The sequence below is a fragment of the Flavobacterium nitrogenifigens genome (genome assembly GCF_003254565.1).
In the GTDB taxonomy this organism is placed as follows: domain Bacteria; phylum Bacteroidota; class Bacteroidia; order Flavobacteriales; family Flavobacteriaceae; genus Flavobacterium; species Flavobacterium nitrogenifigens.
This window is the reverse complement of the sequence record NZ_QJRI01000181.1, coordinates 230,686-288,356: the sequence shown is the minus strand read 5'-3', so window position 1 is coordinate 288,356 and position 57,671 is coordinate 230,686. Positions and strand designations below refer to the sequence as shown.

General features: G+C 32.4%; 49 protein-coding genes (2 of these 49 only partly in view). 16 read left to right on the top strand and 33 right to left on the bottom strand.

What is annotated here, in order from left to right; all coding sequences use genetic code 11:
- The 5 genes from DM397_RS21235 to DM397_RS21215 all read left to right on the top strand — a co-directional run.
- On the top strand, nt 1-1,549 hold the 3' portion of the coding sequence (locus DM397_RS21235) for a peptide MFS transporter (protein ID WP_111379529.1). Its footprint begins 128 nt before the window's first position; the window shows 1,549 of its 1,677 coding nt (coding positions 129-1,677); the start codon falls outside the window, past its left edge; the stop codon is at nt 1,547-1,549.
- A 3-nt stretch (nt 1,550-1,552) separates the two neighbouring features.
- Nucleotides 1,553-3,037 carry a peptide MFS transporter gene (locus DM397_RS21230; RefSeq protein WP_111379528.1) on the top strand — a complete coding sequence of 495 codons (1,485 nt, stop codon included), beginning with the start codon at nt 1,553-1,555 and terminating at the stop codon, nt 3,035-3,037.
- A gap of 46 nt (nt 3,038-3,083) precedes the next feature.
- On the top strand, nt 3,084-3,551 hold the full coding sequence (locus DM397_RS21225) for a thioredoxin family protein (RefSeq protein WP_111379526.1): 468 nt from the start codon (nt 3,084-3,086) through the stop codon (nt 3,549-3,551).
- Nucleotides 3,552-3,765: 214 nt separating this feature from the next.
- Nucleotides 3,766-4,218: a thioredoxin family protein gene (locus DM397_RS21220; protein WP_111379525.1), complete on the top strand. Its 453-nt coding sequence runs from the start codon at nt 3,766-3,768 to the stop codon at nt 4,216-4,218.
- A gap of 312 nt (nt 4,219-4,530) precedes the next feature.
- Nucleotides 4,531-4,932 (top strand): thioredoxin domain-containing protein, encoded by a 402-nt coding sequence (locus DM397_RS21215; RefSeq protein ID WP_111379523.1) that lies wholly within the window; start codon nt 4,531-4,533, stop codon nt 4,930-4,932.
- Between the two features lie 3 nt (nt 4,933-4,935).
- Here the strand turns inward: DM397_RS21215 and DM397_RS21210 are convergent, their stop codons facing one another.
- The 5 genes from DM397_RS21210 to surE all read right to left on the bottom strand — a co-directional run bounded on the left by DM397_RS21210 (nt 4,936) and on the right by surE (nt 9,733).
- Nucleotides 4,936-6,966 carry a ComEC/Rec2 family competence protein gene (locus DM397_RS21210; protein ID WP_111379521.1) on the bottom strand — a complete coding sequence of 677 codons (2,031 nt, stop codon included), beginning with the start codon at nt 6,964-6,966 and terminating at the stop codon, nt 4,936-4,938.
- Between the two features lie 48 nt (nt 6,967-7,014).
- Nucleotides 7,015-7,500 carry a C40 family peptidase gene (locus DM397_RS21205; RefSeq protein ID WP_111379520.1) on the bottom strand — a complete coding sequence of 162 codons (486 nt, stop codon included), beginning with the start codon at nt 7,498-7,500 and terminating at the stop codon, nt 7,015-7,017.
- Between the two features lie 6 nt (nt 7,501-7,506).
- On the bottom strand, nt 7,507-8,628 hold the full coding sequence (gene lpxB / locus DM397_RS21200) for a lipid-A-disaccharide synthase (protein ID WP_111367702.1): 1,122 nt from the start codon (nt 8,626-8,628) through the stop codon (nt 7,507-7,509).
- Nucleotides 8,629-8,691: 63 nt separating this feature from the next.
- Nucleotides 8,692-8,961, bottom strand: a complete 270-nt coding sequence (locus DM397_RS21195) for a hypothetical protein (RefSeq protein WP_111379518.1) — start codon at nt 8,959-8,961, stop codon at nt 8,692-8,694.
- Nucleotides 8,954-9,733 (bottom strand): 5'/3'-nucleotidase SurE, encoded by a 780-nt coding sequence (gene surE, locus DM397_RS21190; protein WP_008466485.1) that lies wholly within the window; start codon nt 9,731-9,733, stop codon nt 8,954-8,956. Before surE ends, DM397_RS21195 begins: the two co-directional genes overlap by 8 nt.
- Nucleotides 9,734-9,945: 212 nt before the next feature.
- On the opposite strand from surE, the gene DM397_RS21185 reads away from it, so the two are divergent.
- The 3 genes from DM397_RS21185 (at nt 9,946) to glsA (ending at nt 14,080) form a co-directional block, all read left to right on the top strand.
- The gene (locus DM397_RS21185; protein ID WP_111379516.1) at nt 9,946-12,129 is read left to right on the top strand and encodes a carboxy terminal-processing peptidase; all 2,184 of its coding nucleotides are present in this window, start codon (nt 9,946-9,948) and stop codon (nt 12,127-12,129) included.
- Nucleotides 12,130-12,221: 92 nt separating this feature from the next.
- A complete protein-coding gene (locus DM397_RS21180) occupies nt 12,222-13,007 on the top strand; it encodes a DNA/RNA non-specific endonuclease (protein ID WP_167511653.1) in 786 nt (261 codons plus the stop codon).
- Between the two features lie 59 nt (nt 13,008-13,066).
- Nucleotides 13,067-14,080 (top strand): glutaminase A, encoded by a 1,014-nt coding sequence (gene glsA / locus DM397_RS21175; protein ID WP_111379643.1) that lies wholly within the window; start codon nt 13,067-13,069, stop codon nt 14,078-14,080.
- A 65-nt stretch (nt 14,081-14,145) separates the two neighbouring features.
- Here the strand turns inward: glsA and rpe are convergent, their stop codons facing one another.
- The 18 genes from rpe to DM397_RS21085 all read right to left on the bottom strand — a co-directional run bounded on the left by rpe (nt 14,146) and on the right by DM397_RS21085 (nt 38,381).
- The gene (gene rpe / locus DM397_RS21170; RefSeq protein WP_111379512.1) at nt 14,146-14,808 is read right to left on the bottom strand and encodes a ribulose-phosphate 3-epimerase; all 663 of its coding nucleotides are present in this window, start codon (nt 14,806-14,808) and stop codon (nt 14,146-14,148) included.
- 437 nt (nt 14,809-15,245) lie between these two features.
- Nucleotides 15,246-16,109 carry a sigma-70 family RNA polymerase sigma factor gene (locus DM397_RS21165; RefSeq protein WP_007804760.1) on the bottom strand — a complete coding sequence of 288 codons (864 nt, stop codon included), beginning with the start codon at nt 16,107-16,109 and terminating at the stop codon, nt 15,246-15,248.
- A gap of 81 nt (nt 16,110-16,190) precedes the next feature.
- Nucleotides 16,191-17,774: an outer membrane beta-barrel protein gene (locus DM397_RS21160; RefSeq protein WP_111379511.1), complete on the bottom strand. Its 1,584-nt coding sequence runs from the start codon at nt 17,772-17,774 to the stop codon at nt 16,191-16,193.
- The gene (locus DM397_RS21155; RefSeq protein WP_111379642.1) at nt 17,764-18,315 is read right to left on the bottom strand and encodes an RNA polymerase sigma factor; all 552 of its coding nucleotides are present in this window, start codon (nt 18,313-18,315) and stop codon (nt 17,764-17,766) included. Before DM397_RS21155 ends, DM397_RS21160 begins: the two co-directional genes overlap by 11 nt.
- Nucleotides 18,316-18,374: 59 nt before the next feature.
- Nucleotides 18,375-19,691 carry a DUF1566 domain-containing protein gene (locus DM397_RS21150; protein WP_111379509.1) on the bottom strand — a complete coding sequence of 439 codons (1,317 nt, stop codon included), beginning with the start codon at nt 19,689-19,691 and terminating at the stop codon, nt 18,375-18,377.
- A gap of 134 nt (nt 19,692-19,825) precedes the next feature.
- Complete coding sequence (locus DM397_RS21145; protein WP_142479074.1) at nt 19,826-21,616, bottom strand: hypothetical protein; 1,791 nt, start codon at nt 21,614-21,616, stop codon at nt 19,826-19,828.
- An 18-nt stretch (nt 21,617-21,634) separates the two neighbouring features.
- Nucleotides 21,635-22,864, bottom strand: a complete 1,230-nt coding sequence (locus DM397_RS21140; RefSeq protein WP_239457890.1) for a DUF4249 domain-containing protein — start codon at nt 22,862-22,864, stop codon at nt 21,635-21,637.
- A 4-nt stretch (nt 22,865-22,868) separates the two neighbouring features.
- A complete protein-coding gene (locus DM397_RS21135) occupies nt 22,869-25,652 on the bottom strand; it encodes a TonB-dependent receptor (RefSeq protein WP_111379506.1) in 2,784 nt (927 codons plus the stop codon).
- Complete coding sequence (locus DM397_RS21130) at nt 25,653-26,396, bottom strand: hypothetical protein (RefSeq protein ID WP_142479073.1); 744 nt, start codon at nt 26,394-26,396, stop codon at nt 25,653-25,655.
- A 292-nt stretch (nt 26,397-26,688) separates the two neighbouring features.
- Nucleotides 26,689-28,281 (bottom strand): hypothetical protein, encoded by a 1,593-nt coding sequence (locus tag DM397_RS21125; RefSeq protein ID WP_142479072.1) that lies wholly within the window; start codon nt 28,279-28,281, stop codon nt 26,689-26,691.
- Nucleotides 28,282-28,352: 71 nt separating this feature from the next.
- Nucleotides 28,353-29,531 carry a DUF4249 domain-containing protein gene (locus DM397_RS21120; RefSeq protein ID WP_162615505.1) on the bottom strand — a complete coding sequence of 393 codons (1,179 nt, stop codon included), beginning with the start codon at nt 29,529-29,531 and terminating at the stop codon, nt 28,353-28,355.
- Between the two features lie 18 nt (nt 29,532-29,549).
- Complete coding sequence (locus DM397_RS21115; RefSeq protein ID WP_111379499.1) at nt 29,550-32,312, bottom strand: TonB-dependent receptor; 2,763 nt, start codon at nt 32,310-32,312, stop codon at nt 29,550-29,552.
- Between the two features lie 19 nt (nt 32,313-32,331).
- On the bottom strand, nt 32,332-33,132 hold the full coding sequence (locus tag DM397_RS21110) for a hypothetical protein (protein WP_111379497.1): 801 nt from the start codon (nt 33,130-33,132) through the stop codon (nt 32,332-32,334).
- 261 nt (nt 33,133-33,393) lie between these two features.
- Nucleotides 33,394-35,538: a polyribonucleotide nucleotidyltransferase gene (locus tag DM397_RS21105; protein WP_111379496.1), complete on the bottom strand. Its 2,145-nt coding sequence runs from the start codon at nt 35,536-35,538 to the stop codon at nt 33,394-33,396.
- Between the two features lie 179 nt (nt 35,539-35,717).
- Nucleotides 35,718-35,984: a 30S ribosomal protein S15 gene (gene rpsO / locus DM397_RS21100; protein ID WP_111288334.1), complete on the bottom strand. Its 267-nt coding sequence runs from the start codon at nt 35,982-35,984 to the stop codon at nt 35,718-35,720.
- Nucleotides 35,985-36,158: 174 nt separating this feature from the next.
- Nucleotides 36,159-37,106: an energy transducer TonB gene (locus DM397_RS21095; RefSeq protein ID WP_111379494.1), complete on the bottom strand. Its 948-nt coding sequence runs from the start codon at nt 37,104-37,106 to the stop codon at nt 36,159-36,161.
- Between the two features lie 89 nt (nt 37,107-37,195).
- A complete protein-coding gene (locus DM397_RS21090; protein WP_111379492.1) occupies nt 37,196-37,891 on the bottom strand; it encodes a toxin-antitoxin system YwqK family antitoxin in 696 nt (231 codons plus the stop codon).
- Nucleotides 37,892-37,925: 34 nt separating this feature from the next.
- Entirely contained in the window at nt 37,926-38,381 is a 456-nt protein-coding gene (locus DM397_RS21085; protein WP_111379491.1) for a GAF domain-containing protein, read from the bottom strand.
- A 70-nt stretch (nt 38,382-38,451) separates the two neighbouring features.
- On the opposite strand from DM397_RS21085, the gene xrtF reads away from it, so the two are divergent.
- The 6 genes from xrtF (at nt 38,452) to DM397_RS21055 (ending at nt 43,194) form a co-directional block, all read left to right on the top strand.
- On the top strand, nt 38,452-38,988 hold the full coding sequence (gene xrtF, locus DM397_RS21080; protein WP_111379489.1) for an exosortase family protein XrtF: 537 nt from the start codon (nt 38,452-38,454) through the stop codon (nt 38,986-38,988).
- Complete coding sequence (locus DM397_RS21075; protein ID WP_111379638.1) at nt 38,978-39,424, top strand: exosortase F system-associated membrane protein; 447 nt, start codon at nt 38,978-38,980, stop codon at nt 39,422-39,424. Before xrtF ends, DM397_RS21075 begins: the two co-directional genes overlap by 11 nt.
- Before the next feature lie 46 nt (nt 39,425-39,470).
- On the top strand, nt 39,471-39,869 hold the full coding sequence (locus DM397_RS21070; protein ID WP_111379487.1) for an HYC_CC_PP family protein: 399 nt from the start codon (nt 39,471-39,473) through the stop codon (nt 39,867-39,869).
- Between the two features lie 119 nt (nt 39,870-39,988).
- The gene (locus tag DM397_RS21065; protein WP_111379486.1) at nt 39,989-41,995 is read left to right on the top strand and encodes a TonB-dependent receptor plug domain-containing protein; all 2,007 of its coding nucleotides are present in this window, start codon (nt 39,989-39,991) and stop codon (nt 41,993-41,995) included.
- A gap of 42 nt (nt 41,996-42,037) precedes the next feature.
- Nucleotides 42,038-42,379 (top strand): heavy-metal-associated domain-containing protein, encoded by a 342-nt coding sequence (locus DM397_RS21060; RefSeq protein ID WP_111379484.1) that lies wholly within the window; start codon nt 42,038-42,040, stop codon nt 42,377-42,379.
- Between the two features lie 134 nt (nt 42,380-42,513).
- Nucleotides 42,514-43,194 carry a DedA family protein gene (locus DM397_RS21055; protein WP_111379482.1) on the top strand — a complete coding sequence of 227 codons (681 nt, stop codon included), beginning with the start codon at nt 42,514-42,516 and terminating at the stop codon, nt 43,192-43,194.
- Nucleotides 43,195-43,459: 265 nt separating this feature from the next.
- Here DM397_RS21055 and rodA read toward each other — a convergent pair whose 3' ends face one another.
- The 6 genes from rodA to purH form a co-directional block, all read right to left on the bottom strand.
- Entirely contained in the window at nt 43,460-44,695 is a 1,236-nt protein-coding gene (gene rodA / locus DM397_RS21050) for a rod shape-determining protein RodA (protein ID WP_111379481.1), read from the bottom strand.
- On the bottom strand, nt 44,692-46,677 hold the full coding sequence (gene mrdA / locus DM397_RS21045) for a penicillin-binding protein 2 (protein ID WP_111379479.1): 1,986 nt from the start codon (nt 46,675-46,677) through the stop codon (nt 44,692-44,694). The genes rodA and mrdA overlap by 4 nt, the downstream gene beginning before the upstream one ends.
- Nucleotides 46,674-47,180, bottom strand: a complete 507-nt coding sequence (locus DM397_RS21040; RefSeq protein WP_111379478.1) for a rod shape-determining protein MreD — start codon at nt 47,178-47,180, stop codon at nt 46,674-46,676. Before DM397_RS21040 ends, mrdA begins: the two co-directional genes overlap by 4 nt.
- Nucleotides 47,173-47,997 (bottom strand): rod shape-determining protein MreC, encoded by an 825-nt coding sequence (mreC, locus tag DM397_RS21035; RefSeq protein WP_111379476.1) that lies wholly within the window; start codon nt 47,995-47,997, stop codon nt 47,173-47,175. The genes DM397_RS21040 and mreC overlap by 8 nt, the downstream gene beginning before the upstream one ends.
- Before the next feature lie 111 nt (nt 47,998-48,108).
- Entirely contained in the window at nt 48,109-49,137 is a 1,029-nt protein-coding gene (locus DM397_RS21030) for a rod shape-determining protein (RefSeq protein WP_008466528.1), read from the bottom strand.
- Between the two features lie 56 nt (nt 49,138-49,193).
- On the bottom strand, nt 49,194-50,720 hold the full coding sequence (gene purH / locus DM397_RS21025) for a bifunctional phosphoribosylaminoimidazolecarboxamide formyltransferase/IMP cyclohydrolase (protein WP_111379474.1): 1,527 nt from the start codon (nt 50,718-50,720) through the stop codon (nt 49,194-49,196).
- 165 nt (nt 50,721-50,885) lie between these two features.
- Between purH and DM397_RS21020 the strand changes: the two genes are divergently transcribed.
- The gene (locus DM397_RS21020) at nt 50,886-52,133 is read left to right on the top strand and encodes an ABC transporter permease (protein WP_111379472.1); all 1,248 of its coding nucleotides are present in this window, start codon (nt 50,886-50,888) and stop codon (nt 52,131-52,133) included.
- An 89-nt stretch (nt 52,134-52,222) separates the two neighbouring features.
- A complete protein-coding gene (locus tag DM397_RS21015; protein WP_111379471.1) occupies nt 52,223-53,110 on the top strand; it encodes a cupin-like domain-containing protein in 888 nt (295 codons plus the stop codon).
- Nucleotides 53,111-53,205: 95 nt separating this feature from the next.
- Here DM397_RS21015 and DM397_RS21010 read toward each other — a convergent pair whose 3' ends face one another.
- From DM397_RS21010 to tamL, 4 genes are all read right to left on the bottom strand, one after another.
- On the bottom strand, nt 53,206-53,781 hold the full coding sequence (locus DM397_RS21010) for a hypothetical protein (RefSeq protein WP_111379469.1): 576 nt from the start codon (nt 53,779-53,781) through the stop codon (nt 53,206-53,208).
- Nucleotides 53,782-53,862: 81 nt separating this feature from the next.
- Nucleotides 53,863-54,717: an acetyl-CoA carboxylase, carboxyltransferase subunit beta gene (accD, locus tag DM397_RS21005; protein ID WP_111379468.1), complete on the bottom strand. Its 855-nt coding sequence runs from the start codon at nt 54,715-54,717 to the stop codon at nt 53,863-53,865.
- Nucleotides 54,718-54,785: 68 nt separating this feature from the next.
- The gene (gene fbaA, locus DM397_RS21000) at nt 54,786-55,853 is read right to left on the bottom strand and encodes a class II fructose-bisphosphate aldolase (RefSeq protein ID WP_111379466.1); all 1,068 of its coding nucleotides are present in this window, start codon (nt 55,851-55,853) and stop codon (nt 54,786-54,788) included.
- A gap of 61 nt (nt 55,854-55,914) precedes the next feature.
- Nucleotides 55,915-57,671, bottom strand: the 3' portion of a protein-coding gene (tamL, locus tag DM397_RS20995; protein WP_111379464.1) for a translocation and assembly module lipoprotein TamL. It continues 817 nt past the right edge of the window; only the last 1,757 of its 2,574 coding nucleotides appear in the window; its start codon lies off the right edge, out of view — the gene reads right to left on this strand; the stop codon is at nt 55,915-55,917.

Sequence of the window (57,671 nt, the reverse complement as noted above, 5' to 3'; positions counted from 1 at the left end):
ATTGATGAAGGAAGAGGAAGCGTCATTAATTTATGGAGGTTTTCTTGGACTTTGTTATTTAACACCAATGTTAGGTGGTTTTGTTGCCGACCGTTATTTAGGAAACAGAAATTGTATCCTATTAGGAGGATTATTAATGGCAATAGGACAATTGCTTTTGTTTACGAGCGGAAGTCTTTTTGGATCTAACTTAGGTTTAGCAAAAATTATCATGTACTCTGCGTTAGGAGTGATTGTTTTTGGTAACGGATTCTTCAAACCAAATATTTCTAGTATGGTTGGAAGTTTGTATCCAAAACAAGAAAAAACAAAATTAGATAGTGCTTTTACTATTTTCTATATGGGAATTAACATCGGAGCATTTTTAGGTCAGTCTATTTGTCCGTTATTAGGAGATGTTAAAGATGCAGGCGGAATTAGAGATATCCACGCTTTTAGATGGGGATTCTTGGCAGCTTCTACTGCAATGTTATTAGGAACAGTTCTTTTCTACTTCTTGAAAAATAAATATGTGGTTTCTCCAGAAGGAAAACCATTAGGAGGACTTCCTTCTAAAAATGATGCTTCAGACTTTGAAGAAGGAGAAGCACAGCAAGCAAACTTTTCTACTAAAGCCCTTATCGGTGCAGGAATTGCTTTTGTTGCTTTAGGATTCTTTTTCCACTATGTGGTTGGTCAGAACTTGATCTATACTTTGATTTATTCAAGTGGTTTGGCGTTAGCAGGATTAATTATTTCAGACACGTCTTTAACTAAAGTTGAAAGAGATAGAATTTATGTAATCTACATCGTATCGTTTTTTATTATTTTCTTTTGGGCAGCATTTGAACAAGCTGGTTCATCTTTAACTTTTATTGCAGATAACCAAACAGACAGACATTTCTTTGGTTGGGCAATGCCACCATCGATGGTTCAAATTTTTAACGGAATGTTTGTTGTGCTTTTAGCAGTTCCTTTCAGTATTCTTTGGGATACTTTAAGAGCTAAAGGAAAAGAGCCAATTTCTCCTGTAAAATTAGCAGCTGGATTAGTGATCATTTCTGTGAGTTTCTTTATGATTGCGACTCAGGTTTCTTATATCGGAACTTCTGGTTTATTGCTAGTTAAATGGCTTATTTTATTATATTTCTTAAATACATGTGCAGAATTATGTTTGTCTCCAATTGGTTTGTCATTGGTTGGTAAATTATCTCCAAAACGTTTCGCGTCATTATTATACGGAGTATTCTTTTTGTCTAATGCTTCAGGATATGCACTAGGAGGGACTTTGGGTTCTATCTTACCAGCAACTGGCGATAAATTTGCAAAAGCAAAAGAATTAGGAATCGATCTTCAAGCAGTTTTAGATAAAAAAATAACGCTTTCAGCAGACCAATTGGCTTTGTTGGATCATCATCAGATTAGTGCACAAAATCCAATTTTTGCTGGATTTGAAATCCATAATTTATATGAATTCTTTATGGTATTTGTTGTACTTACAGGTATTGCTGCAATTTTATTATTTGCTTTAACACCACTATTGAAAAAATTAATGCACGGTGTTAGATAAAAAATGGAAAACAATATTACTTTAGAAGAAATTCAAAATTTTAAAGGCAAGTACCCAAAGCAATTGTGGTACTTGTTTTTGGTTGAAATGTGGGAACGTTTCTGTTTCTACGGAATGAGAGGGGTTTTAGCGGTTTTTATGGTAGACCAACTTGGTCTCGTTGAAGGAAAAGCGAACTTGCAATACGGAGCCATTCAGGCGTTTGTGTACGCTTTTACATTTATCGGGGGAATTTTTGCCGATAAAGTTTTAGGATTTAAAAAATCACTTCTTTTTGGAGGAATCGTGATGATTTTAGGGAATTTGCTTATTGCAGCTTCTCCTCATGATTTCTTTTATTACGGAATAACACTTTCTATTATTGGAACAGGTTTCTTTAAGCCAAATGTTTCTTCAATGGTAGGGGAGCTGTACCATGAAAATGATGGTCGCCGAGATGCAGGATACGGATTATTTTACGCTGGAATTAATATTGGGGGAATGCTTGGTGGAGCAATACCAATTTATTTAGGAAAGAACTATTCTTGGAGCCTTTGTTTTCTTTCTGCTGCAATTGTTATGATTATAGGAGTTGTAACTTTTCTTTTGACTAAAAAACATTTAGCACCAATTGGAAATTCTCCGTTAGAAAATCATGCGCCTAAAAAACGAAATCTTTATGAAATAGCCGTTTACGTGGGATCTTTTGTTGTTATTCCATTAGTGTATATAATGGTTATCAATTCCGATTTTACAGAGTATTTTATGTATACTATCGGGGTTTTGGCATTGGGATATTTTTTATATGAATTGATATTGATAAAAGAAAGAAAGCAGCAACTTAAGTTTTTGGCTGCCTTCATCTTTATTTTTGCATATTTTATGTTCATGGCAATTTCTGAACAGTCAGGAGGTTCGTTGTCGCTATTTGCGAAAGATAATTTAACCAATAAGCTATTGTTTTTTAATATCGATCCAAATGTGGTAAATAATAGTATAAACTCACTTTATGTTATTATTTTTAGTCCATTAGTAGGATTGTTATGGATATTTATGGCTAAACGAAAAATAGAGCCTAATACTGTTATTAAATTTGGGTTGTCATTTATTTTATTGGCGGCAGGTTTCTTTATCTTCTATGCTGCTAGATATTTTGTAAACCAAGACGGATTAAGTTCGTTGGATGTATTTGCTTTAGGATATCTTTTGTATACATTGGGAGAATTGTGTATTGGTCCAATCGGAATGTCTGTAATAACTAAATTATCTCCTAAAAGATTGTTCGGAATGATGATGGGATTATGGTTTTTGTCAAGTGCATTTGGTCAATTTGCTGCAGGAAAATTGGGTGCTGAAATGTCTGATGCCAATACTGGAACTACATTAATGTCTAAACTTATGGCTTACACGGATGGATATTATCAATTAGCCTTATATGCTCTTGTTGCGGGTATTGCATTTATTGTTCTAACTCCGTTAATCAGAAGATTAATGCAAGAAGTTAAATAATTATATTGTAATCACTTTTTACATAAATTTGTATAAAATTTCCATTATGAAAAAAATAGTACTTATTGCTTTGTTTTTAATTGGTGCTGCAAATCTTCAGGCACAAGAATTAAAATGGTATACAGATGTTAGAGAAGCAATTACTGTAAGTAATAAAGAACAAAAGCCGATGCTGATGTTTTTTACAGGTAGTGATTGGTGTGGATGGTGTATTCGTTTGCAAAATGAAGTTTTAAAGACTGCAGAGTTTAAAAAATGGGCAACAGATAATGTGGTTTTAGTTGAGTTAGATTATCCTAGATCTGTTCCTCAGACACCAGAGCTTAAAAGTCAGAATAACGAATTGCAGCAGGCTTTTGGAATTCAAGGTTTTCCAACAGTTTTCTTTACTAGTGCAGAAACGAAAGATGGGAAAGTAAACTTTAAAGGTCTTGGTAAAACAGGATATGTTGCCGGGGGACCATCAGCATGGTTAACTGTTGCAGAAGGAATAGTGCATCCAAAGAAAATGTAAATTCAATTTGATAAAAATCAAAAGGTCCCTTACTCTGTAAGGGACCTTTTTTTGTTTAGTAAGAAAAATTCTTTATAAAAAATATTTTAAATTGAGTATTTTATATTTTATTATATGTAAAAAAACATATAATGTATTTTTTGTATTAATATAATTTGGATAATTAAAATATAATGTTAATTTCGTCTTGCTAATCTAACCAAAACCAATTTATATGACTAAAAAATTACTTATCCTACTGTTTTTTTTAGGTTCATTTATGATGCAAGCACAAAACTTAGCGTGGAGAACAAACATGACAGATGCTATTGCTATAAGTAATGACCAGAGAAAACCAATGCTGATTTTATTCACTGCCTCAGGTGTACCAGAAAATCTTCAAAACGAAATCTTTAAAACACCCGATTTTGCTGTATGGTCGCGAGATAACGTGGTCTTAGTAAAATTAGATTTATCTGATATGAATGCGTCAGATAGCGATCGCGAACAAAATGTAAAATTGAAAAATGCATTTGGAGTTGAAGATCTTCCAGAAGTATGTTTCGCAATGGCATCAGTAAGAAAAAACAAAACGACATTTAGCGCTTTAGGAAAAATAGCCTACAAACCTGGAGGAGCGAAAGCTTGGATTGCAGAATCAAATGCAATTTTACATCCAGCAGAATAGTAAACGATTTCATTCGACTTTTATTTTAATTTTTTTTAGTCCCCTCTCTGTTTTGCAGAAGGGGATTTTTTTTTGCTCTTAAGAGAATAAATCGCGAATTTGATTATTTTAAATAGTGTTTTTTCTACATTTATTAAAAATCGACTCATATATTATCAATTTGATTTTAATTCTTAGAAGTTGATTTTTAATGGCTTAAAATCTTTATTGGATTCTGTTTTTGTATTATTTTAGTTTTATTAACATAACCAAAACCAAAATTATATGCCCAAAAAACTACTTATCCTACTATTATTTTTAAATCCATTTTGTATGATTTCTCAAAATATAATCTGGAAAACCGACATCAACGATGCTGTAACTGCGAGTGCAGAAAAAAGAAAACCATTATTGATATTCTTTACTGCTCAAGGGGTAAATTCTCAATTACAAAATGAAATTTTTGCCACTCGAGATTTTGAAGAGTGGTCTCGTAAAAACGTTATTCTGGTAAAACTAGATCTTTCTGATCCTTCTGCATCTGATGCTGTTAAAGAACAAAATCTAATGTTGAAGAACGCTTTTGGTATTGAAGATATTCCTCAAGTATGCTTTTCTGAAGTGACGGTCAGAAAGGGAAAAACAAGTTTTAATAAATTAGGGCTCATTGCTTATAAAGCTCCTGGAGTTAAGAATTGGATTTCTGAATCTAATTCGATTATAAATCCAGAATAAAAATTAAAATTGATAATATCCCTTTTCTTTTGTCGAATGGAAAGGGATGTTTTTTTTAAGACAGCTTTTTTTCCAGTATTTCTGAATTGAATTGGAATTTGAGCCATCTGCAATAACAATTTTGGGATGAATATTCTTTAATACTCGATCTAGATTTATTTTTGAGGTTTGAGTAAGGACTAAAATATCAGGCTGAATTTTTTCTGAGAAAGCTTTAGTACTATCAATTATTAAAATTTTGTTGTTTTTAAAGTAAAGCACATTTTTAATCTCTTGAATTTTAGTCAGCCTAATTGAATTTCCAACGAGATAAGAATTTATATTTCTTGTATTGATGTCCTTTTGAATAGTGTCTCGGGTGTAAAGCGTAATGTGGCTTCCTAAACGCTCAGAAATAAGGGTGTTGTTTTTTTCATTGTAAACAATCAATTCTTCTTTGTTTTCGGTTTCTACTTTAGTTAAAATAAAAGAAATTTGGATGAAAATAATTGAGGCAAACACCAATATCAATTTGTTAAAGCTTGGTTTTTTAATCCAGATTATTGTGCCAATTATAAAGAATGAGAATGCCCATAGATGATAAAAATTGAAGCTGATATCTCTAATGACAAATGAATCGACAGAAGCTACAGCGTGAATCATGAGGTTTAGCAAATAAATGCTTTTTTCGAAAATCATCGTCATGAATAGCGGTGGACTGGTAAAAATAGCTACTATCATAACTACAATTCCTGCAATCATAATAAATGATAGAACAGGAAGGATAATGATATTTGTGACAAAAAACAGACCTGGAAATTGATGGAAATAGTAAAGGCATAAAGGCAAAGTACCAATTTGTGCTGCAAAAGAAACGGTCAAAGCTTCCCAGATATAAACTGTCAACTTGTTCTTTGGTTTGTAAATGTTTTTTAGAATAGGATGTAACCAAAGAATAAAGAATAAGGCGATATAACTTAATTGAAAACCAACATCAAATAAAAAATACGGTTCAAAAAGTAATATCAATAAAATAGAAACTAATAAAGTGTGATAGATATTGCCATTTCTACGTAAATGACTTCCGATTGCAACAAATGAGAACATAACTACCGATCTCAAAACCGAAGGAGATAAGCCAGAAATTATAGCAAAACCAGCCAATGATATTAAGATTGATGCTAATTTAAAGAATGAGCCTTTTCTTGTGTTTGGAATAGGTTTAAGAATAAAAGTGATAAAAAGCATTATAAAGCCCACATGAAGCCCTGAAACAGATAATATATGCGTTGCTCCAGAATATTGATAATCTTGGATAATATCTTGTGAAATCTCCTGTTGCTGTCCTAAAATCAAAGCTAAAGCTACATTCATTTCATCTTTATTGAAATTTGATTTTTCGAGATTGGAAATTATTCTCGAATGTAACTGTGCACAATAATACCAAATGTCTTTTTGAATCGTTTTGCTAACCAGAATATCTTTCTTCTGACAATAAATCTGAGCGTAGATTTGTTTGTCTGCCAAATATCTGCCGTAATCAAATTGATTTGGATTTTTACTGGGCTTATTTTGCTGTAAAATGGTTTGAATTTTAATGCTATTCCCTACAATTAAAGGGGCTTTGGTGCTGTCTTTTTGAACATTTACAATTATTTTTCCCGAATATGATTTTTCAGATATTGTTTTTACAAGACCAATGTATCGATCGCTATAATCATTACTTTTTAGTTTTTCTCTTAAAATTAATGTTACTGATTGAGGGTTTTTGAAAGCAGTCTGACAATGTGTGTAATTGCTTTTTTGAAGGCTTTGTGTATGGCATAAAAGTGTTAGTGCGCCAATACAGAATGATAAAATGTAACTAAAGCTTCCGAACAGTATCGTTTTTTTATTACGTTTTAAATTCCAAATGAAAGCTCCGGAAAATATTATAAAACCAATCGAAGTCAAAAGTACGATCAGCGTGATAGAAAAATGAAGATAATACGAAGCAATTATGCCAAGTACAAAAGCGGACGTAATTTTTACTAACGGAAAATCTAATACTTTCATGGCATAAAAGTATTAATTTTTTGTAAGAAAAATAATGAAAAAAAGTTTTTAAGGCAAAACTCTGTTTACTTGCTCAAAAGAGTTTTTGTAATAAGGCTCTTTGGTAGAAGAAATAATGACTCCTTTTGAGGTTGAGGAATGCACAAATTTTACTTCGTCAGAATTGACTTCTGTAATTAATCCAACATGATTAATTTGTCTGCTTTTGTTGGTTTTAAAGAAAATTAAGTCACCTTTTTTGGCATCATTTAACGGAACTACTTTGCCAATTTTTGCTTGCTCATAAGAACTTCTCGGAAGATTGATACTTTCACTTTCGAAAGTAGTGTAGACCAATCCAGAACAATCAAATCCGCTTTTTGTAGTTCCTCCCGCTTTATATCGAACACCTATATTGTCAGTAGCTTTTTCAATAAGATTATTTACTAAAGTTCTGTTTTCTTTTTTAGATTCGTTTTTGTTTGTAACCGAAGAAGTCGATTTACAAGAAGTAAAGGCAATCGCTAAAAGCAGAAAAAGGAGTATTCTTTTCAAAATAGATTAATTAGTTTGTTTTAAATCGGCAACAATGAGTTTTGCAGTGTTTTTGCTTGCACCAACTCCGCCCAATTTTTGTTCTAATATATCGTAATTTTGTAGCACTTTATTGCGATGACTAGGCTCTAATAATTTTTGAAGCTCTTCTTTGATTCGTTTTTTGTTGCAATCTCCTTGAATCAATTCAGTTACAACTTCCTGATCCATAATTAAATTGACAAGAGAAATATATTTTAAAGTGATAATTCTTTTTGCAATCTGATACGAAACTTCGCTTCCTTTATAGCAAACCACTTCAGGTACTTTAAAAAGCGCTGTTTCAAGAGTGGCAGTTCCAGAAGTTACTAATGCAGCTGTCGAAGAACGAAGCAAATCGTACGTTTTATTGGAAACAAATGCAATGTTTTTATTTTTTAAGAATTGCTGATAAAATTCATATTCCTGACTTGGAGCGCCAGCAATAACAAATTCGTAATCTTGAAAATCATCCACAACGCTCAGCATCACGCTCAACATTTTGGTGATTTCCTGTTTACGGCTTCCAGGAAGAACTGCAATGATTGGTTTTTCTCCTAGATTATTTTCTTTTCTAAACAAAGCTTCATCAAAAGCAGGCTGATTCTGAATCGCATCAATAAGCGGATGTCCAACAAAATCTACAGGGAAATGATGTTTGTCTTCGTAGAAACTTTTCTCAAAAGGCAAAATCACATACATTTTATCAACGTCTTGTTTGATAGCTTTAATTCTGTTTTCTTTCCAAGCCCAAATTTGAGGAGAAATATAGTAATGCGTTTTATAGCCTAATTCTTTTGCCCATTTTGCAATTCGCATATTAAAGCCTGGATAATCAATAAAAATAATCACATCTGGTTTGAACTCTGTGATGTCTTTTTTACAGATTTTGATATTGTTTAAAATGGTTTTTAAGTTGAAAACCACTTCAATAAAGCCCATAAAAGCTAGATCGCGATAATGTTTTACCAAAGTTCCGCCTGCTTTCTGCATTAAGTCTCCGCCCCAAAATCTAATTTCTGCTTCTGGATCTTCAACGTATAATGCCTTCATTAAATTTGAACCATGTAAATCTCCAGAGGCTTCTCCTGCAATTATGTAATATTTCATGTTGGTTTTTTTGTAAATGTGCTAAAGTTGTAACCGTTAAAGGGAACTTAGCAAAGATAAGATTTAAATAACTAATGTAGAAATTGCCAATACAATCACGGCTAAAATTACACCTCGAGCCATATATTCTTTGTCTCTTTTAAGAAGAATCGCAAATACGCCAAGATCTAAAAGTGTTCCTATGGTAATTATTTTTCCAAGATATCCGTATTCTCGAATCATGTGAAATCCTTGCGAAATTTCAAATGTGGTAAAAAAAGTGATAAACAAATAGCTTCCTAAAAGAGCTGTAAAAATTCCGATAATAAAACCAATCAGTATTTCTTTAGTCATTTAATTTCCAAGTATTAAGTTGCTGAATAGAGTGGTGGGCGGTCAAGTCAAACTGTACCGGAACTACCGAAATGTATCCGTTTGCCAAAGCCCATTCGTCGGTATCTTCGCCTTTGTCTTCATTTACAAATTTGCCTGCAAGCCAGTAATAATCTTTCCCGAAAGGAGTTTGTCTTTTGTCAAACTTTTGTGCGTAATACGCTTTCGCTTGACGACAAACTTTAATTCCTTTAATTTCAGATTCCTTTAATTTTGGAAAGTTGACATTTAAAACTACTCCTGGAGGCAGTTTGTTGGCTAGAGTTTCTAAAGCAATTTTTTTTACGAAAGACTTGATTGGTTCAAAATCAGCGTTCCAATCAAAATCTAAAAGAGAAAAACCTATTGCCTGAATGCCTTCTATGCCGGCTTCTACAGCTGCGCTCATGGTTCCTGAATAAATTACATTGATTGAGGAATTTGATCCGTGATTTATTCCCGAAACGCATAAGTCAGGTTTACGTTTCAAGATTTCGTTTACTGCCAATTTTACACAATCTACAGGAGTTCCAGAACAGCTGTACTCTGCAATTGTGTCATCGTCTTTTGAAATTTTATCTATAAATAAAGTATTGTTGACAGTGATAGCGTGTCCCATTGCGCTTTGAGGTTTGTCTGGTGCAACAACAATGACATCGCCTATGGTTTCCATAACGCTAATAAGGGCTCTAATTCCAGGAGCCAAAATACCATCATCGTTGGTCACTAATATTAGTGGTTTTTCAGCTTTCATATAATAAATATTATGTGTAGTTTTAACAATTGTAGGATTTTAAGAACAAAATTAATCACAATTATTTGCGAGAAGTCACAAATACTGTAAAATTTGTCAACTAAGGTAAAGAACTTTTTTACGAATTAAACATTTTTATATCTTTAACAAAAAATTATCGAAGCGTTAGCTCTCGTGGCATAGTTTTTAACGTAACTTAGATAAAAAAATTGATGAATGCTATTATAAAGTTTATGAAAAGAAATTATAAGATACTCATAGCCGTATTGTGCTTATCGCTTACATTATTTGCATTTAAGATGAATGCCGATAGGACAATCGACCCAGATCCGAATAGAGACAAGACACTTTTAGAATTACTAGCATTTGTTATTGAAAAAGGGCATTATAGTCCAGCGGAAATAAATGATGAGTTTTCAAAAGGTATTTTCAAGGATTACATCGATGCTTTAGACCCATCAAAAAGATTCTTCCTTCAGTCAGATATTGACGAATTTAAGCAGTATGAATTAATGCTTGATGATCAGTTTTTGAATAAAGATATTACTTTTTTCAACCTTACTTATACAAGGCTGATGAAACGTATGGAGGAAAGTAAAAAACGTTATAAAACAATTTTGGCTCAGCCATTTAACTACAATGTAGATGAGAATTTTGATGCGGATTATGAGAAAATGCCGTATGCAAAAAACTTAACGGAGATTAATGAAAGATGGAGAAAACAAATCAAATTATCGACTCTTTCTTCTTTAGTTACAAAACAAAAAATTGAAGAAGAAAAGAAGAAAAAAGATCCGGCTTACAAAGAAAAATCTTTTGAAACTTTAGAAAAAGAAACACGCGAAAGTTCTTTAAAATCTCTAGATGATAATTTTAGTGTAATTAAAGATTTGAATAGAGAATACTGGTTTTCAGTGTATTTGAATTCTATTATGGCTCGTTTTGATCCGCATACAAGCTATTTTGCACCAGAAGAAAAAGATCGTTTTGATGTAAATATCAGTGGAAAACTTGAAGGTATTGGAGCTCGTTTGACTAAGAAAAACGACTTTACTCAAATTGATGAATTAATTTCTGGAGGCCCGGCCTGGAAAGGAAAACAACTAGAGGCAGGAGATTTAATCTTGAAAGTTGCTCAAGGAAACGAAGAGCCAGTTGATGTTGTGGGTATGCGTTTGGATGATGTTGTGAAGAAAATTAAAGGTCACAAAGGAACTGAAGTAAAACTGACAGTTAAAAAAGTAGATGGTTCTATCAAAGTGATTTCTATCATTCGTGATGTTGTAGAAATTGAAGAAACATACGCTAAATCTAGTGTTGTTGAGAAAAATGGTTTGAAATACGGAGTAATTTATCTTCCTAAATTCTATATCGACTTTGAAAATAAAGACGGTCGTGATGCCGGAAAAGATATTGCACGCGAGGTAGAAAGATTGAAACAAGCAAATGTTAATGGTATTGTTTTAGATGTTCGTGATGATGGTGGAGGATCTCTTTCTACAGTGGTTGATATTGCAGGTTTATTTATCGAAGACGGACCAATCGTTCAAGTAAAATCAGCTGGAAAAAAGAAAGAAGTTTTATACGATAAAGACAAAAAAATCGAGTGGGATGGTCCATTGGTTATTATGGTAAACAGTTTTTCTGCTTCGGCATCTGAGATTTTAGCTGCTGCAATTCAGGATTACAAACGTGGTGTAATTATCGGAAGCAAACAGACTTACGGAAAAGGAACTGTACAAAATGTTTTAGATTTGAATCAGTTTGTGCGTAATGCAAATTATGGAGATCTTGGTGCATTGAAAATTACAGGACAGAAGTTTTATAGAATAAACGGTGGTTCTACTCAGCTTGAAGGGGTTCATAGTGACGTTGTAATGCCAGATCGTTATGCTTACCTTAAAATGGGCGAAAGAGATATTGACAATGCAATGCCTTGGGATAAAATTGATCCAGCTGATTACAGCACATGGACTTCTAATGAGAATTTTACTAAAGCAATCAATAACAGTAGGAATAGAATTGCTCAAAATCCTCAATTTAAATTAATTGATGATAATGCAAAATGGATCGATGTTAAAAATAAAGAAAACGTTTATAGCTTGAACATTAAGAGTTTTAAAGAAACTCAGGAACAAGTTGAAAACGAAGGAAAAAAATATAAGCCAATTTCTGATTACAAAAACGATTTGATTTTCAAATCACTTCCGTATGAAGAAGATGAAATGAAAGCTGATGCTTCTTTAAAAGAGAAAAGAGATGCATGGCACCAAGCATTGTCTAAAGATGTTTATGTAGAAGAGGCTTTAAATGTATTAGATGATCTACAAACAAAAAGTTTGGTGAAAAATACGGTTAATCCTAAAATGAAAAAGGATAAACTAGTGAAGTCTTAAGTTCGAGAAGAATTTAATTTGTTTAAAAACGCTCTATAAATTTTGAATTTATGGAGCGTTTTTTTTGTAAGTTCGCTTTTAAAAATAGAAATATGAAAGGTTGTGTAGGTTTAATTTTGCTGAGTTTTGCATTATTATCATGTAAAAGAGAAAACGTAAAAATTGATGAAGAGATAAAAACTAATGAAGTGGTTTCTTTTAAAGAAAATTCTACTCACAAAGATTCTTTATACACAGTTGCTTATCTCCCGACTTCAACAACCAAACAAATTGTAAAACACCAATATTACACGCTTTCTTACAATGAAAAGTTTGAGCAGGCAGAATGGGTGGCATACGAATTGAAAAAAGAATATTTAAAAAATAATGATTACAAAAGACCTTATTTTATAGAAGATCCAAAAGTAACTACCGGTTCTGCCGATTGGAGAAACTATAAAAAATCAGGTTACGATAAAGGCCATCTTTGTCCTGCCGGTGATATGGAGTTTAGTAAAGATGCATACAACGATACTTTTTATACTTCGAATATTTCGCCTCAGAAAAAAGAATTTAACGCTGGAATTTGGAATAGAATAGAGCAGAAGACGCGCTATTGGGCAGGAAAATACAATGATATTTATGTAGTAACTGGCGGAATTGCGAAAGATTCTGACAAAAGAATTGGAACAGAGAAAGTTGCGGTTCCTAAATATTTTTATAAAATTGTTTTAGCTAAATCAGGAAAAGATCATAAGGCAATTGCTTTCTTAGTTCCAAACGAAAAAAGTGATAAATCCATCTATGATTTTGTTGTTCCAATCGAAACTTTAGAAAAAATGACTGGAATTGATTTCTTCCCCAATCTTAAAAATCTAAAAAGCAGTAAAGATTTTTAATTAAATACTGTTTACCTATAAATTAATCTAGAATATAAATAAGAATGCCTTTTTTTAAAATGAACAAGCAAAAAATGATGTTTGTTGGTTTGATATTTTCTTTTATCATAAGCCACGGCTATAGCCAAACAACACTTAATAAACAAAATATAGAAAACACACTTAACGATGCTTTTAATAAATTTAAAGATTTAAAAGAAGGTAAAAACGCCGACTATATTAAAGAGCTAGCCAATGTTGATCCCAATATTTTTGGTATTGCGCTTGTTACTGCAGATGGAGCTGTATATACAAAGGGTGATATAACGTCGATGGTCTCCATTCAAAGCATATCGAAAGTATTTACTATGGCAAAAGTAATTGAGCAAGAAGGACCACAATTTTTGCAAGACAAAATAGGGGTAAATGCGACTGGATTGCCGTTTAATTCTATTGTTGCTGTTGAAATGCATAAAGGTGATAAAATCAATCCTCTAGTAAATCCGGGAGCTATTGCAACTACGAGTCTTATTCGAGGTAACGATTCTATAGCAAAATGGAAAGATATTCAGAAAATTCAGAGTGATTTTGCCGGGAGGCAGCTTTCCATGAATCGTCCTGTTTATATAAGCGAGGCTAGTGATAATTTGCGAAATCAAGCTATTGCACATTTGTTATTGGCTTATAACCGAATATATTTTGATCCAGCCCAAGCAACAGATCTTTATACGAAACAGTGCGCATTGAATGTAAATGTAAAGGATCTCGCTACAATGGCGGCTACATTGGCAAATGGAGGCGTTAATCCTGTTACAAAGAAAAAGGTGGTTAGTCAGTCGACTGTAATGTATACTTTACCTGTAATGGCAACTGCAGGTCTCTATGATAATTCTGGGATATGGCTGTTTAATTCGGGACTTTCAGCAAAGAGTGGTGTTGGAGGAGGAATATTGGCAGTATGTCCAGGTAAATTTGGAATTGCTGTTATTTCACCACCATTAGATGAATCTGGAAATAGTTTGAAAGCGCAGAAAGTGATCCAATATGTTGTAGAAAAACTTAAAGCAAATCCTTATTGGATTGAACCTAAATAGGTTTTAGGTAAAAAAAGAAAAGTCCAAAATTATTTTTTGGACTTTTCTTTTTTGTTTTTGAAAATTTAAAAAGCAGTAAGACTTTTTAAATCAGCTATGGTTTCTGTTGGGTTTTCGGCTTTAAAAACAAAGCTTCCAGCTACTAAAACATCTGCGCCAGCTTCTACTAATTGTTTAGCATTTTTGCTGGTTACACCTCCATCAATCTCTATTAGTGTTGAAGCGTTTTTGCGTGTTATCAGTGCTTTTAGTTTCTTTACTTTGTCGTAAGTATTTTCAATGAATGATTGTCCGCCAAATCCTGGATTTACACTCATTATGCAAACCACATCGATGTCATTAATAACGTCTTCTAATAAGTCAACATTGGTATGAGGATTCATGGCAACTCCAGCTTTCATTCCTTCTGCTTTAATTGCCTGTAACGTTCTATGCAAATGCGTGCAAGCTTCGTAATGTACGGTTAAACCATTTGCGCCTAAATCTGCAAAAGTTTTAATGTAGCGGTCTGGATCGACAATCATTAAGTGTACATCGATATATTTTTTAGCATGTTTTGAAATTGCTTCTAAAACTGGCATTCCAAATGAGATGTTTGGAACGAAAACGCCATCCATAATATCGATATGAAACCAATCTGCTTGACTGTTGTTAATCATTTCTGAATCACGCTGTAAATTACCAAAATCGGCAGCAAGAACTGAAGGAGCAATAAGTGTATTTTTCATTGTGTTTGTTGTGTGTTGTTTTTATTGCAAAGATAAAGTTTAACCGCAAAGTTCGCTAAGAATTACGCAAAGTTCGTGAGGTTTTTTTGTTTAATAAATAACGCAAAGAGCGCAAAGATTTTTCGCAAAGTTTGGAGAGTTTCTGTTTGAAATTATTTGAGAAGGCAAAGTTCTCAAAGCTTTGTGTTCTCTTTACTCTATTAAAATATAGCTTAGAAAACTTAGCGAACTTTGCGAAAAATCTTTGTGTACTCTGCGTTACAAACATTTCAGCTCAATACTAAAAAATAAAAAACTCCGGTAATCAGCCGGAGTTTCAATCATCAATCAAAAAACGAACAGTCAATCAAACTGTTGTTTGCGGTACAAAGGTTTCAAGTTTCATGTTTCAAGTTACAAAAGCAACCTGAAACTTTAAACCTGAAACAAATATTGTCTTATCCTAAATAAGTTTTAAGGATTTTACTTCTAGAAGTGTGTTTCAATCTACGGATTGCTTTTTCTTTAATCTGACGAACACGCTCACGAGTTAGGTCGAAAGTTTCTCCAATTTCTTCAAGAGTCATTGGGTGCTGATCGCCAAGACCAAAATACAAACGTACAACATCTGCCTCTCTTGGAGTTAATGTTTCTAAAGAACGTTCAATTTCAGTACGAAGAGATTCGTGAATTAATTCTCTATCTGGATTTGGAGATTCACCAGAACGTAATACGTCATAAAGGTTAGAATCTTCCCCTTCAACAAGAGGTGCGTCCATAGATAGGTGACGTCCAGAGTTTTTCATAGACTCTTTTACGTCGTTTACAGTCATGTCTAGTTCTTTTGCAATTTCTTCAGCAGAAGGCGGACGCTCGTTAGATTGCTCTAATAAAGCGTACATTTTGTTGATTTTATTGATAGAACCAATTTTATTTAATGGCAAACGTACAATACGAGACTGTTCAGCTAAAGCTTGAAGAATCGATTGACGAATCCACCATACAGCGTAAGAAATGAATTTAAAACCACGAGTTTCATCAAAACGTTGAGCCGCTTTAATTAAACCTAAGTTTCCTTCATTAATTAAGTCAGGAAGAGTTAATCCTTGGTTTTGATATTGTTTAGCCACAGATACTACGAAACGTAGGTTGGCTTTTGTTAGTTTTTCTAAAGCTCTTTGATCACCAGCCTTTATTCTTTGTGCTAATTCTACCTCTTCATCAGCGGTAATTAGGTCAACTTTTCCAATTTCTTGTAGATATTTATCTAACGATGCAGTTTCACGATTAGTTACCTGCTTGGTGATTTTAAGTTGTCTCATGTTGTTGTCTCCCTATTTTTAAAGTGTACAAATGGTTATACGTAAGGAGTATCAAAAAAGTTACAATAATTATTTATTTTTTTAAAATTTATATGTAACCCCAGATTGAATCGATAAACTATAAGGTTTTGGAGCACTGTAATCTTTAAAAGTGCTTAAATAATATTTGAAAATTGGATTGAAATCGAATTGAAATTTTTCATTTAGTTTATAATAAAAACCCATTCCCAAATTAAGTGATAAATTCATTTTATTTAGGTTTTTAGTTGAACCAATTCCTTCAGTTTTTAAATTATTTGAGGAAAGGTAAAGCTGATTTGCATCAGAAAACAATACGCTGAATCCGCTAAAAGCTTCCATTCCGTATGGAGTTTCATCTTTTTTAATAGCATAATTAAATTCTAAAGGGATTTCATAATAGGATATTTTTTGCACTAGCCGAATGTCCGCATCATTACCCATAACTTTATAAATGTCATTATTGGTTAAAACCATATTCTCGTAATTAATTGGGGATTGATTATTTAGATGATTAGATATTTTTAAATTTATTTTAGAAAAACCAGCTTTGAAACCATATTTTCCATACATGGTTTTGAAGTAAACTCCGTAATGAGAAGTTATCGGATGGCTTTTTGAGACATTATCTAAAGATTCATTTATTGTTGATTTTCCTGATAGGGAACCAAAAATTGCTGGTCCGTAAAAAACAGAAACGGAAAATTCAGGATCGTCTTCATTTTTTTGTTCAGGGTATTCTCTTTCGATATATTCTCTTTTAGGAGTTGTTTTTTTCTCCTGTTTGGGAATAATGCTGTCCTGTTTAATTGTTTTCGGATTGTCTGAATCCTGTAAATTTTCTTTGCTGGTTTTTGTATTGCTTTTTTCTGAATCTTCAGTTTTTATTGATTGATTTTGTTTGTAAACAATAGAATCATGCGGTGTTTTTTGAATAGTTGATTTCTTGTTTTTGCTTTTTGAAATGTTATTTTTTGAAATGTTATTTTTTGAAATGCTATTTTTTGGATTCTTTAAAGTAGTTTTAGATCTTGGTTTTTTAGAAATTATGGATGCTTTTTTAGCAATACCATTTGATTTCTTTGGAGAGCTTTCTGGTTTTTCTGAAATAGAATTAGGCTTTTTAGAAGTGGTAACAGTTTTATTTTTTCTAATGATTACTTTATATTTTTTTACCACTTCATATTCTTCATATTCATCTGTAGAGGTTACCAATTTTGAAGATTGTTTGATTAGTTTTTCTGTTTTGCTTTTTTTAATTGTTGTTTTGGTTTCACTTGAATTTTGAATTGTCTTTTTTATACTTGGCTTATTTTCAGAAGAAGTTTTGTTTACAGAATCTTGTGCCGTATTGTTTTTAGTTGCTAAAGACTGCTTTTGGTCATGGGTTGTTTTTGATTGATTGATAATGGTTTTATCTTTTTCAAAACCCAAAGGGTTATTTTGATTTTGTTTTAATTCTAAAACAAAAACTGAACTCGCAAGTCCTATTAATAAAAGACTTGGAATAAGCCAGAATAAAAGGCGTCTTTTTCTTTTTTTGTTTAAATCACTTTCAATTGAAGCCCATAAATTATTACTCGGACTTTTGTCCAGAAGCTCTAATTTGTCTTTGAATATTTTGCCTATTTCTTTTTTATTTTCCATGGCTCGCTTGATAATTATGGAATGATCTTTTTGAAGTGATTTTTTCTTTTAGAATTGATTTTGCTCTATGCAAATTAGATTTTGATGTGCTTTCGCTTATAGAAAGCATTTCGGCAATTTCTTTATGGCTGTATTCATCAAGTTCATAGAGGTTAAAAATCAACCGATATTGATGTGGTAACTCTTGTATTAATGACAATAAATAATCTATAGGATAATTCATTTCAGTATCAGCGATCATTATCTCAGGAATATTATCATCTTTAATTGATGTGAGAAAAAAGGATTTTTTATATCTGCTGATTGCTTTATTTATTAAAATCCGTTTCATCCATCCTTCAAAACTTCCGGTTGATTTAAAGTTTTTGATGTTGGTGAATATCTCAATAAAAGCATCATGGAGATTGTCTTCGGCTTCAGAATCATTTTGGCAATATTTTAGACTAATCACAAAAAGACTTTTATAATAGAGATTATAAAGTTCTTCTTGTGATTTTCGGTTTTGCTTAATGCAACCTTTTATGATTTGGTCTAAATTCAAAAATGAAACGTTTTTATATTGTTTTTTAAATATAAGAATCAAAATCCTTTTACGGTAATTTAAAAATATCTTATAGCTCTAGCTTTAGCATTGCCTTTTCCAGGAATTTTTGATGTAGAAGTTTTTTCTCCTGTTTTAAAATTAATTGTTGAAACTGTGTTTTGATCAATTTCTGTAGAACTCCAATAAATTGATTCTGTAAAATTGTCTAAATTTCTTGAATATAGATTTTTATATATTAGTTCTAATTCATTGTATGATGGTAAAAACCAATCGTTATAAATACCTTGATTAAATGATAGAGCATCTTTGGCTAAAAGAGTTCCATTATTTAAATTGCTACAAACCGCTGGATTTGTGTAGTAATTGGTTAGATTGTCATGATAAATTACAATTTGTGCTGTATTGTAATAACCATTTCCGATTTCGCTATTTCTTGCTTTTGATACAGATGAAGCCACACATCCCCATTCTAGATCTTTTAAATCTGTTGTTGCAACCTCTATGTATCGCCACCCAAAACTATATTGGCCTTTGTCATAAAAAACAATTCCATTTGCAGGTCCTCTATTGCCAATTTTATATGGATATTTAGTCTCATATAGAAGTTCTAATTTTATATTTTTATCCAACATTTTTATGGTCATGTTTGTGCCGCCCATTTCAACTTTGCCATCAATACTCCAATATTTTGCTAATTCAGATTCGCCATCTAGCTTTATATTTAGATGCAGTTTGTCATCTACAAATAAGAAAAACCATGTTCCTTTGTATTCTTGATTATTAAAATAAAAAACTAAGGTTCCGTCTGAGTTTATCAAAAACCGACCACTTAAATATGTGTTTTCATTGGTTTGAGAATAAGTTACTCTCCAATAATAATCTAACGGTTTATCCAAAGGCGGAGCAATAATTCCGTTGCAATATACTATAATGTCTTCTCTAGTACAGTTTTTAAGAGCAATGTCCAGTTCCGAATTACTATTTACGGAATAAACCGTATTATCTGCTAAAGTGGTTGAAATAGGATAGCTAATGCTTAAAGATTGATCGGCAGAAAGATTTTCTAAAATTTTACTGAATTGAACGTCGCTCATTATATATTGTACTCCAATAGGATTCTGATTGTTGTCGTAAACCTTTAAAGATAAAGGATAGATAAATTCTACGCATGGAGGTGTTTCTCCTTCTTCGAGCGTTTTTTCAGAAGTCGTGTTTTCTAATGTATTATATAACTCGGAATCTTTTGTAATTAATTTTCCAAATTCTCCCGTTTCTAAATTAACAGCTTCGTGCGGATTATCTTGAAATTCGCATCCGTAAACAATAAAAATGAATAGTAGAAGTGCTGTGGCTATTTTTGAAAAGTTTTCCATTGTGTCTGACTTTTAAGTTCGGTTCTAAATAATAGTCTACAGAAGTTAAAAAGGTTGCGTGCAAATTGAATAAAAAAAATAAGCCTTGACCAAAAATGCTTGGTCAAGGCTTTTAATATGTAAATAAAGAATAATTATTTTACCGTAATATTTTTTGAAACGTATATAGGATGTCCATTTTCAGTAAAACCTTCTAGAATAACTTCAAAATTTCCTTTAATGTCGGAAGTGTAAAATGATAAATTTTCTTCTTTTGTTTCTAGTTTAATATTTGGTTTCCATAACAATTGGTATCTATAATCGGGAATTCTCTGTAACTTATTTCCCGCTGAATAATCGGGATTATTATATACTTTTTCAGGATTAGGACGCTGAAGTTCCATTGTTTTCAGATATTTCTTGGCGTAATTTTCGGAAAATTCATTGTTTTTGGTTTCAAAACTAATTAGTCCGCCATACAAATTTGGTCCATATACATATGGTTCTGTTATTAAACTCACCCTGCTTACATTTGCCATATTGTAGTCAAAAAGATCACTTGGATCTTGAATTAAAAGTCCATCAACTAGTACCAATGGAGGTCCGTAAATCTGTAAATCTTTTTGATTGTTTCTGATATAGAGTTGATATTTACCGTTGTTTCTTCTATAATAAAGTTCTATGATAATCTCAACTATGTTTTCTTTTAAAGTTGGAAATCGGGTGTAATCGTCTAAAACATATGATTTTTCAATCGTAGTAAAAAAGGGATTCATAACAGCTTCTGTAACCAAACTGTCTTTTTTAATTTGGTAATAAGCATTTTGAATTTGACTTGCTGTTGATCTTTCTTCAATGTCATTTTTTAATTCTGGAGATAAATTTAGTTTTGATGTAAAGTGTAATGAAGAAATATCAAATTTTGGAAACGGATCTAGATTGATAGTATAATCATTTCGGTTTTCATCAAGGACCTGTAAAATTGCATTTGGAAAATTAGGAAATTGATCCAATAAAAATGCAAATTTTCCCTGAGCATTTGTTTTTACAATTTTTAAAACATATTCCTTACCCGGTAGCGATAACGCAATCGATTTGTTGGCAATGCTTCGATCGTTTTTTGAGGTTAGATTTCCAGTAATTAATTCTGATCTGATTTCTGGGATATAATCAAAACTGTTTGGAGTATTAACATAGTTTTCAGCAGTTTTTTTTACAAAATCTGATGGCGTTAATTGTTTTAGTGTTGGAATTTGATCTGTTTTACGTATTGAAACAGAATAGTTCCCTTTTTCAATTGTTTCGGTTAGATGTTTTAATTTTAAATTTACTTTTTCTCTAGTGTAATAGCTTTCTTTGTCAAATTCAAAATCAATTCTTTTGTCATTTTCAGAGTTAGAATTTGTGGTTTGAATTGTGGTATTAGATTTTGCTGGATTAATAATATCAAATGTGATATTGTCATTTGGTTCTTGAGTCTGAAATGGGTTAATAATAAAAACATCAATTTCATATTTTTGAGAATTAACATTATTCAGCATCCATTTTGTATAGGCTACAATTTTATAATTTCCTGTTTTTAAGGTTGTCGGTATAAAATAATCTCCCGTTCCAATTCCTTTATCAAGATATATTTTGTTTTTCTGGAGTGGTTTCTTTTCACTGTCAATCAATTCAACATAAGCAATTTTACTTATTAGACTAGTTTTATTATTTAATGGATTTAGACAATATAATTTGAAATATAATGTCTCGCCAGTCAAAAAAGTTGTTGTATTTGAATGGATAAAAATAGTTTCCTGATCGGTAATATTTGGTAATGAATTTTTGTTTTGCAAACTCTGGGCGCAAGCAAATTCGATTTGAATAAACAAAAACATCAAAAACAGCAATTGTTTAATTCTAATTGAAAAATTATTCTGATTATATATGGAAAGTTGTTTCATGAGATTTAAAAAATTGTATTAATCTACCCAAAAAGGAGGAACAATATTAGATGAAAAAGAAGTACAGTCACCGCACGGTGTTTTTACCATAAAATAAAGGTCGTCATAGTTCCATGAAAACAATACTCTAGCCTTTGTGCGAATGAAAGAACGTAATATTGAGCCTTTACAAGGAAGATCGCCAATACAGTCTTTAAACTCTTCAGGTTCACAGTCAGATTCGTAGTAAGGAGGTAGAGCTTCTTTTGGAAATAAATCGGCATAATTAAAATAAATTCTTTCTGTAGAAACCGAAGAAACTTCAAAGAATCCAATTACTTTTTCTTCAGGATTTTCGACAGATTTTATATTTCCATAAAAGAACCCAGGTTGTTTTGGTGAAAGAACACCCCCCGAGGTTGATAAATCTCGTAATGTTTTATAAAAAGTATAAGCAGCTAGATTTTGAACGTATTGTTTTACAAGAATGCTGTAGCGATGCGATATAATGTAATTTTGATCGCTGATGAAACGTACAGGAAAATGAACGCGGTCTTCACTAAGTCCACTTGTATTGTTTAAAATTATAGCGTCTGATTTTTTTGTAGAAAAGCAAACTCTAGTCTCTTTAGTTCTAGGTGTTACTAAAATTACTTCTTGTTGAGGAGAAGGAGGTGTTCCTTCAATAGGATTTCCAGGCTGTGCGGGAATTGTTACTGTATTAGTTTCTTGAAAATACCATCTAGGTGCTATAATTTTATAGGTTTCTGCATATTCATATCTGTAATATTTTGAAGTATTGGCTGGGTCGAAACTATTTACATTTATTTGCACCCCCCTTTGTCCATTAACATTCTCAACAGTTGCAGTGACATTGTCAATTTTGGTTTCAGTAGTTAGAACCTGTTCGTCAGAGGTATAGTTTTTACCTGCACTTGTTCTAATTTTTAATTGGTATTTTCTTCCAGGTTCTGCTTTAAAAGGAGTTATAGAAGAATAGATTGTATCTTTTTCCTCAAATTGATATTCGTTTCCTTTATCGTCAGAAATAAAAACATTTGCTCCTTTTTCAAGTCTCGGACCTGTTTCTTCAAGCTGATAAACTTGAGAAACTCTAATAACTTGATTTTTTAATTCGTTTGTAATAGTTCCTTCTACAACAAGAGCACTTTCAAAATCCGTATTTTGAAAGACATATTGCTCTGTACAACTGCTAGTAGCAAATGTTAGGATTAATAATAATGATATTTTATATAGATATTTTGTCATGATTTTAAAACTTGAAATTATAGGTAATACTTGGAATTGGAATAGAAAAAATAGATGTTTTGTATGCTTTAATTTGTCCTTTGTCGGTAACAAAAAATACCGAGTAAGGATTGTTTCTTCCTAAAACATTATACACTGAAATATTCCAAAAACTATGAGCTAACTTTTTAATTTTATGATTTCCTTCAATGTTAAGACCGATGTCAAGTCTGAGATAATCTGGGATTCTAAATTTGTTACGATCACTGTAAACAGTATATTGTGCGTTGCCGTAATCGTATCTTCCAATAGGATATGTAATTGGTCTTCCGGTTTGATATGTAAAATTACTTGAAAAACTATAGCGCTTAGTAATTTTATAGTTTAAAACGGCACTGAAATCGTGTGGTTTATCAAAGTTTGAAGGAAAGTATTTTCCGTTGTTTACTTTTTCTTCATTAAACTGGCTATCCAATTTTATTAAAGATCTTGAATATGTATATCCTAACCACCCATTTAATTTTCCAACTTGTTTTTTAACTAAAAATTCTACGCCATAAGCTTTTCCTTCTCCTTGTAAAAGTTCAGTTTCTATATTTTCATTCAATAATAATTCAGCTCCAACTTTGTAATCCAAGATGTTTTTAGATCTTTTATAGTATCCTTCCACGCTAAATTCTATGTCGCCTCCTTTCAGGTTTTTGTAAAGACCTAAAGAAACCTGCTGAGCGCTTTCTGGTTTAACATTCAAATCTGAAAGTTTCCAAATGTCAGTCGGCGATTGTGTGGTATTGTTAGATAGTAAATGAATATATTGATACGTTTTGTCGTAACTTGCTCTTACAGAAAAATCATCTGTAATAAAATATCTCGCAGCAACTCTCGGTTCAAGTCCACCATATCTTTTGATCACTTCATTGTTGCCATAAGTTTTGGTGTCAATTACAGTAGCATCGCTTATAGGTTGATTTTCTTCGTAAATTCTCTGAGTAGATTTTCCTAAGGCAGCAAAAGTGGAATAGCGTAAACCGAAATCAAGAAGAAATTTATCGCTTATTTTGAAATTATCACCAATATATGCGGCAGATTCTAAGCCTTTTTCTGTTTCAACATCAACAGGAACCAAAGTAGTTTCAGGATTTTTCGGATTTAAATATCCTGGATCAACAGAATATAATTTTGTCGAAATACCATAACTAAATTTGTGCTTTTCGTTGTACAAATAATTCATTTTGATCATTGCCTGAGTTTCGTTGATTTTATAGCCAAAATCAAAATTGTTTACTCCTTCAGACTCATAATCAATATTGAATTTATATTCACTATTAGTAACAATCAGAGAACCTTTATTTTTTTCATTAAAAGTATGATTCCATTTTAAAGTTGCCAGTCTGTTGCTGTACTTGTATAAAGAATCTGAAGAGACGCTAAATTTATCATGACTGTAATATAAGGTAGATTCAATATCGTTACTCGCATTTATTTTATGGTTGTATTTTAGAATTAAATCGTAAAATGAAGCTTGACTGTTTTTTAAATTTTCATCGTCAAGACTTTTTAAAATATAATCAGAATAAGTTGCTCTTCCTCCCGCAACTAGGCTTGATTTCCCTTTTACAATTGGAGTTGAAACCATTAAATTGCTGGTCACAGGTCCAATACCTCCCTCACCTTGAAATTCGTTGACATTGCCACTTTTTGATGAAATATCAAAAACAGATGACAATCTTCCTCCAAATTCAGCAGGAATACTTCCTTTGTAAATGTCAACTTTTTTAGTTGTATAAGGATTTAGCGCTGTAAAAAAGCCAAAGAAATGTGAGGGATTGTATAAAGTAGCATGGTCTAATAAGAATAGATTTTGATCTTCTTTACCACCTCTAACATTAAATCCTGCAGAACCTTCTCCAGCTGTTTTTATTCCAGGCATGGTTAAAGCAACTTTAAGGATATCTCTCTCGCCAAGAACCAAAGGAACGTTTTTAATTCCTTCAGAATCAATTGTTGTTACTCCTGTTATGGCAGATTTTGCGCTTTTACTTTTATTGGTTTTAATAAGTACTTCGTCTAGTTGGTTTATATTGTCAGTTAAAGAAAGATTTAATGAGCCATCGTTATAAACCATTATATTTTTAGTAACCTTATTATAGGAGAAACTTTCGGTTTCCACGACATTTAATCCTCCTGGAACTTGCAAGCTGTAGAATCCTTTTTTGTCTGTTACAGCAGAAAACTCAGAGTTTGGTATTTTTACTACGATATTAGCAAGGCCAGAATTGTTTTTTCCGCCCTTTATAAATCCAGATAGTGTATAAGTAGATTTCTTTTTTTGATTTTTTACTTCTTTACCAATAAGAACAAGATCTCGAATGTTTTTATTAGGATTTCGGGAGTTTGTCTTTTTTATCGAGTCGTATTGCTGATAAAATATCGGAGTTATTTGTCCGTTTTCATCTCTTTCAAGCGGAATTCCAAAATAGTCATCAGCTAGTTGGCTGTATATAACACTGTTATTGGTTACTATAACTTTGTTTTCAGAAATATAAAAATTAAAGCTTGTATTTTGAAAAACGTCTTCAAGAACTTCACCAATTTTAACTTCTTTATATTGTTTGGTTATAGATGTACTGTCGTTATCAAACCATTTTTCATCAAAATAAAATTTATAATAAGACACTTTTTCAATGTCTTGAATAGCAGTTTTTATATTAGCATTTTTAAAATCAACAGATATTTTGTCACTGATTACTTGAGAATATATAATTTGTTGAAAGGCAATTAGAAATAGAATAAGAGTAATTTTTTTCATTTAATTAGAACTTTTTTTTAAAAGACCATTGATTTGTTTCGTTAGATTTTCCATGAATTGGGGCTTGTTGGAGCGTTCTAATTTTTTGTCAGTATTATAAATACTATTTATTTCTTTCTTAAAATTTGGAAAAATTTTCTTGAAATCTTTTTCTGTTTCTACCTTGTAGAAATAATTGTTATATTTTAGGATATAACCTATTTTATAAATGAAATTATAGTAGATAATATCTGCCTGAAAAGACTTTACTTTTTCTTTGGTATGCTTGATGTAGAGAGAGACATTGTCTCCAATGTATGTCTCCTCATAAATGCCTTTTATAATGGAAGGAAATTTTACAGATTCTTCTTTTAGGTTGACAATTTTTTTGTTTTTAATAAAGAAATAATCAACCTTATCGGTAATTAGGTTTATAGGTGCATTCTCTGAGGAACCATTTTGTTTGTAAATGACTTGATCAAGAAGAATATCGTATTTAAGATTAACATTTGAATAAATCTGACCTTCGAAACTTATATCTCCAAGGTTGAACTCATCAATGTAATATCTGTTTTTGCCTTCTAACGGGCGGAAAGACTCGCTATGAATGATTCCATTATTGATGTTTAGGTTGTCTTTTCCAACCGCTTCATCGAAGTAATCGTATAGTGAGGATTTTTCAGCGGATTGGGAGTGTGTGTATGATATGTTTAATAGACTTGCAAATATCGAAAGATAAATGGCTTTTTTTTTATAATTTTTCAAAGGAAACGTAATTTTTGTTTTTGGATTGATGATTTTCAAAAGTATTAAAAAAATGTTATAAAAATCACGTTATATTGTTAAAATGTAATAAAAATTCTATGGAATTTATTTTAAATTATATTTATAGTATATTTTTTTGGTCTAAAATTTGACTTAAATATCATTTCTGCTTATTTTTTATTTTTAATCATTAAATCTGAAAAAATAATGTTTCTTTAAATTGAAAGCCCCCTAATTCAATAAAGAATTGGGGGTTCTATAATAAATCTTTAGCACAATAAGATCTTAAAGCTTATTCAGTTTTGAATGTTTTATAAAGGTGAACATACTTTCCAGTTTCGGTAATTCCTTCTAAACTGATCTGATAATCTCCAGAAATATCAGATGTGTAAAAAGGGATTGTCATGTCGTTATTTTTAAAAACTATGTTAGGTTTCCAAAGTAATTGATGTCTATAGTCAGGAATTCGGGTAAGGTTACTTGATGTTTCATATTTTGGTTCAAAATATACTTTTGCAGGTTCCGGTCTTAAAATCGATGTTTTTAAGACATTTTTATCAGTATAAATTGTTGCAAAATCTTTGTTTTTTGTAACGATGCTAACAATTCCATTAAATATTTTAGGGCCATAACAATAAGGTCTATCTACAACGCTAATACTTTCAATTTGATAAGTGTTGTAATTTAATAATGCATTTATGTCCTGAATCTGCAGCCCGTCAACCAAAACTAGACATGGTTCGGGAGATTGTATAATATTATATCTGGAATCTCTCAAATATAATGAAGGCACTTGATTATAATCTTTAAAATTAAGTTCGATAACAATTTCTATTATTGTTTCTTTGAACGTTCTAAATCTTTGGAAATCATCAAGATTGTATTTTTTTTCGGTAGGTTGAAAAAAGAAATCAGGATTAGTGGTTTCAATAAGGCTGTCTTTTTTCTGCGAAAAATAAACGTTTTCTACCTGAGTTGCTAGGGAACGCTCTTGAATCTCTTTTAAATGTTTAGCTGAAATAGAGGTGGTTTTAGTGAAAACTAAATTTGATAAATCTGGACTTGGTGTTTTATCTAGTACAATAGCGTAATTTTCTTTGTCAAGTTCTGATAACTGAACATAACAGTCTGATGTACTAGTTTGTTTATCTATTAAAAAAAGGAATTTTCCGTTGCTATCTGTTTTAGTTGTTTTGAAAATGAAATTTTTTCCTGGAATAGATAATGTAACTACTTTAGAATCTAAATTAGAATTTGCAACTTTTGCAGTTATATACCCGGTTATAATTTCGCCCCTTGTTTCTGGTAGAATTTTTATTTCTTGGATTAAATTTATAGCAGTATTACTAGTCTCACTATTTGTGTCTGTAGGTAAAAGACCTATTTTTCTAATATTTAGAAAGTAATTTCCTCGATCTAATGTTTTTGGTATTACAAGAGAAACTTTTTCTCGTTTAGAATATTTTTCTTTATCAAGAAATAAAAGAGTGTATCCAGTTTCATTTTTAGAAACGTTAACTTCGCTAGAAGTGCTATCAATAATCATATTGATGTGTTCTTGAAACGGATTGATAATAGTAAAATCTTTTTCAAAAAAGTTATTTTGACTATTGTTTAGCATCCAGCTTGTATAAGCAATAAGTTTATAGTTTCCGGTTTTTAATATTGTTGGAATAAAATAATCACCAGATCCGATCCCGTTTTTCAGGCTAGTTTTATTCTTGAAAACACTTTCTTTCTTATCATTAATTATCTCTACATATGCAATTTCACTAATGTCAGAAAATACATTCGTCTTATTTAAACAGTATAACTGAAAATATAAGGTTTCGCCGGTTAGAATTACTGAAGTATTTGTTTTAACTAATAATGATTCTGTACTCAAAATAGTATTGTTTTGAGCACTGCTTTTAAAAGTAAAATTTACTAATAAGAGTAGAAAAGCCAATTTGATGTTTAATTTTCCCAAAATGAAGGTATTACGTTAGACGAAAATGTTGTGCAATCGCCACATTTTTTTTCAACCATTATGAAACTGGTGGGAATAATTCCTCCAGGGCCATCTCCTATATAAACATGTGTGCTAAGTAAGAGATAATTTTGTTGCTTAATTTCATCAAAACCAAATGGTCTGGCATCGCAAGTTTGAAAATATTTAACGGGCTTTTCTGAAGGGAAAAAATCATTGAAGTTAAAAAAGATTCTTTTTCTAGAAACGGATGCAACTTCAAAATAGCCCACAACTTTTTCATGTAAATCTGTGGTTGATTTAATGTTTCCGACAACATATCCTGGCTGATTTGGAGACAATAATTCTCCAGAATCAATCATTTTTTTTGATTTATAATAATAATCATAAGCAGACTGACTTTGTGTGTATTGAGAAACCATTATGCTATAACGATTAGTTAGCATATAATCTGTGTCTTTTATGAAGCGGACAGGATATTTTACACGATCTTCGGTTAAATTGACCGTACTGGTTTGTCTTATTCCTGTAGAGTTTTTGGTTGTGTAGCAAATTTGAGTATTTGGCTCGGCAGGAACTTTTTCGAAGCTATAGGAGTAGTCGCTTTTTTGGACTAATTTTAAACGTGTTTGAATATTATAAGGAGTTATTATTTTGTATGTCTCTTCATATTCATATCGATAATATTTGGAAGTATTGGTTGGGTCAAAACTTTTAACGTTTACTTGAACCCCTCGAGTACCATCTTTTTCTTCTATTGCAGTTTCTAGATTAATATTATTTTCTGTAGGCAAAATTTCTGTAGAAGAGACATACGATTTTCCAGATTTTGTTGTAATTTTTAATTGATAGTTTTTATTTGGTTCTGCTTTAAATTCATTTACAGAAATATATTTTCCATCTTTTTCGTCAAAATTAAATACGTTTCCATCGCTATCAACAACAGTAACGTTAGCTCCAGATTCGGGTTTTTTTATTGTATCATTAACTAGTCTTGTTCGTGAAATGTTTATTTCCTGATATTTTAATTCGTTGGTTAATGTAGCCTCAACAGTCATTGCGTCTTCAAAATCTTGATTTTGATAGACATATTGTTCTGTGCAACTGGATAAGAAGGCAAATGCAAAAATGGCCAATGATGTTTTTTTGATTATTGATAAATTCATATGCATGAGATAAATGAATTAAAACTTAATATTGTAAGTTATTGTCGGAATTGGAACAGAAAAAATAGAGGTTTTATAAGCCTTGATCTTTTTGTCTTCAGTAACAAAATAAACATTGTAAGGATTATTTCGCCCAAGAACATTATAAACGGAAAGGTTCCAAAAGCTATGAGCGAGTTTTTTTATTTTGTGATTTCCTTCAAAATTAAGACCAATATCTAATCTATAATAGTCTGGGATTCTATATTGGTTGCGATTGCTATACAAAGTAAATTGCTCTCCTGTTAAGTCATATGATCCAATTGGAAAAGTGACAGGTCTACCAGTTTGGTAAACAAAATTGGTTGACAAACTATATCTTTTCGTGAATTTATAATTTAGAATAGCGCTAAAATCATGTGGTTTGTCATAATTAGTTGGAAAATATTGGCCATTGTTTATTTTTTCAGTGTCAAATCTGCTGTCGAGTTTTATTAATGCCCGAGAATAAGTATAACTCAGCCATCCGTTAAAACTTCCTTTTTCTTTCTTGATCAAAAATTCAACTCCATAGGCTTTTCCTTCTCCTTGAAGAAGTTCAGTTTCTATGTTTTCGTTCAAAAACAATTCGGCACCGACCTTATAGTCTAGAATGTTTTTTGAACGCTTATAGTAACCTTCGACGCTTAGTTCTAACGATTTTTCAATTATATTTTTGAAAAGTCCTAACGAAAATTGATTAGAAGATTGTGGCTCAGTATTTAAATCTGAAAGTTTCCAGACATCCATTGGAGACTGCGTGGTGTTTGTAGACAGTAAATGCATATATTGGTATGTTCTGTCAAAACTTGCTTTTATAGATAAATCCGAAAGTATAAAATAACGAGCAGATACCCTTGGTTCAAAGCCACCATAAGTTTTTATAGACTCATTATTAGAGTAAGTTTTGGTGTCAACAACAGTTCTATCAGATTTAGGCTGGCCATCTTGGTAAATGTTTTGGGTAGAAGGGCCAAGTGCAGAATAGAAAGAATAGCGCAAACCTAAGTTAATTAAAAACTTATCGTTGACTTTATAATTTTCGGTAAAAAATAAAGCAGATTCTAAAGCTTTTTCTTTTTCAAGTGTGAGATCTTTAATTACGGAGTTGCTGCCTGTTGGTTTGAGGAAGCCAGGCTCAACATTATATAATTTACTGCTAATGCCATAATTGAGTAAATGCTTCTCATTAAGAGCGTATTTCATTTTAAAAACAAACTGAGTCTCATTGATTTTATAGCCGTAATCAAATGATTTTTCAGGTTGAGAGTCATAATCGATGTTAAATTTATATTGGCTATTAGTAATAATTAGCGAAGATTTGTTTTTTGCATTGAAATCATGATCCCATTTTACTGTTGCTAATAAGTTGCTGTATTTGTAAATAGAATCTGAGTTAATACTGTATTTGTCATGACTATAATATAAGGAGGTTTCCAAATCATCTTTTTTTGAGATCTGATGATTGTATTTTAAGAGCAAATCATAAAAAGAAGCTTGACTATTGTCTAATTCAGGCTCTTTAATAGTTTTTAGAATCCAGTCAGAATAACTTGCTCTACCGCCAAATACCAAGCTTGATTTTCCTTTTACTATTGGGATTTCAAGTGTAACATTACTCATTACAGGGCCAATTCCCGCTTCGCCGGAAACTTTTTCGGTATTTCCGTTTTTAGATTTAATATCAAAAACAGAAGAAAGACGTCCTCCAAACTCAGCAGGAATACTTCCTTTATAGATATCGGCTGTTTTGGTTGTAAATGGATTTACAGAAGAAAAGAAACCCAAAAAGTGAGATGGATTGTAAAGAGAAGCATTGTCAAGTAAAAATAAGTTTTGATCATCTTTTCCTCCGCGTACATTAAAACCTGCAGAACCTTCTCCTGCGGTTTTTATCCCCGGAAGTGTTGTCGCAACTTTAAAAATATCTCTTTCACCCAGAATTAAAGGTACATTTTTGATATTTTCGACATTAATACTTGTAAGACCTGCCACTGCCGAAGCTGTGTTTTTGGTTCTTTTATTTTCGATGACAACTTCTTTAAGTGCATTTACATTTTCGTCCAAATTAAAATCAACCTTTCCGTTGCTGTAAAGCACAATCTTTTTGGTCTTTGATTGATGATTTAATGATTGTGTCTCTATTATATTGATACCTGCAGGAACTCTAAAGCTATAATAACCATTTGCATCAGTTGTAGTGCTTATGTCTTTGTCTTTTACTTTGATGGTGATATTGTATTCTGGCTTTCCTGAAATTCTGTCTTTTATATAGCCAGAAAGGGTATAGGTTTGAGAGGTGTTTATCAAAGACTGTTTTCCTAGGGAAATAATAGAGTCTGTATCTTTCTTGGAATCATTCAGATACTGTCTATTATAAATTGGAACGATTTGCAAATTGGCAGTCTTATTAGCGCCTTTATCATCGGTAGTTTCAAAATATTTTTCAGTTATAATGTTTGAGATTAAAAGTCCATTACTTAGGATAATATTGTTGTTGTCGATAATGTAATTTATAGTTGTGTTGTTCAAAATAGCATCTAAAACTACTGAAATAGATGTATTGCTGAATTCTCCAGAAATCAGTTCATCATTAGATAGCCACTGATCCTCAAAATAGAAATGAAAAGAAGTGTTTTTTTCGACTATTTCAATAGCTTTCTTTCGTGTTACATTTGAATATTTAATAGAGACATTTTTTTCTTGCGAAAAGAGAAAATTTGGCAGTAAAAAAAATAAATAGATGATGAAGTGTTTTTTCATTTAGATTTTAGAATAGAGCTTATAAATTGATGTCAATAAATTTTATTAAATCTGCTTTGAATTGGTATGGATTTGTCTCTTCCAGAATTTTATTTTTTTTGTAAAAATCTTTTATTTCTTTTTTTAGTTGAGGAAATATTGCGAGGATTTCTTTTTGCGTATTTACAGATGCAAATTTTGAATTATAAAGTAGTTGGTAGTTAGTGTATACTTTGAATTCTGTATATAAAGTAGTTTCGCTAATTGTTTCTTTAGCAGTTTTAGTGTGCTTAATGTATAAGGAGATATTTTTGCCTAAATATTTTTCTTCAAAAAAACCAGTGATGGTTTTCGGATATCTATATTTATTGTCAATGTTGATAAATCTCTTTTCTCCAATTATAAAATAATCAGTTTTTTCATTTATGAGTGTTATGCCGAAAGTGCTGATGTTTTCGAATGACTTAACAAGTTGGTCCTTGTATATGTCATACTTTATCAAGATGTTTTCGTATAACTGATTGTCGTAAAAAACAGATCCTTTAATGAAGTCTTTGCTCGAATAATAATTGTGGCTGCTTTTTAAATTATAAGGATCAATATGAATTTTGCCATTATTGATGTTTAAGATCTCTCCGTTAACTATTTTGTCAAAATACTTGGAGACTTCTTTTTTTTCATTAGTTTGAGAAAAACTGTTGATTGAAATTAATAGTAGGATGAAAATTACTGTTGAGTAATTTGTGATTTTCAATGGTTGGCTTTTATAATGGGGTTTGAATTTAAAAGAGATGATAAATAATAGTGTTTTTATTCTTGACATTGCAATACTCTTTCTCATCAATAATTTGGTTTTGTGTGGCTATTTTCTATATAAAACTATGTTAATGACAGTCCTTTAAAAAATAAATTAAACCAACAACATTGATTTTTAAACCAACAACATTATTTAATCTATAATGCGTTTTCTGAAAACGTTGTAGATTAGTATTTTAAGTATTCGATTTTAAGTTGAAAAGCAGGTGTAAAAACTTAAAAACCCCAATTCAAATAAATGAATTGGGGTTTTTTATGAATAAACCTTTAGTAAACTAAGATCTGATTACTCTTTTTTCTCCTCACGTGGAGGTCTTGGAACAAGTGCTTTTTTAGACACTTTTTCTTTTTTAGTTTTAGGGTCAACTCCTAAGTATTTCACTTGGAAAACATCTCCCATTTTAACAACATCGGCAACATTTTCTGTACGTTCCCAAGCTAGCTCAGATACGTGAAGCAATACCTCGTTTCCTGGTGCAGCAGTATATTCTACTACAGCTCCAAAATCAAGCATCTTGATTACTTTTACTTCGTAAGCTTCTCCAACTTGTGGTTTGAAAGTTAAGGCATCAATTTTAGCCAATACTGCTTTGATACCATCTGGATTAGTTCCTAAAATTTCAACTACACCTTGCTCATCTACTTCGTTGATTACAATTGTAGTTCCTGTAGCTTTTTGTAATTCTTGAATTACTTTTCCTCCAGGTCCGATCAATGCTCCAATAAAGTTTCCAGGAATAGTTCTAGTAATGATTTTTGGTGCATGAGCTTTAACTTCTGCTCTTGGAGTTGCAATAGTTTCAGTTAATTTACCTAAAATGTGTAAACGTCCATCACGAGCTTGTGCCAAAGCTTGTTCCATAATGTCATAACGTAATCCTTCGATTTTGATATCCATTTGGCAAGCCGTAATACCGTCAGCAGTTCCAGTTACTTTAAAGTCCATATCTCCTAAGTGATCTTCGTCTCCTAAGATATCAGACAATACAGCAAATTTCTCACCGTCAGTAATTAATCCCATAGCAATACCAGAAACTGGTTTTGTCATTTGTACTCCAGCATCCATAAGGGCCATTGTTCCAGCACAAACTGTTGCCATAGAAGAAGAACCGTTAGATTCTAAAACCTCAGAAACAACACGAATTGTGTAAGGACAATCAGCAGGGATCATATTTTTTAAAGCTCTTTGAGCTAAGTTACCGTGACCAACCTCTCTTCTTGATGTTCCTCTTAATGGTTTTGCTTCACCAGTAGAGAAAGGAGGGAAGTTATAGTGTAAGTAGAATTTTTCTTCACCTTGCTCAGATGGAGAATCGATTTGGTTAGCTTCTTTAGAAGTTCCTAAAGTTACTGTAGCCAAAGCTTGAGTTTCTCCACGTGTAAATAAAGAAGATCCGTGTACAGATGGCAAATAATCAGTTTCACACCAGATTGGTCTGATCTCTGTAGTTTTTCTACCGTCTAGACGAATTCCTTTTTCAAGAATTACGTTACGTACTGCTTCTTTGTTTGTTTTGTAGAAGTATTTTCCAACTAAACCAGCAAGATCTGCATTTTCAGCATATTCTTCTTCAGTAAATAAAGCTTTTGCTTCTTCTTTTACAGCTGCAAATTTTTCACCTCTTTCTGCTTTTCCAGAAGCTTCTTGTGCAATTGCATAGCATTTATCGTAAGCGGCAACTTTAACTTTAGCGTAAACAGCTTCGTCTTCAATTTCACCTTCGTAAGTTCTGTATTCTTGAGAGCTTAATTTTGCTCTTAATTTTTGTTGAGCAACAATTTGAACTTTGATAGCTTCGTGTGCAAATTTAATAGCCTCAACCATTTCAGCTTCTGAAATTTCTTTCATCTCACCTTCAACCATGGCAACAGAATCCATAGAAGCTCCAATCATCATGTCGATATCAGATTTTTCTAGTTCTTCTCTGCTTGGGTTGATTACTAATTTTCCGTCGATACGAGCAACACGTACTTCAGAAATTAAGTTGTAAAACGGAATGTCAGAAACAGCTAATGCTGCAGATGCTGCTAAACCAGCTAATGCATCTGGCATAACATTATCGTCATGAGACATTAATTGAATCATAACCTGAGTTTCAGCATGGTAATCGTCTGGGAAAAGCGGACGCAATACACGGTCAACTAATCTCATTGTTAATACCTCACTGTCGCTTGGTCTTGCTTCTCTTTTGAAAAATCCTCCTGGGAAACGTCCTGCAGCAGCAAATTTTTCGCGGTAATCTACCGTTAATGGTAAAAAGTCAACACCTGGGTTAGATGTTCTTGCAGAAACTGCAGTTGCTAAAAGCATACAGTTTCCTAAACGTACAACAACTGAACCATCGGCTTGTTTTGCTAATTTACCAGTTTCGATTGAGATGCTTCTTCCATCTCCTAAATCGATAATTTCTTGTGAAACTTGTGGAATCATAAATTTTTCCTTTTTGATTATACAATGGGTTTTAGTTGTGTTGTAGTTGTTGTTGTGTGTAGTTGTTGTTATCTAAAACCCAATGAAAAACCAAACTTTTTTTCTTGTAACGTGCTTATTATAAATAGCTGTAATGTAAAAACAAAAAGAGGCACTCTCGCACCTCTTTTCTATATTGATTATTTTCTGATATTCAATACTTTGATAATCTCACGATATCTGTTGATATCTTTCTTTTTCAAGTAGTCCAACAAAGCTCTTCTTTTACCTACTAATAGGACAAGAGAACGCTCAGTGTTGTAATCGTGACGATTTTTTTTCAAGTGTTCAGTTAAGTGTGAAATTCTATAAGTGAACAATGCAATTTGACCTTCTGCGCTTCCAGTGTTTGTTGCACCACCGTGTTGTGCGAAAATCTCTTCTTTCTTTTCTTTGCTTAAATACATTCCAATATTGTTTTAAATGATTTTTATGTATGTCATACAACTTTTGTAAGACGGGTGCAAAATTAGATTAAAAAAACAGAAAAATCAAAAAAAATAAAAGAATCTTAGAATAGAGGTCTATAAAATTCAATTTTAATGATTTAGAAGGAGTCTTTTTAATTTAAGATTTTAATTTTATTTGGTCATTATAGTTATTGGCAATTTATAAAGAGCTCTTACTGGAATACCTCTGTTCTTTCCTGGATTCCATTTTTTAGCTTCTTTAATCAATTGTATTGCATTTTCATCGATACCATGACCAACACCTTTTATTATTTTTGGTTCGACTAGATTTCCTTCTTCATCTACTATAAAGGTCATATATATTTTTCCAGAAACTTTATTTCTAGCCTCTGCAGGAATACGCATAGATTTTCCTATATAGCTGTAGAATGAATTTATTCCATTCTTCGGACTTGGCTGAAGGTATCTTGTACCGTAAGAATGCTTTATATTTAGAGAATCTGTAGTGATACCAGAAACTAACTTCCCATTTTTATAAATTTCAATGAAATTTGATTTTCTCTTAAAATCACTTCCTTTCCATGTTCCTTCTGGTTCGCCGTCTTTTATTTGCCCGGCTTCTTCACTATTTTCGCTTTTGTAAGAATAATATCCGTTTCCATCTTTTATAATTTGTTCTTTTTCAGGATTCCAAAAGTTGTTTAGTTTGCCCTCAATGCTGCCTTTTTCGTCTTCAGGATAGTAAATTTCAGATTTTATATTTCCATTTTCGTACCAGTTATATTCTTTTCCTGATTTTTTTGAATTAACATAGTTGACAGTGTATTTTTTGTTTCCATTTTCATAGTAAGAGACAGCTTGTCCCTCTATTTTCATAATATCTCTGTCTGTCGTAGTAGCGATAAATTTTATCTTTCCTGATTTGTAATAGTCTTTATAGACATATGTTTTTTTATCAGAGTAGTATTCTTCAATAAGTCTGGTGTATTTATAATTTTCCTGAGTACTTGGCACCCACATGGAGTCAAGATAAATTAGTTTATTAGCGGTTACAGCGTTTTGTGAAAATACTTTTATAGATAGTAAAACTAAAAATATAAGACGTAAAATTTGTTTCATAACGTGATTAAAAATAAAAAATCACGCAAAGTAATATTTTTAATACAAACTGGCAAAATTTTTGAAATTAACAAATTAAGAAAAAAGGTTTATTTTAATTTCGAAGTTTTTTTACCTGCTTGTTTTTCACTTAAAGAAGAATAAGAAAATTTAACGTTGTTTTCGTCTACGCTTACTCCAGAAATTAAAACTCCTTTATCGTAATTATCAATAAATGTAATTTTTTTCAGGCTATCGCTTCCTTCCCAATAGCCTTGTTTTAAGCCATCTTTGATTGAGCCTTTTTGGGTAACAAATTGATCTCTTTCTTCATAATCTCCATTTCCGTCCGTTACGGTTTGATTTTTATTTTCATCCCAGCAATTAAGGATCAGCGTCTGGAGCTTTTTTGTTTTTGGATCCCAAATATTTTGTTTTTCACATTTTTTACCCTGATTTTCATACCAGCTAATCTCTTTGCCTGTTTTATGATCTTCAGAATAATTTATAACAGATTCTTTTGTACCATTTTTATAATAGCAAATAAACTCTCCGTCTTTTTTTAAAACATCTCTATCCAAGGTTGATCCTGTCATTTTTTTTCTTCCATTTTTGTAGAAATCAGTAACAACATAACGGATACTTTTCTGCGAATAATTGGTGATTACTCTTGTGTAAGCATAATTTTCAGGTGTGCATTCACGATTTAAAGAATCTAAAAAGATTTTTTTAGAAACCATGTTAATTTGCGCAGAAAGTTGAACTGAAATAATCAGAAGCAAAAAGAGTAAGATGTTTCCTTTCATTCAGTTCTATTTTTTATTCTTAAAGATAATTTTTCTAGAATAATTTAGCAACTTCTTGATTTACAAATTCTAAAAATCTTTCGTCAGCTTCTGTAAAGGGATCAATAACATGGCTGTCAATATCAATCTGGCCAATATTTACTCCATTAACAAAAAGAGGCACTACGATTTCAGATTTAACAGTTAAACTGCAGGCAATATAATTGTCTTGCGCTTTAACGTCAGGCACTACAAAATTAGCATTGCTTTCGGCAACCTGACCGCAGATTCCTTTTCCAAACGGAATAACAGTATGGTCTGTTTCTGCTCCAACGTAAGGTCCTAAGTGTAATGTTTTAGCGTCGTGATTTGCAAAATAAAAACCAACCCAGTTGTAATATTCTACGTTTTCGTTTAAAAGCTTACAAACTGCTAATAATTTTTCGTCTCTATTTTTTTGAATGTCAGCAATAATGCTGGTTATCTGTGGTTGTAATTCTTGAAATGTCATGATATTAAATTTTATACAAAAGTATTTAAAGCTGAACTCAAAAAATATATAAATTTGAAAAAAAAATCTCTTGAAAAAATATTTAGTCCAGTTTAAGCCATTCCTGATTTTTATAAGCATTTTTTTTCTGACATATATTGTCCTTATGTCATTTTATAAGCTTTATTTAGACAGTTATCAAGCGGAAGATCTTGACGCTATAACCATGATTTCTGGCAAAAACTCAGAACAATTACTGAAGCTTTTTAATTATGATGTAATAATTCAGAAAAGTTCCCAAAATCCGTGGCAGGAGATTATTTTAAATGGCATGTTTATAGCGCGTATAACAGAAGGTTGCAATGCTGTAAGTGTTATGATACTTTTTGTAGCTTTTGTGGCAGCTTTTTCAGGAAATTTAAAAAAGACATTATTATTTATAATGTTTGGGGTTGTGTCAATTTATATTCTAAATGTCATAAGGATTTCACTGTTGATTGTACTGGTGTACCACTTTCCGCAATATTCCCATTTTCTGCACGGAACTTTATTTCCTTTAATGATTTACGGATATGTTTTTATTTTATGGATTTTCTGGATCAATAGATTTTCAAAATATGCTAAATAAACTAAAAGAGAATAAATCTAAAATCTTTATTGCAATTGTTGTGGTAATTGGTTTTACTTTGATTAGAACATTCGAAAGAAAACTGTTTTACGATCCATTTCTAGGGTATTTTAATGCCGATTTTCATTCCATTCCATATCCACCAGTAGAAAACCTAAAACTTTTTACAGGACTTTTTTTTCGTTATTTTTTAAATTCAGCTTTATCGCTTTGGCTGATTTATGCCTTATTTCAGGATCGTGAAATCTTTAAATTTAGTCTTCTGATTTATAGTGTGCTTTTAGTCATTTTTCTAATAGCATTTTTTATTATTCTAGGGTATTTTGCAGATGGCAGCTGGCTTCTTTTTTATGTGCGTCGATTTTTGATTCAACCTATTTTAGTGCTATTATTTATTCCTGGATTTTACTATCAGCTTCAAAAAACTAAAAAATAACATTTGTTTAGGTTTTTTTTATGCGGTTTTTAAATAGCTTTGCAGTATGAATTTGAAAAAGTGCACAGGTCTGTTTTTAGCGCTCCTTTTATTGGTTTCCAATATAGGGTTTGCTTTTGATGTGCATTATTGTGGCGGAGAAATTGCTTCGGTTTCTTTAAAAACTACAGCAGAGCCAGTTGTTGAAAAGAAATGCTGCGGTTCTAAAGAGAAGGAAAACTCTTGTTGCAAGGATAAAGTTGTTCATTTCGAAAAGAAATCAGACAATGCTACTATCAAATTCTTCTTTTTTCAATTTGCATTCCCAGCAGTTATACAAGATTATAAACCTCTAGTCTTTTTAGAAATTCCAAATTTTAAAAAGAAAGAAGTTCTTTCGTATTACGCTGATGCGAATGCGCCCCCCTTATTTAAATTATACCATCAGTATATTTTCTATTCCTGATTTTAATGTTAAGATGCAATGCAAGTCTTGATTAAGACTGTGTATTTACATTTTGATAGTTTTTGTTTTTGAAAAACATCAAAAATGTAATTCTATTTCAACATTAAAATCAATTTTTTATGCAAAAAAATATAATGCTTTTTGCAATGATTTTGCTTTCTTTTTCTGCTTTTTCACAAGAAGATCTGCAAGAAGTAAAAATTACTAAAAAGCAAAAAGGAATTAAAAAATCCTTCACAGTAACAGCCAATACATCTGTAATTACCAGTAAAGAACTGCTTAAGGCAGCTTGTTGTAATCTGGCTGAAAGTTTTGAAACCAATCCGTCGATCGACGTTAATTTTTCTGATGCTTTAACGGGAACTAAGCAGATCAAAATGCTTGGGTTAACTAGTCCGTATTTAATGATTACAGAAGAAAATATTCCTTCTGTAAGAGGAGCGTCTCAAGCGTATGGTTTATCCTTTACGCCTGGAACTTGGATTGAAAGTGTTCAAATTACAAAAGGAGCGGGAAGTGTTATAAACGGTTACGAAAGCATTTCTGGTCAGATTAATACTGAGCTTTTAAAGCCTTTAAATGATATTCCTTTCTTTCTAAATGCTTATGGTTCTACAGATTCTCGTTTTGAATTAAATACCCATTTCAATAAAAAAATATCAGATAAATGGGCAACTAGTTTGTTTGTTCACGGAAATGCGCGTGTAGCAAAAAACGATATGAATAAGGATGGTTTTCTTGATAATCCGTTAGGAAAACAAATCAACGTTTTAAATCGTTATCAGTATTATAATCCAGAAAGTGGCTTGGTGAGTTTTATCAATTTCAGGTATATGAATGATAAAAAACAAACTGGAGAGGTTGATTTTGATAAAGATCGTGATCGTGGCACAACCAATTACTGGGGTTCAGAAATTAATACAGAGCGTTTTGATGTTTCTACAAAAATCGGATATGTATTTAAAGATATGCCATATCAAAGTATCGGTTTTCAAAATGCCTTTAACAGTCACAAACAGGATTCTTATTATGGTTTAAATCAATACGACATCAAACAGAATAGCTTTTATTCCAATTTGATTTTCAATTCGATCATCAATAATACGATGCATAAGTTTTCGACAGGTCTGAATTTTACTTACGATCAATATCAGGAATTTGTAAACCTGACAGATGTAAGCAGAATTGATAACTCAGTTGGTGCTTTCTTCGAATATACTTACGATAATACAGATAATTTCAGTTTGATTCTAGGCGGAAGGGTAGACAATCATAACCGATTGGGAGTTTTTGTTACGCCAAGATTGCACATGAGATATAATCCTTGGAAAAATGGAGTAGTTCGTTTTTCTGCAGGAAGAGGAAAGCGTTCTGCTAATATCTTTGCTGAGAATCAGCAGCTTTTTGCCAGCTCTAGAACTTTTTCAATTTTAGATTCTAACGGAAAAATATACGGTTTGAATCCTGAAATTGCATGGAATTACGGAGTTAGTTTTTCTCAGAAATTCCGTCTTTTCAACAGAAATGCCGATGCAGGTTTTGATCTTTATAGAACCGATTTCCAAAATCAGGCTGTTGTAGATGTGATGCAAAGTCCACAACAAGTGTTGTTTTATGATTTGAAAGGAAGTTCTTTTGCAAATAGTCTTCAGGTTGAATTCAATTACGAATTGATTCACAATTTGAATTTAAGAACAGCTTACAAATATTATGACATTCAGACTGATTATTTAAGAGGGACATTCCAGCGTCCGCTTCAGGCTAAACATCGTTTCTTAGGAAATTTAGAATATGAAACAACGATGAATAATGATAAGCAATGGAGGTTTGATTTTACTTATAATTGGTCAGGAAAACAACAATTGCCGTATACAGCATCAAATCCTTCAGCAGATCAGTTTCCAGATTTTTCACCTGCTTATGCTGTAATGAATGCGCAAGTAACCCGAGTTTTTTCTCCAGTTTTTGAAGTGTATGTAGGAGGAGAAAATATTGGGAATTATAGACAAGAAAAAGCAATTTTAGGAGCCAACGATCCTTTTGGACCTAATTTTGATGCATCAATTGCATACGCACCAATTTTTGGGCAGATGTATTATGCGGGACTTAGGTTTAAAATTAAATAACAATAGTAAAAATCAATTTCAATAACAATAAAATTAAATGCAATGAATAAAATAGTTTTAATAGCAATGATGGTTTTTTTAGGATTTTCGGCTCAGGCTCAAACTAAAAAAAATAAGAATTTAAAATATACCACAGAAGTAAACGGCAACTGTGAACAATGTAAGAAACGAATTGAAAAAGCGGCTTATGGCGTTCCGGGAGTAAAAACGGCAACTTGGGATGTTGGTTCGCATCAGCTTTCGGTTATTTTAAATGAAGAGAAATGTTCTCCTGCAGATTTGAATAAAGCAATTGCAAAGGCAGGCCATGATACTAAGGAAGTTAAAGCAACAACTGAAGATTATGACAACCTTCATAGCTGTTGTAAGTATGTAAGAGAATAATTATACAGAGAAGCCCAGACAATTAGTTTGGGCTTTTTTTAATAGTTAATTTATGTTTAAAATACCGCATTTTATTGTGGTTAAGGTAAATTATTGTTACTTTCACGAACTATAAAAAATAACCAATCACATTTATGAATAATTTTGAATGGACTCAGTTACTAAACCCTGAATTTTATATTACTTTAAGCGTCGGAGGTTTTCAAATTGGGTTGTTTATCGTTCTGTTTATAGTTTTTGCTGAGACAGGACTTTTTGCAGGCTTTTTTCTGCCTGGAGATAGTTTACTTTTCTTAGCAGGTATTTACAGTCGTGATCTAGTTGAAAATGTTGCTTTTATCCCAAATGATTTTGTAAATGTTTTTCTGCTTGCAACAGCAGTAGCTGTAATGGGAGTTTTAGGTAATATGACTGGTTATTGGTTTGGTGCAAAAAGCGGTTATTATTTGTTTAAAAAAGAAGACACTTTCTGGTTTAAGAAAAAGTACCTGCTTCAATCAAAAGACTTTTTTGAAAAATATGGAGGAAAGGCAATTATTTATGCGCGCTTCCTGCCAATTTTCAGAACGTTTGCTCCAATTGTTGCTGGAATTGTTTCGATGGACAGAAAGAAATTTATGTTTTATAATGTCTTGAGTTCTTTTCTTTGGTCATTTATATTGATCTTCGCAGGACATTATTTATATGGCGTTTTCTTAAAACAAGGTATAGATTTAAAGAAACATATTGAATATATCATTATCATTATCATCATTATTTCAACGTTTCCAGTTCTAGTGAAACTTTTGAAAAAGAGACCACACGAAGAGATATAATCAAGTAAAGAATATTAAAAAAATCCGAAGCCAAAAACTTCGGATTTTTTATGTCTGCTATTAAAGTTTATTGGCGATAATATTTCTAATTGTATAGATAATATATTTCTTTTTAGCGGTAAAAAGGTTAATAGAGCAAATGTAGAATCAAAAAAGCTGTAATTAGTTCTTGAAACGTAATTACAGCTTTTGAAATTTATTTATATTTTATATAAAAGATATTTTGAATTGGAATTTGGGATTTAAAAAATTGAATGTTTTAAATCTACCATTCGTTCACTTTGTTGGCATCCATTTTAAGGAAAATAAACAGCAAAATAGTGAATCCCCAGAGTCCAGAACCTCCATATGAAAAGAAGGGCAGAGGAACCCCGATTGTTGGGAAAATACCAATTACCATCGCAATGTTTACAAAGAAATGGATAAAGAGAATTGCGGCGACACAATACCCGTAAACCCGACTGAATTTAGTTTTTTGTCTTTCTGCCAAATAAATAACTCTAAGAAGCAGACCTGTAAAAAGTAAAATCACCACTAATGAACCTGCAAAACCCCATTCTTCACCAACAGTGGTAAAGATATAATCGGTGTGCTGCTCAGGTACAAATCCTCCTTTGGTTTGCGTACCTTCAAGAAAACCTTTTCCAAGCCATCCTCCAGAACCAATAGCAATTTCAGATTGGTTGGTATTGTATCCAATACCTTTCATATCTACAGTTTTACCAAGTAAAATATTGAAACGGTCTCTGTGGTGCTGTTTGAAAACGTTGTCAAATACATAATCAACAGAGAAAACAAATCCAGATATTAAGACTAATAAAATTCCGCTTAAAATGATATTTCTATCAACTACTCTGCCTTTAAAATGTATAATGGCTAACACAACAAATGCCATTCCGATAACAGCGTATGGTTCTAAAACTAAAGTAAGAACGAAAAGTGTAATGGTTATAAATGCCGTCCATACATACCAAGAAGGCAAACCTTCTCTGTATAAAACAAGAATGAATGCGCTATAAATTAAAGCACTTCCAGGATCTGGCTGTGGTAAAATCAATATTACAGGTAATAGCATAATAGCCAAAGCTTGGATTTGCCTATTGGTTTCTTTTAAGTTGATTTGTGTATCGCTCAAATATTTGGCCAATGCTAGAGAAGTTGCGGCTTTTGCAAACTCAGATGGCTGTAAAGTAAAACTCCCTATAGCGTACCAGCATCGCTGTCCTGCTATGGTTTTTCCGAAAAGGAATAATCCTGCAAGAGACAGTAAGGAAACTCCAAAGATGATGCTCGCATATTTTTCGTAAAATTTACCATCAACAAAAAGCACAACAAATATCAATGGAATAGTACAGCAGATAAAAATCAGCTGTTTTTGGTACGTTCCATCGGTAGATAATAAAGAAGACGAATAAATATTCAGCCAACCTAAAGTTACCAGCGCAATGTAGATAAAGACACTTATCCAATCAATATTATTTTTTACACTTTGATTTTTCATTTGAAATAATCTTTCTTAGTTGTGTCTACTGCTGTTTTTTTAACTTCCGTTTTAGGTGCTGTTACGGCTGCTGGTGCTTTTGGTTTTATAATTTTTGCTTGTAAAACAGAATCTTTTGGTACAGATTCAATTTTAAGAGCATCACTTATTCCGCCTACTTTAGCATATTCAGAAAGTAAGCTTTTATTCAATACTCTTACTTCTAGATCGGTTCTTGTAATTTTCTTTCTTAGATATTTTTCAATCATTAAACTCGCAATCGGACCAGCTACTGTTGCTCCAAAACCTCCATTCTCAATCATAACAGCAATAGCAATTTTTGGATTGTCTTTTGGGGCAAAAGCAACAAATATAGAGTGGTCTTTAAGCTGTGTTCTTTTGCCGTTTATTTTAGCAAAGTTCTCTGCGGTACCTGTTTTTCCACAAATATCTATTCCCTCTACTCTAAGAGCATAAGCTGTACCTTTATTGTACACATCAAATAATCCGCTGATAACCGGTGGAAAATACTTTTGATCAATCGTAGTCACATGTTTTGTCGTGAACTTTTCATCAATCTTTTCCCCTTCGATCTTTTTAATGATGTGAGGAGTATAATAATAACCCTGATTGGCAACGGTTGCCATCATATTGGCTAGCTGAATAGGGGTCATCAAAACCTCTCCCTGACCAATTGCATTAGAGACAATAGTTGAACTTCTCCATCCGCCGTTAGGATAAATTCTTTTATATGTTTTAGAAGTCGGGATATTTCCTCTTTTTCCTGTAGGCAAATCATACCCCATAAACTGACCTAAACCAAAACTTTTTATGTGACTACTCCAAACATCAACAGCGTGACCGGGGTCTTTATACTTGTTGATTGTCAGCATATAAGCTTGGCCAAAATAAGTATTACAAGAGTTGTAAATTCCGTTATGCAATTGATGCGGGCCAAAACCGTGGCATTTCATAAAACGGCCTCCTCCATAACTAAATCCGTGATGGCACATGAAAGTAGTCTGTTCATTTACAACACCTTCTTGAAGCGCAACCAAACCAGTCAGGATTTTAAATGGAGAACCTGGAGGATACTCTGCTAAAAGCCCTCTGTCATATAAAGGTTTTGCAATAGAATCGTGATATAAAAGTGTGTAGTTTTTAGATCTCTGACGCCCTACTAAAATACCTGGATCATAAGAAGGAGCTGTAACCAATGCTAGAATTTCTCCAGATTTAGGTTCAATAGCAACAATTCCTCCTCGCTTATTAATCATCAATTCCTCGCCATATTTTTGAAGTTCCGCATCGATCGTTAAATTAATGTCCTCTCCAGCAACGGCAATTGTATCGTACTTCCCTTCTTTATAAGGGCCAATTTCTCGATTGTATTTGTCTTTCTGAATGTATTTTACACCTTTTATTCCGCGTAAAATCTCTTCATAGCTTTCTTCTACACCTTGCTTTCCAATTAAATCGCCACTATTATAGTACGGATTCTTTTCGATTTGTTTTTCGTTTACCTGAGTAATAAAACCAAAAATATTTGCTCCGTAATCTACTTCGTAGTCACGAAGTGATCTTTTTTGGAAATAAAAGCCATCATATTTTCTGATTTTCTCCTGAAAAGCAGCAAATTCGTTTTTATTCAGCTGAGATAAAAATACAGATGGAAGTCTTGGGCTGTACACTTTTGCTTTTTCAATACGCTTATGATATTCTTCTTCAGTAATATTCAAAAGAGCACAGAACTCGGCAATATTTAAGTCTTTTTTTATATCTCTTGGAATAACCATGATATCATAAGAAGCCTGATTCGCAACTAGAAGTTTTCCGTTACGATCATAAATATAACCTCTTTCAGGGTAGTCATATACTTTTTTTATCGCATTATTTTCTGATTTCAGTTTAAAAGAATCATCGATAATCTGCAGGTAAAAAATTCTAATCACTAGCAAAGACGCTGCAATAATAATTATAGTGGGCAGCAGGACTTTTCTCATCGTTTATTGGGCTTAATAAGATAAATTATTATTATTGAGGTGATTATAGTAAAGATAGAACTAAATAAGGTTCGAAGCAAAATGTCCCAGATGAATTTGAATTGAAATGCTTCTAAGACAAATAATACAATATGATGCATTAAAACCGAAACCAATATAAATGAAAATCGTTCTGGTGTTAAGGAGTCATTCAATTTAATGGTTTGATATTCGTAACTTAAACCAAAAGAAAATTTAAAAATGTAAGGCCTGTAATATGCTAATATAACACACGCAGTGGCGTGTATCCCGCCAGAATTACAGAACATATCCATTATTAATCCTAAGAAAAAGCTAGAAATAATTAATCCTGCTTTATTACTGTTTACAGGGTAAAGAATGATATACAAGATATACGGAAACGGACTTATATATCCTAAGAAATTCATATTGTTAAAAATAACAATTTGAATTGCCAGCAACATAATAAATCGAAAAATATTGACTAACAGAGCGCTATTCATTTTTTTCTTTGTTTTCTAAATTAATAAGTTCCTCTCTGTCTTTGCTCTTGATAATATAAACATGTCCTAAGTTTGTCATGTCGTTAAATAGCTTAACTTTTATAACGTAAAAACTTGTTTGGGTCTCTTTGTAAATTGTTTCAACGGTTCCAATGTTGATTCCTTCAGGGAAAATTACAGATTGTCCTCCTGTTACAATTGTATCTCCTTTTTTAACTGAAGCTAGCCTCGGAACATCTCTTAACTGTACAAATCCAGTGCTTTTTCCATCCCAGGTCAAAGAACCAAAATGATTTGATTTTTTTAACTTGGCATTAATCCTTGATTTCATGTTCAAAATACTCACAACTGTAGAATATCTTGGAGATGTATCATCTATGATACCCACAATTCCTAAACTGTTTATTACTCCCATATCTGGTTTAACGCCTTCGTTAGATCCAGAATTTAAAGTAAGAAAGTTTTCGTGTGTGCTGTATGTGTTATGAATTACTTTTGATACAATGATGTCAGCAGGTTTTACACCTTTAATGGTATCAGGTAAAGGTAATTTTGATGTGTCTTCTTTGTTGAATAAAAGACTTTTTAATCTTGCGTTCTCAAGTACAAGTTCGTCGTTTTCAGCTCTTAAATTCAAATATTCATTAAAACGATTGATTTTTTCATAAACACCTCCGCTTAGAAAATTGGCAGAACTGATTATTTTGCTTCTGTGGTAAGAATGAGATTGAATAGTGAGTCCTAACGAAATACCTAAAAGCAGCAAAAACAGCAATCGATTACTGTTTCTTATAAGGAAATTAAATATTTGCTGCATTTCTTGTCTGGTTATTTTGTTTCAGGATATGCTTAAAGGTTTCAGTTTTTACAAGGGTCAAAAGGTTGTAATTTGACCCTTATAAAAGTAAATTGATTATTATTTTGAATCTTATTTGATTAAGATGCTTTTGAATTTTGCAATGTTTTTAAGAGCCATTCCTGTACCGCGAACAACAGCTCTCAAAGGATCTTCAGCAATATAAACAGGCAAATCTGTTTTTTGAGAGATACGTTTGTCAAGACCTCTTAACATAGATCCTCCACCAGCTAAATAGATACCAGTGTTGTAGATATCTGCTGCTAACTCAGGCGGGGTCTGAGATAATGTTTCCATTACCGCATCTTCGATACGCTGAATAGATTTGTCTAATGCTTTTGCAATTTCACGGTAAGAAACATCTACTTGTTTTGGTTTACCAGTAAGCAAATCTCTACCTTGAACTGACATATCTTCTGGCGGGCCATCTAAATCTTCAATAGCCGCTCCAATCTGAATTTTAATTTTCTCAGCAGTACTTTCTCCAACAAATAAGTTGTGCTGTGTACGCATATAATACACGATGTCGTTTGTAAAAACGTCACCCGCAATTTTAACAGACTTGTCACAAACAATTCCGCCCAAAGCGATAACAGCAATTTCTGTTGTACCACCTCCGATATCGACAATCATGTTTCCTTTTGGTTGCATAATATCAATACCAATACCAATTGCCGCCGCCATTGGTTCATGAATCAAGTAAACTTCTTTTCCGTTTACTCTCTCACAAGATTCCTTCACCGCTCTCATCTCCACTTCAGTAATACCAGAAGGAATACATACAACCATACGTAAAGCTGGAGTAAACATTCTTTTTTTCAATGCAGGAATACTTTTAATGAACATATTGATCATTTTTTCCGAAGCATCAAAATCAGCGATTACACCATCTTTCAAAGGCCTTATAGTTTTGATGTTTTCATGTGTTTTACCTTGCATCATATTGGCTTCCTTACCAACAGCAATGATTTTGCCTGATACTCTATCACGTGCAACGATAGATGGACTATCAATGACAACTTTATCATTATGAATGATTAAAGTGTTTGCGGTTCCAAGGTCTATCGCAATATCCTCGGTCATGAAATCAAAAAATCCCATAAGTTTTTTAGGGGTTTAAAATGTTATAAATTATTTATCGAACAAAGTTAAACAAATTAATGTTTAAAATGACGAGTTCCTGTAAATACCATTGCAAGATTATTTTCGTTGCAATAATTTATACTTAATTCGTCTTTTATCGAACCTCCTGGCTGAATTACAGCAGTTATTCCTGCTTTTTTGGCTAATTCTACACAATCCGGAAATGGGAAAAATGCATCACTTGCCATCGAAGCTCCATTTAGATCAAATCCAAAAGCTTTTGCTTTGTCAACAGCTTGAATTAAAGCGTCAACTCTTGAAGTCTGACCTGTACCTGATGAAATCAATGTTCCGTTTTTAGCAAAAACAATAGTATTTGATTTTGTATTCTTGCAGATTTTAGAAGCAAAGATCAAATCTTCGATCTCTTGAGCAGTAGGTTCTGTTATTGTAACGGTTTTTAAATGCTCTTTATTATCCGTAATATTATTTCTGTCCTGAATTAACAATCCGTTAAGACAAGTTCTTACTTGACGAGCTGGCAATTCAACGTCGTTTTGTACTAATATGATTCTGTTTTTCTTCTCTTGTAAAACTGTAACTGCTTCAGCATCATAAGCTGGAGCGATTACAACCTCGCAGAATAATTTGTTGATTTCCTGTGCAGTCTCTAAATCAATTTTTGTGTTAGAAATTAACACTCCTCCAAAAGCTGAAGTAGGATCACAAGCTAAAGCTGCTAAATAAGCTTCGCTGATTGTTTTTCTTGAAGCTAATCCGCAAGCATTATTGTGTTTTAAAATAGCGAATGTTGGTCCGTCTGTTTTAAACTCAGCAATTAAATTTACCGCAGCATCAACATCTAGTAAGTTGTTGTATGATAATTCTTTTCCGTGAAGTTTTTTGAACATTGCGTCAAAATCTCCAAAGAAGAATCCTTTTTGGTGAGGGTTTTCACCATATCTTAAAACTTGACCGTTTGCAATACTTTCTTTGTAAATAGTCTCGTCTGTATTGAAATAATTAAAAATAGCTCCATCGTAATGAGATGAAACGTGGAATGCTTTAGTAGCCAACAATCTTCTGTTCTCCAAAGTTGTTGCTCCATCTTGCTCTGTAATCAAATCCAAAAGCAAGCTATACTCGTTAACAGAAGCAACGATTACAGTGTCTTTGAAATTCTTCGCACCAGCACGAATTAATGAGATGCCACCGATATCAATTTTTTCAATAATATCTTGTTCGCTAGCTCCAGAAGCAACCGTTTTTTCAAAAGGATATAAATCAACAATCACTAAATCGATTTGAGGAATATCAAATTCTTTCATTTGCTGAACATCGCTTTCGTTGTCTTGACGATTCAAGATACCACCAAAAATTTTTGGGTGTAAAGTTTTAACTCTTCCACCAAGAATTTCAGGGAAAGAAGTGATGTCTTCAACAGGAACTACTGGAATACCAAGGTTTTTGATGAAATCTTCAGTTCCTCCAGTTGAATAAAGTGTTACATTTTGTTCGTGTAATTTTCTAACAATTGGTTCTAATCCATCTTTAGAAAAAACAGAAATTAATGCCGATTGTATTTTTTTAGTTGTGCTCATTGTGTAGTTATGATTTTGAGACTGCAAAAGTAGTTTTTTTATATATTATATTAAAAAAAATTAGTGTAACAAAATGCTAAAAAAATCTACTGATGAGTAAGTTAACTTTTATTAGGTTTTTGAATTTAAATTATTGAATTTTACTTTATTGAAAAATACGAAAATATGATCGTTTATCTAAGATTATTAAAAGAAAGTTTGAGTTTTGCCATCAATGCTTTGCGAAATAATAAATTACGCACTTTATTGTCGCTCTTAGGTGTTACGATCGGTATTTTTTCAATTATCGCTGTTTTGGCCGCTGTTGACTCTTTAGATAAAAAAATCTCTAAAGATTTGAGCAGCTTAGATAAAAATACGATTTATTTAATGAAATATTGCTTTGGGCCATCTGAAATTCCGCAATGGAAGAGAGAGCAGTTTCCAAATGTAAAATATGATGAGTATATCGGTCTGAAAAACTCAATGAATAATACAGATCAAGTAGCATATCAGCTTTTTGTAAATAGAGAAAGTTTAAAATACGATTCTAAAACTGTCAGCGATGTAAATATTATTCCAGCGTCAAGCGAAATGGTCGATATCGACGGACTGAGTTTTGATAAAGGAAGATTTTATAATGAATCTGAATCTAATTCTGGAACTCCTGTTATTGTTCTAGGATATGATATCGCGGATGGGCTTTTTGGAGCAAGTGATCCCATTGGGAAAAATATTCGTTTGTACGGACAGCGCTTTACTGTAATTGGCGTAATTGCAAAACAAGGAGCTGGTTTTTTTGGAGACAGCAATGATACTTCGGTTTATCTTCCGGCAAATTTTTTAAGAAGAATGTACGGAGATAGCGATTCTATGACGCCAGTTATTGTATTAAAACCAGTGAAAGGTGTCGATATGGATGCCTATAAAGCAGAAATTGCACAAAAACTGAGAGCAATCCGCGGAATGAAAGCAGGGGAAATGGATAATTTCTTTATTAATGTCCTTTCTGGATTTACTGATTTTATTGATGGAATTTTAGGCCAGATGAACTTTGTAGGCTGGATCATCAGCGGGTTTTCTCTTCTAGTTGGTGGTTTCGGAATTGCCAATATTATGTTTGTTTCGGTAAAAGAAAGAACCAATCTTATAGGGATCCAGAAATCTTTAGGGGCTAAAAATAAATTTATCTTATTCCAATTTTTGTTTGAAGCTATTATTCTGTCAGTTATTGGCGGAATCATTGGCCTGCTAATGGTTTGGGGAATTGCTTTGGCTTTAACAAAATTGCTAGATTTTGAATTTGTTTTAAGTCTTGGAAATATAGTTTTAGGAACAAGTTTAGCTGCTTTTATTGGACTGATTTCTGGTATACTGCCAGCAGTTTCGGCAGCAAGTTTAGATCCTGTAGAGGCCATTCGTACAGGAATGTAATATTGTTTTTGTGTTATTTTACTGTAAATTTTGATGGCTCGAAATAATTAGATATTTTTGATAGACCAAGAACCTAAACCACTAAATAAATGAGCTTTAACCTTAGATCTGTCGATACCGTTGAGTCTATTTCTAGAGAAGATTTCAAAAAGAATTATTTAGACAAAAGAAAGCCCTTGATTATAAAGGGACTCACTAAGGATTGGCCTGCAAGAGAAAAATGGTCAACAGATTATTTCAAGCAGATTGCTGGAGATATAGAGGTTAAACTTGTAGATAACTCAAAGGCAGATCCAACAAAAGTGATCAACGCTTCTATTGCCAGTATGAAATTTGGAGAATATCTGGATTTGATCAAACGTGAACCAACACAACTGCGTATTTTTTTCTTCAATCTTTTTAAACATAGACCCGAATTAATTGACGATGTAAAAATCCCAAAAGAATTAATGGGCGGTTTTATAGAAAGTATGCCAGCCATGTTTTTTGGCGGTTCAAAAGCGATTACTTTTCTGCATTATGATATCGATTTGCCACATCTTTTCCATACTCATTTCGGAGGGCGAAAACATATTATTTTATTCGATAATAAATGGAAAAAAAGGCTTTACTGTCTTCCAAATACGACTTATGCTTTAGAAGATTACGATGTTGCCAATCCTGATTTTGAAAAATTTCCTGCTTTGAAAGGAGTAGAAGGTTACGAAGTTTTTCTGGAACACGGAGATACATTATTCATGCCAACAGGAATGTGGCACTGGATGCGTTATATAGATGGTTCTTTTTCGCTTACGCTTCGCGCATGGGATCAATCGATTAGTAGAAAAATGGCCAGCGTTTGGAGTTTATTTATGCATGGTGCAGTAGATAGCGCTATAAAAGTAGTTTTTAGAGAACGTTATGCGCTTTGGCGTGAAAAATTAGTCTTTAAAATTGCTGAAAAAGAATTGAAGAAGGATTTGAAGAAAGCGAGCTAAGAAAAATTCCGTAGGAATGAAATGTCGGTAGCAACGGAATTTATTTCGTTGAAAAGATGAAGCGAGAATTAAGAAGTTCCGTAAGAATGAGATATTTATTTAGCTTCAGTTTTGTAAAAGGGAAGTATAATTCTGTTTTGGTCCCATTTAATATTCTTATAACTGTAGTATTCGTTATTTTTCTTGTATTTTAAAACTGTGTCTTCTTCTTGAGTTGTTCTTCTTATGCAGAAAGCTCGTAATTCATTTTCGTTTAAATAAGAAATTAAAGTCTTGTCCTTTATTGTGTCATTTTGAGATGCTATAATTAAAATACGTTTCATCTCATTTTTACTTGTTACATTTTGTTTAATGAAATCGGTAATAGTGTTGTTTGGGATTTTTGTAATTTCAATTGGTTTGATATCGAAGAAATCTGGAATTGTGTCTTTTTCTGATGGTATACAATGCCAAGGAGTAGATTCTCTCTGATAAAAATAAAAATTACCTTTTTGATCGATGATGATATTATTGTATGAATAAAAACCAGGAGGTGGCGGAGGAATGTTTTTCTTCTTTAATTCATTTAATAATTTGATTTTTTCGATAGAAATTAAATAAGGGGCGTTTTCTTTTTTGTCACAATTCAAAAAGAGAAAACAAATCATAAAACCAATAAAAATTCTTGCCATAGAAAATTAGATTTAAAATAAAGATATAAAAAAATCCCAAGAAGCAATTCTTGGGATTTTCTATTTTAAGTAGTTTTAAAACTATCTAATATCATTATTTTGAATCAAATCGATATATAAGTTAATCTTATCTTTCAATTCTTTTCTTGGCGTGATAAAGTCTAAGAAACCGTGCTCTAATAAGAATTCAGCAGTTTGGAAACCTTCTGGCAAATCTTTTCCTGTAGTATCGCGAACAACACGAGGACCAGCAAAACCAATCAAAGCGCCTGGCTCAGAGATATTGATGTCTCCTAACATTGCGTAAGATGCAGTTGTTCCACCCGTTGTTGGATCTGTACAAAGAGAGATATATGGTAATTTAGCTTCAGCTAATTGAGCTAGTTTTACAGAAGTTTTTGCTAATTGCATTAAAGAATAAGCAGCTTCCATCATACGAGCTCCACCAGATTTAGAAATCATTACAAAAGGAAGTTTGTTTTTAATAGCGTGATCAATACCTCTCGCGATTTTTTCACCTACGACAGCACCCATAGATCCACCGATGAATGCAAAGTCCATACAGCAGATTACAAGTTCTTTTCCTTTAGATTTTCCTACTCCCGTACGTACAGCGTCTTTAAGATGAGTTTTTTCCATTACATCTTTCAAACGATCTGCATATTTCTTTGTATCAACAAAGTGCAGAGGGTCTTTAGAAGTCATGTTTTTATCTAACTCAACAAATTCGTTGTTGTCGAATAAAATTTCAAAATAGGTTGCGCTTCCAATTCGAACGTGAAAATCATCTTCAGGGCTCACGAACAAATTTCTCGCCAATTCGTCAGCATCAATAATTTTTCCAGTAGGAGATTTGTACCACAATCCTTTCGGAACGTCCATCTTATCTTCAGTAGCGGTCGTAATCCCTTTTTCTTGTCTTTTAAACCAAGCCATATTTTAATTGATAATTGATAATTGTCAATTGATAAATTAATTATCAATTGACAATTGTTAATTGTTAATTACAACGTGTTTACGTTATTTAAATCAGCAAAAGCTTGTTCAAGTCTCGCGTTGAATGTCACTTCGCTTTCACGAACCCATTTTCTTGGATCGTAGTATTTCTTGTTAGGAACATCAGCACCTTCTGGGTTACCAATTTGAGTTTTTAAGTACTCAATATTGTTTACCATATAATCACGGATTCCTTCAGTATATGCAAATTGTAAATCTGTATCAATGTTCATTTTGATAACTCCGTAACCAATAGCTTCTCTAATTTCTTCAAGTGTAGAACCTGAACCTCCGTGGAAAACGAAATCAACTGGGTTGTGTCCAGTGTTGAATTTGCGTTGTACGAAATCTTGAGAATTTTTTAAGATTTTTGGAGTTAATTTTACGTTTCCTGGTTTGTAAACACCGTGAACGTTTCCGAAAGCAGCAGCAATTGTAAATTTAGGGCTCACTTTAGATAATTCTTCGTAAGCGTAAGCTACTTCTTCTGGTTGAGTATATAATTTTGAGCTATCTACGTCTGAGTTGTCAACGCCATCTTCTTCTCCACCTGTAATACCAAGTTCGATTTCCAATGTCATTCCCATTTTGCTCATTCTAGCTAAATATTCTTTGCAGATTTCGATGTTTTCTTCGATTGGCTCTTCAGATAAATCGATCATGTGAGAACTGAATAATGGTTTTCCTGTTTCTGCGAAATGTTTTTCAGAAGCATCTAATAAACCATCAATCCAAGGTAAAAGTTTTTTTGCACAGTGGTCAGTGTGTAAGATTACAGTTGCACCGTAAGCTTCTGCCAAAGTATGAATATGTTTTGCTCCTGCGATTCCTCCCGCGATTGCTGCTTTTTCACCTGCATTTGATAATCCTTTTCCAGCGTTGAATTGAGCTCCACCGTTAGAAAATTGAATGATAACTGGCGCGTTAAGTTTCGCTGCAGTTTCAAGAACTCCATTAATTGTGCTTGACCCAGTAACGTTTACTGCTGGAAGAGCAAAACCCTTCTCTTTCGCATAATTAAAGATCTCTTGTACTTGATCTCCTGTAGCTACTCCTGGTTTAATGTTGTGTGCCATTTTAATTTTTTTTTATAGTTGTTTTTAGTTTTTAGGTTGCAAAAATAAGAATTAATTAGCATTAGAACGGATAATTTATACCAAAATTTAAAACGGAGTGTCCAAAATTGTATTCTTTAAACCATCTGTCTCCCTTCTCATGTGCTGGATTATAAGTCTTAAAGCCTAAATCTAAACGAATCACAAAAAAGCTTAAATCGTATCTTAAACCGAATCCTGTACCTAAAGCAATTTCAGCTAAATCGTTTAAGTTGTCGAATCTTGCTTTCGGATCGATCACATTATCGAGTACATTCCAGATATTTCCAGCGTCTGCAAAGAATGCACCTTTAACATCTCCAAAAATTTTGAAACGAAATTCGGCACTTGCCGCAATTTTCATATTGGCCTCGTTAAAGTCGTTTACGGCATTGGTGCTTCCAGGCCCTAAAGCATAAGGTTGCCAAGCACGGTTATCATTGGAACCTCCGCCATAATAACTTCGTGAAAACGGTATATAGTTTGAATTTCCAAACGGAATTGCAATTCCGAAAAAGCTTCTCACCGCCAGAACTTTCTCTTTTCCAAAATCCCAGTGTTTAATATAATCAAATTCGGTTTTTATGTATTCTGAATATTCCAGATTAAAAATTTCGTAATTGCCTTTTGTATTTTTTGGAAGATTTCCAACTTCAGAAATCAATGAAAGCAATGTTCCTGCAGACTCAATTTTGGTTCTGAATTGATAGAAATTATTGTCCGCTAAATCTTTTTTGGTTGTCTTGGTAAAAGAAAAACTTGTGGCGAGAATAAAATCATTTTCAGTCAAACGAACTCTTCTTTCTTCGATGCTTTCAACTTCTTGGTACTGTGAGCTCCCAGGAGTCAAAGCTGTTTTTCCGGTTAATACGTCATTCGTAAATCCTGTAGTTCCTTTTGGTATAGTCAAGTCTTTTCTGGCTTGCTCCTCTGTTGTGTCTCCCCAGTTAAGAGGATCAACGTTGTAATCTTTACCAATATAATTCAAATCATCATAAGATGAAGTATACACATTAAAGTAGTTGTCTGGATTTAAGTTACGAACAAACTGTGCATTTAACAATTCGAATTTTGCTGTGTTATGGCGTTTTGGTGTCCAGTTGTATGAGATACCGCCCGTAAAATTTTCTTTATCCAAACCAATATTTCGCTGTTTCGAGAAACCAGAAGTTATCGAAGTATAGGGAATCATACTCTTGGGGATAATTTTTTCAGTTCCAAAGGGGAGTAGGATTCTAGGGAAATTCAATTTCATATCTAGACCATATTCAGAAACATTAAAGAAATTATCGTTAGGGTTGGCCATATCTCTGGAAGAGCCTACGTTTAAACGCGCAGAAATTTCAAGAGTTTCGGCACGGTTAAATACATTTCGAATAGTTTCAGAAACACTGGCTCCAATTCCGAAGTCCTGAATGTTAGAATGCGTTACGTCAAGAGTGGCTCCAAAACTGTATTTTTTTCTCGGAGTCAAATAAACATTAGCAATAAGAGATTGTGCTGTAGAATCTCTTTTGTCTACTTCATATTGGATTGAAGGATAGTTGAAAATCCTTAAATTGTTTAAATAGCGAGAAGAAAGAGTCGTTCTGAAATCGGCAAAAGTGCTTCCTTTTGTAATAAAAATAGCATCTGTGATGGCACGTGGTTTGTATTTTAAAGTCTTGTAGCTGTATAGGTTGAAATTATTGTATGTTACACTATCTGTTGGTTTCTTCTTGGCATTTGCAGCAGAATAATCGGTGTAGATATTTACATCACTAATTTTATACAATTTAAAAGGTTCTGTACGGCTAGAAT

What these genes read in the sequence shown, in the direction of transcription:
- DM397_RS21230 (WP_111379528.1), top strand. Translation starts at nt 1,553, where the DNA reads ATGGAAAACAATATTACTTTAGAAGAAATTCAAAATTTTAAAGGCAAG.
- DM397_RS21225 (WP_111379526.1), top strand. Translation starts at nt 3,084, where the DNA reads ATGAAAAAAATAGTACTTATTGCTTTGTTTTTAATTGGTGCTGCAAAT.
- DM397_RS21220 (WP_111379525.1), top strand. Translation starts at nt 3,766, where the DNA reads ATGACTAAAAAATTACTTATCCTACTGTTTTTTTTAGGTTCATTTATG.
- DM397_RS21215 (WP_111379523.1), top strand. Translation starts at nt 4,531, where the DNA reads ATGATTTCTCAAAATATAATCTGGAAAACCGACATCAACGATGCTGTA.
- DM397_RS21210 (WP_111379521.1), bottom strand. Translation starts at nt 6,966, where the DNA reads ATGAAAGTATTAGATTTTCCGTTAGTAAAAATTACGTCCGCTTTTGTA.
- lpxB (WP_111367702.1), bottom strand. Translation starts at nt 8,628, where the DNA reads ATGAAATATTACATAATTGCAGGAGAAGCCTCTGGAGATTTACATGGT.
- DM397_RS21195 (WP_111379518.1), bottom strand. Translation starts at nt 8,961, where the DNA reads ATGACTAAAGAAATACTGATTGGTTTTATTATCGGAATTTTTACAGCT.
- surE (WP_008466485.1), bottom strand. Translation starts at nt 9,733, where the DNA reads ATGAAAGCTGAAAAACCACTAATATTAGTGACCAACGATGATGGTATT.
- DM397_RS21185 (WP_111379516.1), top strand. Translation starts at nt 9,946, where the DNA reads ATGAATGCTATTATAAAGTTTATGAAAAGAAATTATAAGATACTCATA.
- DM397_RS21180 (WP_167511653.1), top strand. Translation starts at nt 12,222, where the DNA reads ATGAAAGGTTGTGTAGGTTTAATTTTGCTGAGTTTTGCATTATTATCA.
- glsA (WP_111379643.1), top strand. Translation starts at nt 13,067, where the DNA reads ATGAACAAGCAAAAAATGATGTTTGTTGGTTTGATATTTTCTTTTATC.
- rpe (WP_111379512.1), bottom strand. Translation starts at nt 14,808, where the DNA reads ATGAAAAATACACTTATTGCTCCTTCAGTTCTTGCTGCCGATTTTGGT.
- DM397_RS21165 (WP_007804760.1), bottom strand. Translation starts at nt 16,109, where the DNA reads ATGAGACAACTTAAAATCACCAAGCAGGTAACTAATCGTGAAACTGCA.
- DM397_RS21160 (WP_111379511.1), bottom strand. Translation starts at nt 17,774, where the DNA reads ATGGAAAATAAAAAAGAAATAGGCAAAATATTCAAAGACAAATTAGAG.
- DM397_RS21150 (WP_111379509.1), bottom strand. Translation starts at nt 19,691, where the DNA reads ATGGAAAACTTTTCAAAAATAGCCACAGCACTTCTACTATTCATTTTT.
- DM397_RS21145 (WP_142479074.1), bottom strand. Translation starts at nt 21,616, where the DNA reads ATGAAACAACTTTCCATATATAATCAGAATAATTTTTCAATTAGAATT.
- DM397_RS21140 (WP_239457890.1), bottom strand. Translation starts at nt 22,864, where the DNA reads ATGACAAAATATCTATATAAAATATCATTATTATTAATCCTAACATTT.
- DM397_RS21135 (WP_111379506.1), bottom strand. Translation starts at nt 25,652, where the DNA reads ATGAAAAAAATTACTCTTATTCTATTTCTAATTGCCTTTCAACAAATT.
- DM397_RS21120 (WP_162615505.1), bottom strand. Translation starts at nt 29,531, where the DNA reads ATGAATTTATCAATAATCAAAAAAACATCATTGGCCATTTTTGCATTT.
- DM397_RS21115 (WP_111379499.1), bottom strand. Translation starts at nt 32,312, where the DNA reads ATGAAAAAACACTTCATCATCTATTTATTTTTTTTACTGCCAAATTTT.
- DM397_RS21110 (WP_111379497.1), bottom strand. Translation starts at nt 33,132, where the DNA reads ATGAGAAAGAGTATTGCAATGTCAAGAATAAAAACACTATTATTTATC.
- DM397_RS21105 (WP_111379496.1), bottom strand. Translation starts at nt 35,538, where the DNA reads ATGATTCCACAAGTTTCACAAGAAATTATCGATTTAGGAGATGGAAGA.
- rpsO (WP_111288334.1), bottom strand. Translation starts at nt 35,984, where the DNA reads ATGTATTTAAGCAAAGAAAAGAAAGAAGAGATTTTCGCACAACACGGT.
- DM397_RS21095 (WP_111379494.1), bottom strand. Translation starts at nt 37,106, where the DNA reads ATGAAACAAATTTTACGTCTTATATTTTTAGTTTTACTATCTATAAAA.
- DM397_RS21090 (WP_111379492.1), bottom strand. Translation starts at nt 37,891, where the DNA reads ATGAAAGGAAACATCTTACTCTTTTTGCTTCTGATTATTTCAGTTCAA.
- DM397_RS21085 (WP_111379491.1), bottom strand. Translation starts at nt 38,381, where the DNA reads ATGACATTTCAAGAATTACAACCACAGATAACCAGCATTATTGCTGAC.
- DM397_RS21075 (WP_111379638.1), top strand. Translation starts at nt 38,978, where the DNA reads ATGCTAAATAAACTAAAAGAGAATAAATCTAAAATCTTTATTGCAATT.
- DM397_RS21070 (WP_111379487.1), top strand. Translation starts at nt 39,471, where the DNA reads ATGAATTTGAAAAAGTGCACAGGTCTGTTTTTAGCGCTCCTTTTATTG.
- DM397_RS21065 (WP_111379486.1), top strand. Translation starts at nt 39,989, where the DNA reads ATGCAAAAAAATATAATGCTTTTTGCAATGATTTTGCTTTCTTTTTCT.
- DM397_RS21060 (WP_111379484.1), top strand. Translation starts at nt 42,038, where the DNA reads ATGAATAAAATAGTTTTAATAGCAATGATGGTTTTTTTAGGATTTTCG.
- DM397_RS21055 (WP_111379482.1), top strand. Translation starts at nt 42,514, where the DNA reads ATGAATAATTTTGAATGGACTCAGTTACTAAACCCTGAATTTTATATT.
- rodA (WP_111379481.1), bottom strand. Translation starts at nt 44,695, where the DNA reads ATGAAAAATCAAAGTGTAAAAAATAATATTGATTGGATAAGTGTCTTT.
- mrdA (WP_111379479.1), bottom strand. Translation starts at nt 46,677, where the DNA reads ATGAGAAAAGTCCTGCTGCCCACTATAATTATTATTGCAGCGTCTTTG.
- DM397_RS21040 (WP_111379478.1), bottom strand. Translation starts at nt 47,180, where the DNA reads ATGAATAGCGCTCTGTTAGTCAATATTTTTCGATTTATTATGTTGCTG.
- mreC (WP_111379476.1), bottom strand. Translation starts at nt 47,997, where the DNA reads ATGCAGCAAATATTTAATTTCCTTATAAGAAACAGTAATCGATTGCTG.
- DM397_RS21030 (WP_008466528.1), bottom strand. Translation starts at nt 49,137, where the DNA reads ATGGGATTTTTTGATTTCATGACCGAGGATATTGCGATAGACCTTGGA.
- purH (WP_111379474.1), bottom strand. Translation starts at nt 50,720, where the DNA reads ATGAGCACAACTAAAAAAATACAATCGGCATTAATTTCTGTTTTTTCT.
- DM397_RS21020 (WP_111379472.1), top strand. Translation starts at nt 50,886, where the DNA reads ATGATCGTTTATCTAAGATTATTAAAAGAAAGTTTGAGTTTTGCCATC.
- DM397_RS21015 (WP_111379471.1), top strand. Translation starts at nt 52,223, where the DNA reads ATGAGCTTTAACCTTAGATCTGTCGATACCGTTGAGTCTATTTCTAGA.
- DM397_RS21010 (WP_111379469.1), bottom strand. Translation starts at nt 53,781, where the DNA reads ATGGCAAGAATTTTTATTGGTTTTATGATTTGTTTTCTCTTTTTGAAT.
- accD (WP_111379468.1), bottom strand. Translation starts at nt 54,717, where the DNA reads ATGGCTTGGTTTAAAAGACAAGAAAAAGGGATTACGACCGCTACTGAA.
- fbaA (WP_111379466.1), bottom strand. Translation starts at nt 55,853, where the DNA reads ATGGCACACAACATTAAACCAGGAGTAGCTACAGGAGATCAAGTACAA.